Origin of the sequence: Paracoccus sp. MC1862 (assembly GCF_016617715.1) — a bacterium.
Taxonomy (GTDB): Bacteria; Pseudomonadota; Alphaproteobacteria; order Rhodobacterales; family Rhodobacteraceae; genus Paracoccus.
Genome location: NZ_CP067228.1, coordinates 1 through 53,553 on the forward strand (window position 1 = coordinate 1; position 53,553 = coordinate 53,553).

At 61.0% G+C, this 53,553-nt stretch carries 47 protein-coding genes and 9 pseudogenes; 25 read left to right on the forward strand and 31 right to left on the reverse strand.

Annotated features, from left to right (window positions below; all coding sequences use genetic code 11):
• Positions 1-325: 325 nt before the first annotated feature.
• Entirely contained in the window at positions 326-1,378 is a 1,053-nt protein-coding gene (locus tag JGR78_RS17190; RefSeq protein ID WP_182805150.1) for a replication initiator protein A, read from the forward strand.
• 6 nt (positions 1,379-1,384) lie between these two features.
• Here JGR78_RS17190 and JGR78_RS17195 read toward each other — a convergent pair whose 3' ends face one another.
• From JGR78_RS17195 to JGR78_RS17230, 8 genes and pseudogenes are all read right to left on the reverse strand, one after another.
• Positions 1,385-1,735 (reverse strand): stability/partitioning determinant, encoded by a 351-nt coding sequence (locus tag JGR78_RS17195; protein WP_182805152.1) that lies wholly within the window; start codon positions 1,733-1,735, stop codon positions 1,385-1,387.
• Position 1,736: 1 nt separating this feature from the next.
• Positions 1,737-2,423: a ParA family protein gene (locus tag JGR78_RS17200; RefSeq protein WP_182805154.1), complete on the reverse strand. Its 687-nt coding sequence runs from the start codon at positions 2,421-2,423 to the stop codon at positions 1,737-1,739.
• A 545-nt stretch (positions 2,424-2,968) separates the two neighbouring features.
• Positions 2,969-3,392: pseudogene (locus tag JGR78_RS17205) on the reverse strand (type II toxin-antitoxin system VapC family toxin).
• Entirely contained in the window at positions 3,392-3,646 is a 255-nt protein-coding gene (locus tag JGR78_RS17210) for a type II toxin-antitoxin system Phd/YefM family antitoxin (RefSeq protein ID WP_182805157.1), read from the reverse strand. The pseudogene JGR78_RS17205 and the gene JGR78_RS17210 overlap by 1 nt, the downstream one beginning before the upstream one ends.
• A 138-nt stretch (positions 3,647-3,784) precedes the next feature.
• Complete coding sequence (locus tag JGR78_RS17215; RefSeq protein ID WP_220495406.1) at positions 3,785-4,075, reverse strand: BrnA antitoxin family protein; 291 nt, start codon at positions 4,073-4,075, stop codon at positions 3,785-3,787.
• Entirely contained in the window at positions 4,072-4,320 is a 249-nt protein-coding gene (locus JGR78_RS17220; RefSeq protein ID WP_182805159.1) for a BrnT family toxin, read from the reverse strand. Before JGR78_RS17220 ends, JGR78_RS17215 begins: the two co-directional genes overlap by 4 nt.
• Positions 4,321-4,353: 33 nt before the next feature.
• Positions 4,354-5,142: a hypothetical protein gene (locus JGR78_RS17225; RefSeq protein ID WP_200559551.1), complete on the reverse strand. Its 789-nt coding sequence runs from the start codon at positions 5,140-5,142 to the stop codon at positions 4,354-4,356.
• A 593-nt stretch (positions 5,143-5,735) separates the two neighbouring features.
• Positions 5,736-5,996, reverse strand: coding sequence for a type II toxin-antitoxin system PemK/MazF family toxin (locus tag JGR78_RS17230; RefSeq protein ID WP_182805164.1), 261 nt, complete (start codon positions 5,994-5,996; stop codon positions 5,736-5,738).
• An 858-nt stretch (positions 5,997-6,854) separates the two neighbouring features.
• On the opposite strand from JGR78_RS17230, the pseudogene JGR78_RS18670 reads away from it, so the two are divergent.
• A pseudogene (locus JGR78_RS18670) lies at positions 6,855-7,256 on the forward strand (transposase); the annotation flags it as partial.
• A gap of 20 nt (positions 7,257-7,276) precedes the next feature.
• Here the strand turns inward: JGR78_RS18670 and JGR78_RS17240 are convergent.
• Positions 7,277-7,636, reverse strand: a complete 360-nt coding sequence (locus JGR78_RS17240; protein WP_182805166.1) for a type II toxin-antitoxin system VapC family toxin — start codon at positions 7,634-7,636, stop codon at positions 7,277-7,279.
• On the reverse strand, positions 7,633-7,857 hold the full coding sequence (locus tag JGR78_RS17245; protein ID WP_182805169.1) for a hypothetical protein: 225 nt from the start codon (positions 7,855-7,857) through the stop codon (positions 7,633-7,635). The genes JGR78_RS17240 and JGR78_RS17245 overlap by 4 nt, the downstream gene beginning before the upstream one ends.
• A gap of 487 nt (positions 7,858-8,344) precedes the next feature.
• On the opposite strand from JGR78_RS17245, the gene JGR78_RS17250 reads away from it, so the two are divergent.
• Positions 8,345-9,187, forward strand: a complete 843-nt coding sequence (locus JGR78_RS17250; RefSeq protein WP_182805171.1) for a replication initiation protein — start codon at positions 8,345-8,347, stop codon at positions 9,185-9,187.
• A gap of 251 nt (positions 9,188-9,438) precedes the next feature.
• Here JGR78_RS17250 and JGR78_RS17255 read toward each other — a convergent pair whose 3' ends face one another.
• From JGR78_RS17255 to JGR78_RS17280, 6 genes and pseudogenes are all read right to left on the reverse strand, one after another.
• Entirely contained in the window at positions 9,439-9,840 is a 402-nt protein-coding gene (locus JGR78_RS17255) for a hypothetical protein (protein WP_182805173.1), read from the reverse strand.
• 545 nt (positions 9,841-10,385) lie between these two features.
• Positions 10,386-10,577, reverse strand: coding sequence for a hypothetical protein (locus JGR78_RS17260; RefSeq protein ID WP_182805175.1), 192 nt, complete (start codon positions 10,575-10,577; stop codon positions 10,386-10,388).
• Positions 10,578-10,591: 14 nt separating this feature from the next.
• Positions 10,592-12,784 carry a relaxase/mobilization nuclease domain-containing protein gene (locus JGR78_RS17265; protein ID WP_182805177.1) on the reverse strand — a complete coding sequence of 731 codons (2,193 nt, stop codon included), beginning with the start codon at positions 12,782-12,784 and terminating at the stop codon, positions 10,592-10,594.
• Positions 12,781-13,395 carry a helix-turn-helix domain-containing protein gene (locus JGR78_RS17270; protein WP_255434917.1) on the reverse strand — a complete coding sequence of 205 codons (615 nt, stop codon included), beginning with the start codon at positions 13,393-13,395 and terminating at the stop codon, positions 12,781-12,783. The genes JGR78_RS17265 and JGR78_RS17270 overlap by 4 nt, the downstream gene beginning before the upstream one ends.
• Positions 13,396-13,781: 386 nt before the next feature.
• A complete protein-coding gene (locus JGR78_RS17275; RefSeq protein WP_182805182.1) occupies positions 13,782-14,000 on the reverse strand; it encodes a hypothetical protein in 219 nt (72 codons plus the stop codon).
• Between the two features lie 236 nt (positions 14,001-14,236).
• Positions 14,237-14,854: pseudogene (locus JGR78_RS17280) on the reverse strand (IS3 family transposase); the annotation flags it as partial.
• 52 nt (positions 14,855-14,906) lie between these two features.
• Here JGR78_RS17280 and JGR78_RS17285 point away from each other — a divergent pair.
• From JGR78_RS17285 to JGR78_RS17295, 3 genes are all read left to right on the forward strand, one after another.
• Positions 14,907-16,406 (forward strand): IS66 family transposase, encoded by a 1,500-nt coding sequence (locus JGR78_RS17285; protein ID WP_182805185.1) that lies wholly within the window; start codon positions 14,907-14,909, stop codon positions 16,404-16,406.
• A gap of 233 nt (positions 16,407-16,639) precedes the next feature.
• Positions 16,640-17,530: a CFI-box-CTERM domain-containing protein gene (locus JGR78_RS17290; protein WP_182805187.1), complete on the forward strand. Its 891-nt coding sequence runs from the start codon at positions 16,640-16,642 to the stop codon at positions 17,528-17,530.
• 363 nt (positions 17,531-17,893) lie between these two features.
• Positions 17,894-18,424 (forward strand): CAP domain-containing protein, encoded by a 531-nt coding sequence (locus tag JGR78_RS17295; RefSeq protein WP_182805209.1) that lies wholly within the window; start codon positions 17,894-17,896, stop codon positions 18,422-18,424.
• 321 nt (positions 18,425-18,745) lie between these two features.
• Here JGR78_RS17295 and JGR78_RS17300 read toward each other — a convergent pair whose 3' ends face one another.
• Positions 18,746-19,108, reverse strand: a complete 363-nt coding sequence (locus JGR78_RS17300; RefSeq protein ID WP_182805189.1) for an H-NS family nucleoid-associated regulatory protein — start codon at positions 19,106-19,108, stop codon at positions 18,746-18,748.
• A gap of 162 nt (positions 19,109-19,270) precedes the next feature.
• Complete coding sequence (locus tag JGR78_RS17305) at positions 19,271-19,828, reverse strand: recombinase family protein (protein WP_182805191.1); 558 nt, start codon at positions 19,826-19,828, stop codon at positions 19,271-19,273.
• 230 nt (positions 19,829-20,058) lie between these two features.
• On the opposite strand from JGR78_RS17305, the gene JGR78_RS17310 reads away from it, so the two are divergent.
• Positions 20,059-21,171, forward strand: coding sequence for a glycosyltransferase (locus JGR78_RS17310; protein WP_182805193.1), 1,113 nt, complete (start codon positions 20,059-20,061; stop codon positions 21,169-21,171).
• A gap of 233 nt (positions 21,172-21,404) precedes the next feature.
• Here the strand turns inward: JGR78_RS17310 and JGR78_RS17315 are convergent.
• A pseudogene (locus JGR78_RS17315) lies at positions 21,405-22,204 on the reverse strand (IS5 family transposase).
• 185 nt (positions 22,205-22,389) lie between these two features.
• Here JGR78_RS17315 and JGR78_RS17320 point away from each other — a divergent pair.
• Positions 22,390-23,550 carry a glycosyltransferase gene (locus tag JGR78_RS17320; RefSeq protein ID WP_234450988.1) on the forward strand — a complete coding sequence of 387 codons (1,161 nt, stop codon included), beginning with the start codon at positions 22,390-22,392 and terminating at the stop codon, positions 23,548-23,550.
• 78 nt (positions 23,551-23,628) lie between these two features.
• On the opposite strand, the pseudogene JGR78_RS17325 reads toward JGR78_RS17320, so the two are convergent.
• Positions 23,629-24,358, reverse strand: a pseudogene (locus JGR78_RS17325) (IS3 family transposase); the annotation flags it as partial.
• A 6-nt stretch (positions 24,359-24,364) separates the two neighbouring features.
• Here JGR78_RS17325 and JGR78_RS18315 point away from each other — a divergent pair.
• The 6 genes and pseudogenes from JGR78_RS18315 to JGR78_RS17350 all read left to right on the forward strand — a co-directional run.
• Positions 24,365-24,627, forward strand: a pseudogene (locus JGR78_RS18315) (IS5/IS1182 family transposase); the annotation flags it as partial.
• A gap of 62 nt (positions 24,628-24,689) precedes the next feature.
• Positions 24,690-25,238 (forward strand): dTDP-4-dehydrorhamnose 3,5-epimerase, encoded by a 549-nt coding sequence (rfbC, locus tag JGR78_RS17330; RefSeq protein ID WP_182805211.1) that lies wholly within the window; start codon positions 24,690-24,692, stop codon positions 25,236-25,238.
• Position 25,239: 1 nt separating this feature from the next.
• The gene (rfbB, locus tag JGR78_RS17335; protein WP_182805199.1) at positions 25,240-26,277 is read left to right on the forward strand and encodes a dTDP-glucose 4,6-dehydratase; all 1,038 of its coding nucleotides are present in this window, start codon (positions 25,240-25,242) and stop codon (positions 26,275-26,277) included.
• Between the two features lie 5 nt (positions 26,278-26,282).
• A complete protein-coding gene (gene rfbD / locus JGR78_RS17340; protein WP_182805201.1) occupies positions 26,283-27,134 on the forward strand; it encodes a dTDP-4-dehydrorhamnose reductase in 852 nt (283 codons plus the stop codon).
• A complete protein-coding gene (gene rfbA, locus JGR78_RS17345) occupies positions 27,131-28,000 on the forward strand; it encodes a glucose-1-phosphate thymidylyltransferase RfbA (RefSeq protein ID WP_182805203.1) in 870 nt (289 codons plus the stop codon). The genes rfbD and rfbA overlap by 4 nt, the downstream gene beginning before the upstream one ends.
• A 126-nt stretch (positions 28,001-28,126) precedes the next feature.
• Positions 28,127-28,687, forward strand: a pseudogene (locus tag JGR78_RS17350) (IS5 family transposase); the annotation flags it as partial.
• Positions 28,688-28,739: 52 nt separating this feature from the next.
• On the opposite strand, the pseudogene JGR78_RS17355 reads toward JGR78_RS17350, so the two are convergent.
• Positions 28,740-29,709: pseudogene (locus JGR78_RS17355) on the reverse strand (IS5 family transposase); the annotation flags it as partial.
• A 317-nt stretch (positions 29,710-30,026) separates the two neighbouring features.
• Positions 30,027-31,055, reverse strand: a complete 1,029-nt coding sequence (locus tag JGR78_RS17360; protein WP_200559299.1) for an IS110 family transposase — start codon at positions 31,053-31,055, stop codon at positions 30,027-30,029.
• 326 nt (positions 31,056-31,381) lie between these two features.
• On the opposite strand from JGR78_RS17360, the gene JGR78_RS17365 reads away from it, so the two are divergent.
• The 8 genes from JGR78_RS17365 (at position 31,382) to JGR78_RS17400 (ending at position 40,774) form a co-directional block, all read left to right on the forward strand.
• Positions 31,382-31,765: a transposase gene (locus tag JGR78_RS17365; protein ID WP_200559294.1), complete on the forward strand. Its 384-nt coding sequence runs from the start codon at positions 31,382-31,384 to the stop codon at positions 31,763-31,765.
• Complete coding sequence (gene tnpB, locus JGR78_RS17370) at positions 31,762-32,118, forward strand: IS66 family insertion sequence element accessory protein TnpB (protein WP_200559292.1); 357 nt, start codon at positions 31,762-31,764, stop codon at positions 32,116-32,118. Before JGR78_RS17365 ends, tnpB begins: the two co-directional genes overlap by 4 nt.
• Before the next feature lie 67 nt (positions 32,119-32,185).
• The gene (locus tag JGR78_RS17375) at positions 32,186-33,754 is read left to right on the forward strand and encodes an IS66 family transposase (protein WP_182806247.1); all 1,569 of its coding nucleotides are present in this window, start codon (positions 32,186-32,188) and stop codon (positions 33,752-33,754) included.
• A 58-nt stretch (positions 33,755-33,812) separates the two neighbouring features.
• Complete coding sequence (locus JGR78_RS17380; protein ID WP_182805117.1) at positions 33,813-34,847, forward strand: IS110 family transposase; 1,035 nt, start codon at positions 33,813-33,815, stop codon at positions 34,845-34,847.
• Positions 34,848-35,383: 536 nt separating this feature from the next.
• Complete coding sequence (locus JGR78_RS17385) at positions 35,384-36,946, forward strand: Wzz/FepE/Etk N-terminal domain-containing protein (RefSeq protein WP_182805119.1); 1,563 nt, start codon at positions 35,384-35,386, stop codon at positions 36,944-36,946.
• 243 nt (positions 36,947-37,189) lie between these two features.
• Positions 37,190-38,464, forward strand: a complete 1,275-nt coding sequence (locus JGR78_RS17390) for a DUF563 domain-containing protein (protein WP_182805121.1) — start codon at positions 37,190-37,192, stop codon at positions 38,462-38,464.
• Positions 38,465-38,544: 80 nt separating this feature from the next.
• Complete coding sequence (locus JGR78_RS17395; protein ID WP_182805123.1) at positions 38,545-39,573, forward strand: glycosyltransferase; 1,029 nt, start codon at positions 38,545-38,547, stop codon at positions 39,571-39,573.
• A complete protein-coding gene (locus JGR78_RS17400) occupies positions 39,551-40,774 on the forward strand; it encodes an O-antigen polymerase (RefSeq protein ID WP_182805125.1) in 1,224 nt (407 codons plus the stop codon). Before JGR78_RS17395 ends, JGR78_RS17400 begins: the two co-directional genes overlap by 23 nt.
• Here JGR78_RS17400 and JGR78_RS17405 read toward each other — a convergent pair.
• Positions 40,743-41,447, reverse strand: coding sequence for a glycosyltransferase (locus tag JGR78_RS17405; protein WP_182805127.1), 705 nt, complete (start codon positions 41,445-41,447; stop codon positions 40,743-40,745). The two genes, JGR78_RS17400 and JGR78_RS17405, sit on opposite strands and share 32 nt — an antisense overlap.
• A gap of 269 nt (positions 41,448-41,716) precedes the next feature.
• Here JGR78_RS17405 and JGR78_RS17410 point away from each other — a divergent pair, with 269 nt between their 5' ends.
• Positions 41,717-42,616 carry a glycosyltransferase gene (locus JGR78_RS17410; protein ID WP_182805129.1) on the forward strand — a complete coding sequence of 300 codons (900 nt, stop codon included), beginning with the start codon at positions 41,717-41,719 and terminating at the stop codon, positions 42,614-42,616.
• Positions 42,617-42,666: 50 nt separating this feature from the next.
• Here the strand turns inward: JGR78_RS17410 and JGR78_RS17415 are convergent, their stop codons facing one another.
• The 6 genes from JGR78_RS17415 to JGR78_RS17440 form a co-directional block, all read right to left on the reverse strand.
• Positions 42,667-44,166 (reverse strand): O-antigen translocase, encoded by a 1,500-nt coding sequence (locus JGR78_RS17415; RefSeq protein ID WP_182805131.1) that lies wholly within the window; start codon positions 44,164-44,166, stop codon positions 42,667-42,669.
• Between the two features lie 252 nt (positions 44,167-44,418).
• Positions 44,419-45,504 carry a DegT/DnrJ/EryC1/StrS aminotransferase family protein gene (locus JGR78_RS17420; protein ID WP_182805134.1) on the reverse strand — a complete coding sequence of 362 codons (1,086 nt, stop codon included), beginning with the start codon at positions 45,502-45,504 and terminating at the stop codon, positions 44,419-44,421.
• Positions 45,501-46,550, reverse strand: coding sequence for a glycosyltransferase family 2 protein (locus JGR78_RS17425; RefSeq protein WP_200559549.1), 1,050 nt, complete (start codon positions 46,548-46,550; stop codon positions 45,501-45,503). The genes JGR78_RS17420 and JGR78_RS17425 overlap by 4 nt, the downstream gene beginning before the upstream one ends.
• Before the next feature lie 26 nt (positions 46,551-46,576).
• On the reverse strand, positions 46,577-46,993 hold the full coding sequence (locus JGR78_RS17430) for an FdtA/QdtA family cupin domain-containing protein (RefSeq protein ID WP_182805138.1): 417 nt from the start codon (positions 46,991-46,993) through the stop codon (positions 46,577-46,579).
• The gene (locus tag JGR78_RS17435) at positions 46,990-47,541 is read right to left on the reverse strand and encodes a GNAT family N-acetyltransferase (protein WP_182805140.1); all 552 of its coding nucleotides are present in this window, start codon (positions 47,539-47,541) and stop codon (positions 46,990-46,992) included. The genes JGR78_RS17430 and JGR78_RS17435 overlap by 4 nt, the downstream gene beginning before the upstream one ends.
• Positions 47,526-48,737 carry a glycosyltransferase gene (locus JGR78_RS17440; protein WP_182805142.1) on the reverse strand — a complete coding sequence of 404 codons (1,212 nt, stop codon included), beginning with the start codon at positions 48,735-48,737 and terminating at the stop codon, positions 47,526-47,528. Before JGR78_RS17440 ends, JGR78_RS17435 begins: the two co-directional genes overlap by 16 nt.
• A gap of 262 nt (positions 48,738-48,999) precedes the next feature.
• Between JGR78_RS17440 and JGR78_RS18320 the strand changes: the two are divergent.
• Positions 49,000-49,305, forward strand: a pseudogene (locus JGR78_RS18320) (IS481 family transposase); the annotation flags it as partial.
• 198 nt (positions 49,306-49,503) lie between these two features.
• Here the strand turns inward: JGR78_RS18320 and JGR78_RS17450 are convergent.
• Positions 49,504-50,157 carry a YjbF family lipoprotein gene (locus tag JGR78_RS17450; RefSeq protein ID WP_182805144.1) on the reverse strand — a complete coding sequence of 218 codons (654 nt, stop codon included), beginning with the start codon at positions 50,155-50,157 and terminating at the stop codon, positions 49,504-49,506.
• A complete protein-coding gene (locus JGR78_RS17455) occupies positions 50,154-52,376 on the reverse strand; it encodes a YjbH domain-containing protein (protein WP_182805146.1) in 2,223 nt (740 codons plus the stop codon). The genes JGR78_RS17450 and JGR78_RS17455 overlap by 4 nt, the downstream gene beginning before the upstream one ends.
• A 457-nt stretch (positions 52,377-52,833) precedes the next feature.
• On the opposite strand from JGR78_RS17455, the gene JGR78_RS17460 reads away from it, so the two are divergent.
• On the forward strand, positions 52,834-53,229 hold the full coding sequence (locus tag JGR78_RS17460) for a VanZ family protein (protein WP_200559550.1): 396 nt from the start codon (positions 52,834-52,836) through the stop codon (positions 53,227-53,229).
• The last annotated feature ends 324 nt before the right edge of the window (positions 53,230-53,553 follow it).

Sequence of the window (53,553 nt, forward strand, 5' to 3'; positions counted from 1 at the left end):
TAGTTCCTCACGAAGGAACGGAAAGTGACGTGGGACCGCAACAAATTGTCATCAAGACAAGGTAGCTTCTCGGTGATCGGAGGTAAGTGCGAGCGCGAGTTATCCACAGGCCGGGTGTGTTAAATGGTGTTAAGTATGTGTTAAGCAGGGGAAATCACATAGCAAGACATTGATAATTAACTATTATTTCTCATGCACGGTAACTAATACCACGAATCTTGGTACTCAAAATCTCACTTCCGGTAACTAAAACCACGAATCTCCTGACGCGGTAACTGAAACCACGAACCTTGACCTTGGTAACTGAAACCACGAAGCTACGGGCATGGAAACCGAAGACGCCTCCCGGCAGCTACAACTGATCCCTGATCGGCATCCGCAGCATGACCTGTTCATCTGTGATGTGTCTGATGCTGTGCTGAAAGACGTGATGCAGCACATGGAGCATCCGTTCTACTCGCTATCAAAGAAACCGGATACGAGCGTTCGACGCTACGAGCACAATGGGCACTGGTTCGAGGTCACACCAAGCGTGAAAGGCTTGGCAACGATCTACGACAAGGACATCCTGATCTATTGCATCAGCCAGATCATGGCGAAGCTCAGGCGTGGTGAACCGGTCTCGCAACGGGTGCGGATCAACAGCCGTGACCTGTTGATCTTCAGCAACCGTGGTACGTCGGGCCGCGATTACATGGCGTTGGTGGAAGCGTTGGACCGGCTGGAAGGGACGCGCATCCGGACGAACATCGTGACCGGTGACGAAGAGCAGATAGATGGCTTTGGCCTGATTGACGCATCATCGATCAGGCGCAAGCATGGGCTTGATGGGCGGCTCCTGTGGTGCGAGGTCAAGCTGTCCGACTGGGTGTTTAGCGCTATCCGTGCCCAGGAAGTCCTGACCCTGCACCGGGACTACTTCCGTCTTCGCAAGCCGCTTGAGCGGCGGGTTTATGAGATCGCACGGAAACATTGCGGGCAGCAGGATAGCTGGAAGATCGGCCTGCTGCTTCTGCTCAAAAAAAGCGGTTCTCAAAGCCCAGAAAAGCGGTTCCGGCAGATGATCCGCCACTTGGCGGAGCACGATCACCTGCCCGACTATCATGTTGAATTTGATAATGAGTACGATACTGTCGTCTTCAGAAATCGCGGTTCGATGAAGCCCGCGAACTCGGCACCTTCTCTCACGCCGTGGTCGGGGCCGCTGAATAGTGACATTTACGCTGAAGCGCGAGCTGCTGCGCCTAGCTGGGATATCTATACCCTGGAACAGGAATGGCGCTTGTGGCTGGCGGACAATGAAATTACGCCGAACCATCCCGAAAAGCATTTCCTGAAGTTCTGTGCGAGCTGGTACGAGAAGCGCGGACGGCCCTGAGGCTTGCTAGGAGTGACCATACTCCCTTTCGAGTAGTTCCACGGCCTTCTCCAGCGTTTCGCCGAGGCCCCAGCCTTGTCGATCAGCGACAGCGCAGAAGGCTGCGATCGTCTCGGGGCGGGCCTTCAGGTTGAACTGTGCGTTACGGCCAGTACGCCGTCTGCGGGGGGCAGCACTCCCCTCCCCTACCCTCTCCGGAGCCTCGCGGCTCTTGAAACCGGATGCCTCGGCGACCATGCGGTTTGCTGTCCTCTCCGGCTTGTGCCGTGCCAGCTCCTCTGGCTTAGGTTGCCATTCCGCCGGATTGAACTCGTCCAGAGCATTGGCAAAGCCTAAATCTACGCGTTCCTTCGCCATGTCAGGCCACCTTGACGGCCGCACTGCCGCTCCTGAACTTGCCTATCACCTCGCCAGCGAACTCACGGGCGTTCTCCCTTGCTCTTTCGATGTTGCTGACCTGGTCGGCCGTGAGATCGGACAGCAGTCCGCCATAGTCGAAGATATCCCGGTAGGCTGCTCGCTCCACGATCGAGGTTGAGAATACCTCGATGCCGGCCTTGTCGAGTTGCTCACGCACGTTCTTGAGTGCACGCGAGGTGACAGCTGCGCTCGTGCGCGTCAGCAGGACGCTGTGCAGGATCGGACGGCGCGCCATGCGCTCCTGGTTGCGAATGAGCCTGATCGTCTTGGCCGCGCCCTTCGCGTCCATCGAGGCCCCTTGGGTCGGGATCACGACTAGGTCCGACATGCCAATCGCGTTCGCCACCATGAGGCTTGCCGTTCCCTCGAGATCGACGATGACGAACTGCGATGCGGCTGCTGCCTGTTCGATCTGGTCAACGATCGAGTCCTCGGTCACTTCGCTGATGATGGCGAGATTGTCCGGCTTGCCGTCCAGCTTGCCCCACTGGGAGATCCACTTCTCGGGGTCGGCGTCGATGATGGTGATCTGCGCCCCCCGGCTTGCCAGTTCGGAGGCGAGCAGAAGTGCGGAGGTAGTCTTCCCGGCTCCTCCTTTCGGGTTGGCAAAGGAAATCGTCGGCATGGAAGGCTCGCTTTGTGAAGGTGGACGGACGGTAATCCTGTTCCCGTAAGGTACTAGGTAGCTACCTAGTAGCCAACAGCTATCCTTAATCTCAAATATAGATATCATATAGCTATCTAGTATCTTCTAGCTAGCATCTGTGAGCATGCTATCGGCTAGCTATATGATAGCTACCAGATATCTTCAGCGCAGAACTAGCTCTTCTGCTCGCCGCCGTTCACTGCTCTTGTCCTCAAAGGATTATGGCTTCTCTTCCGGATCTCTCAGTGCCGGACGGAAAGGGTAGGGGGCCAAGGTGATCGCACCCTACAATGTTGCAGGAGAGCCAGCCTGGACTGAGACGCGGTTGAACAGTAGCTTGATCTCATCGAGTAGCAATTGAGTGTGTTGGAGGAGCTACTTGGCGAGCATGGGCCCTTGTTGAGCTGTGCAGATAGGGGACCAAGCCTCAGCTGCGCCGTGCGTTCCTAATGATGCGATGCTGCAGATTTCGGCTCATGGAGGTTGAGCGCCGCCCCAGATCCGCTGACTTGGAAAGCCGGCAGCTAGGCTGGAGCCCAAGGGCTTAGAAGCGGAACGCGTGCTGCCGTGAAGTCGGCGACGTTCCGGGTCACAACGGTCATACCATGGACTAGTGCGGTTGCCGCGATGAGCGCATCACGCTCGGCGCGCGGGTCCGGTACGTGGAGGCGGGCACAGCGCCGCGCGACCCGCTGCGTCGACGGGCAGGGTGCGTTCGGCAAACTCGGGCAAGACCTGGGTCTCCATCCAGCGACGCAGCAGGGCGCCCTGTGCCGGATCACGCCGTTCGATCCGCAGGATGCCGATCTCGAGCTCCATAAGGGTGAGCGCGGAGACATAGCAACTTCTGGCATCCGTCTGTGCCAGCCATGCCGTGACACCGGGATCTGCCTTGCCGTCTCCGACCTTGCGCAGTTCGGAGACGACGTTGGTATCGAGCAGGAGCATCAGGACAGATCCGGCACCCGGCTGCGGATGTCGGCGCGGGGCGGATCGAGAGGAATGTCGCTCAAGCCCGGCATCGCCAGTGCCTCGGCCAGGCTGCGCTGCTGGCCGGTGAGCCGCTGGTACTGCGCGAAGGTCAGCAGGACATGAGCAGGGCGGCCGCGGTCGGTGATGACGACAGGACCGTGCATGGCGGCCTTCTTGGCGCGGCCGATGTCCTGGTTGAGCTCGCGACTGGAGAGGGTAGTGATGGTCATGACATCCTCCAGCATCGATGTAGTAACGTTACTATATAGGTTCTGGGTTGCGAGTGTAAGTCTTCTCCTGCTGCAGGTTTCTCGCTCAGAGGCTCTATCTCCTCCCCAACCCATAGAGACGCCTGACCATACCTCCGGTTACAACCCGGCAGCGTCGCGCAAGGCGCTGTTTATCCGGGTCTGCCAGCCCGGCCCGCTGGCCTTGAACCGGGCCACAACGTCCTGGTCCAAGCGCAGGGACACGGCAACCTTCGGGTTTTCCGCTTTCGGCCGCCCCCCAACATTCTTGCGCATAGCCTCAGCCAGGGCCGGAAAGGCCTCGGTGAACGGCTTGGCCTGGGCGAGCTGGTCATCGCTTGCTTCCGGGGCGTCGGGATCGCTGGCGATCATACGTTGGATCTGGTCTTCGGTCAGGTGCTGTCTGGTCATAGCAGGCTCCTTTCCCTTTCGCTGGCCGGCCGCATCGAGATCACCGAAACCCCTTCAGTGCCCAGAGTGGCGAACACCACGGCGATCGTACCGTCCGCCAGGCGGCCTATGGCCATGTTCCGACCGTCCTTTGCCGGGACGACAAGCGAGGCCAGAAAGAACCCCTCATCCAGATCGGCAAAATCCAAGCCGTGCTTGGCGAGGTTCGTTTGCCGCTTCGGCTCATCCCAGACGATCATCAGCATGGGTTTCTGTATATACAAAGATAGGCGCGGTTATCAAGGTTTCTCCCTTCTGAATCGACTTGACAGGCAGGGAGGAGGGCTGGGGGCAAGCTTGGCAGGGGTCACGTCCAGAGAAGCCTCAGGAGCCGCCCAGACCCCCAGCATGCGGCCGAGGTGCTCGTCCTTGGGCAGCTTCTCCACGCGGGCCGGATCCAGCGGCCGCTCGTAACCGACGACCGCCATCTTCTCGTCGAAGATCGGCAGCAGGTAGTCGCCCGCCGGCAGGCCGTCGTTCTTGGCGCTGTCGCGGCGGGCCTGGGCCGCCACACGCTCGGCACGGCGCCCGAGGACGAGGCCTGCGTGATGCCCGCCCGTGGTGGCTCCGGTGCGGCTGTCCACCCCCTGCCAGGTCTCGTGGACGGTCTGGGCCACGCCCTGGCGGAACTGGGCTTTCCCGCCCACCGTGGTCTGGTAGTAGGAGCGCGGGCTCGAGCGGCCCTCGCGGGCATCCCCCGGGTAGTCCCCGATCCGGACATAGCCCCGCTTCACCAGCTTCTCGTGCTGGCTCGCATCGGCCACGATCAGGCCCGCGCCTTCCTGCAGCAGGGCCGGGACATAGCCCTTCCAGCCGTTGAGCTGGGCCCGCACGTTGGTCCGGCCATGCCGGTCGCGCCGGTGGATCTCCATCGCCCGGACGTGGTCGAGGAAGCCGGTCACCGTCTCCATCCCCTTCAGCTCGTTCGCCATCAGCCCGGTCAGGGTCTGACGGGTGTCGCTGTCGAGCTTGCCCCAGGCGTAGAGCGTGGTCAGCCGGTCGATGGCGTCGATCAGCTCGTCCGTCACGTCATCGGGTTTGGGTCCGCCCTTCTCACCCAAAAGGTAAGCGATGGCCTGGGCGTTCCTGAGCAGCGCCTAAAGACTGAACTGGTCCCGGCCGAGCATCAGTCCGAAATCCTTGAAAGCAGCTACGACAGAGGAAAACCTATTGATAATGTTCAATTTTATGCAAGATCAGGGTGCTGATCGAAACGAAAGACACCCGAAATACTAGTGTTTCAAGCTGCCGAAATCCTGACAGGGGAAGGCAACCCTCCTTCAGTCCTGAGGATACCTAAGGGCTGAAGCGGACATGATATTGACGAAGCTGAAATCCGGTGTATAAGGGGCTCGCCCCCACCGGGGGCCTTGTTGTGAAATCCTCAAGCAGGCGAAGAAACCCGGGTTGGACAAGGTCAGTCCTTGTCCCAGTGGCTCCAGATCGACTCAATCCCTCGAGAGCGTTCAGGCGATGCGCCGACTGACTGAGGGCAATCTCAGACCGCCAAGCTGGGGGGCAATCGAACAGGTTCGTGCTCACAGCATGGGTGTAGGTTACGTACGCGGCCTATATCGCTGCGCTCTTCCCGTAAATGCACTGAGCCGACCGGCTATCAAGGTCAGCCTGCCATTCCGAAGAACAGGACCAGCAGCCGGTTCACAGCCATCATCGCTTCATCATCAAGATGGCCAAAGACGGGGCCGATCCTCTCGCGTCGGATGGCCACTGGCTTGTCGATCATCACCTGGGATGGAGCGCGCAGCCCATTCTCCGGTGTGGGTACGACCGTGAGACGAAGAAGCGGGGCATCCGTAAGCGTGGATGTAACGGGCAGGACGGTTACAGAAGCTGCCTCGGCGAACTGATCCGCTTGGATCACAAGTGCCGAGCGTGGCTTGCCCCTGGTGCAACAGGCTTGGCGACGCTAATCTATCATACGCATGAGGACAGAATCATGGCCTCGTGCCAGACGGCCGAGGAGACTGAGCAGGCCTATTATCGCCGCTGCTTGCCAACCAAGCTGCAGCTAGACATGATCTATCTGCGCCGCCACTCGCTAAAGCTGGACATGTGGATCATCTGGAACACAGCGATGACTGTGATCATCCGGAGATGGAAGCGGACCCACTGGACGCGACGCTGAACAGCTGGATGGCTGATTAAGTACTCCAGACATAGTGGTTATATTCTGGCGCTCTGACAGCCACGGTAATATAACTCGTATTCGGCGGCTAGATATATTTGATGCTCAACTAGCTCTGTATCAAAATTGGAGAAAACTCTGCAGTACAGCTTCAGCAACTTGCTCGGCGCCCCCCTTGATTCCATTGATAAACGATCCCTAATAGACACCAGCTCGCGTCTATCAAGCTTCTCCAAATAAGAAACAAAGCTGCGCGCAGATTTGTATTTCCGGCTCATGAATTTAAGATAAATAATATCGGCGAACGTCAGCTTTATCGGTCCGTTCATTGATGACACCTCAGTTTCTGCCTAAAGATATTGGCAGTATTCTACGACACATTTATCTACATTACTCTAAGATGCCTTTGGTTTCGCACGTAACACACCAAGGGTCCCTCGACCATGCAGAGCCCTGTTTTGACTGGAGATCGACTCCGTTGCGTAAATCTCTCGCAGGAGTCCTGTTGCGAGTCCAGTGTGATAGCTTCAGGATGTGAGCAGCTCGATACCCTTGAACTGGAAGGCCAAAAACTGACGGGCCTGCAACGAAGCCCTGAGGTGCCGCGGATCGCTGACGATCTGGTTCGCCTCTGATATGAGCTAAGTGGCCCTGCCGGCTGGCAAGTGTGGTCGGCAAGCCAGCTACAGTGAAGTGGCGAGCCAGATCTTTCTGATGATAAAGGTATGTTCGCAAGGCGTTACGCCAGAAGACAGGCTTTGTTGAGCGCACTCCCGCGCCTGATCGGACTGAACTGGACTGGGCGGTGCCGGACTTCAGTACCCTCAGCCGCCTTCAGAAAGCCTGAATGTCAACATCTGCTCGCGTGGTTTCCCGGGTCAGCTGCACTTGCTGATCGACAACACCGGGACAGGGGCCGAGGCCGAGGGCGAGGGGAGCACGCGCAGGCACGGCATCTGGCGGAAGATCCACCTTGGGATCGTCAAGAAAACGCTGTAAGTCAGGATGGCCGAAGATCAGAGCGCCGACGTTGCAGCCTGATATATAATTTCAGAGTTAATGATATTCTCATTATAACAATTCGAAGCGCCGCAACCTTCGTGGAAGCTTTCCAGAGCCTCGTCGTGGTCGACGATGGTGACAGGTGCATTCTGGAGAAGAACAAAAAGATCGAGAGCCTCGTCTGGTGTTGCCGCCTGACGGGCGACCAGCGTGCGCAGGACATTAGCGGCTTCGATCCGCAAAAGCATCGGTGCCGCGAGATCCCTATCCCTCAACGTGAAGGCAGCGTCGCTCCCATCCTCATCAACAAGCCACTTCATCGCCACCGATGCATCGATGACGAGACTAGCATTTACTGTTCCAGCCAGGCTCATGCCTCGTCGCGATCCCGCCGCAGCAGTTCCGTGGTGTCCGGAAGGCTAGGAGGAAGCTTGATGCGACGTCGACGAGCGGCCTCGAAGAAGTCCCCTGTGCCCTCAGGCCGGAGAGCTTCCTCTAGGATCCTGCGGTGCTCCGCCTCGGCGGATCGTCCGGCGCGCGCCTTGAGAGCTGCTGCAATTTCGTTGTCGACGCCCCTGACGGTGAGCTGAACCATGATCGTGCGTCCATGCTGTCATTATGCAGGCATAATGCAGTCTCAAGTGATTTCCCGCAAGGGGCGACAAGATCAGGGGAGTGCCTTCAAGGAGAGAAGCCGTTTCGCCGGCTCATCGGTAACGAAAGCGTCCTTGGCTGCCTCCTACTTATCCACAGCGGGGCATCTTTGGAGGCGAAGGATAGATCGGCGCTGACCAGTTTCTCTTTTCTTTTTCTTCCATTTCATCAAAAATAAACCACTGATATTAAAAGATTATTACTTCTGAATGTGACATATGGGGCGAGGTATCGTGACCTTTAGGGCGAGGTAAGGTGACTTTTTGGGCGAGGTAAGGTGACTTTTTGGGCGATCCATGTGCCTGTGGCGCTCTGCTAAAGTGACTTTTTGGGCGAGGTTTGGCGCTGGACGCCCGAGAGCACTCCTTAGCTTCCAAAGTTCATGGCTTTCTGCCTACTGTGACGACGCAGGCAGTACAGGTCACAATATGCGGGACAAACCTCGCCCCAAAAGTCACGATAGCACTGGCGGGACCCTCAAGGCGTTTCAGCGTCGCGGCGAGGTTATCAAGCCTGCAGAACTGATCGAAGTTCGTGGTGGTGAGAAGATCACCCTCGCCGCCCGCCGGATCTACAATCAGCTACTCTCCAATGCCTTCGGCCCCGAGATGGCGGCCGAAGGGCGCGAATACCGGATCCCTTTTGCCGAGCTGCGCGGAAACCACACTTCGAATGATCGTGTCACCGAGGCTATTCTTAGCCTCATGCAAACCGTCGTACGGGTCCGTATGTCCGACGGCTCGACACGGAACGTCCATCTACTCGGCCCGACTGACATCGAGAAGTTCGGCCCTGGCATTGCGACGGTGCTGACCTACGAACTGCATCCCAAGCTCCTGCCGATCCTGCGCGACAGCCGGATCTTCGCACGCCTTGAGATGCAGATTCTCCGTGGCTTCGGCACGAAGTATGGGATGGCTCTCTATGAGATCATCGCCAAGCGCATTGGTCTAAAGCACATCTTCTACCACGACTTCGAGACTGACGAGTTGCGTGACTATCTCGGCGTACCGGTCGGCAAGCTTGGGCCGTTTGCAGCCCTGCGGCGCAAGGCAATCGAGCCGGCAGTTGTTGAGGTGAATGCCCTTGCCCCCTTCTCGTGCCGCGTAGACGTGGTGGAGACGAAAGGTAGGAAGGTGACCAAGCTGCGGCTCTCCTGGTGGACCAAGACTGTCGAGGAGCGAAAAGCCCAGTGGCAAGCGCAGCAAGATAAGCAGCGCGATCTCTTCGATGTAGACCTGCCTGAGATGGAACTCTGGGAGCCCTCCTGACAGGCACAAAACAGAAGTGCACGCATGCCGATGTGCACACCGGGACAACCGACCCTAAGGCCGAAACCGTCCGCAACGGGATCATCCCGCGTTCAGGCTGCCGCCATCAACGAGTTGACGACGAAGGTGATGGATGACCCGCTACTGGCGGGCCGAACTGGTGCGAAAGTACAGGATGCAGGTGCCGCAACTGCGAACATCATCAACATCGAGGTCAGCGGCTACAGCGAGGACGAACAAGCCTTCGATGCCTACATGGAGGCGGATTGGCTCGCCCGACGTCTGAGATCGTCAACCTGCTTTCGGACGGGATGATTTATCTTCGATATATGGCGGCCTTTGCGCGAATGGCAGAAGGACACAAAGACCTTGATGCTCGGCTCTTTGCTGGCTTCCCAGTGGTCTGTGACTATGCCGCCCGTGACGTCGACATGGCGGGCGTCGTGCCAGACCTCAATCACCGAATAGACGTTCGCCGAGAAACCGTCGCCGTGGTTGGGAGCGCCATAAGCTGTGATGGTCAGCTTGTCGCCCGCAGCAGGTAGCGCGGCCAGACGGAACGCACCCAGCGGGACGTCCTCAAGGCAGACGTGATCCGATCCATTTTGAGCGCTGATTTGGCTGCGTCCCTCGATCAGCTCGACCTTGAGCATTATCGCCCCCTGCTTTGCCGGATGCATGGTAAGTAAACCGCCAAACACCTGGTGAACTCGTCAGTGAGAGCGTGTGTAGTGTGGCGCGAGGGCGAAGGTTAGCTGACGAAATCGGCAGGTTGTTCAGTGTCGTTACAGTCTGTTAGCTGAAATGAGAAAGCCCGCCGGGTGGGGGGGCGTGCATATTGTTGGTCCCTCCCAGAAGATCGGACCGCTCTGAGTTAGAATTCTCCGGCTACGATGGGCCACCTAGAGGGCTTCCGTGCTCCCGCGGCGAATTGCACCTGACAGCCGAGGAGTGGGAGCTGATCGTGGGCGCCTTAAGTGCCTAGCAGCACAATCAGAGCTACCGCCCCTCTATGAAAAGCTCGCAGCCCAGACTTCCCGGGCCTGAAACTGCGGAGGACTGCTCCAGACTGCACGGCGGCAGATCGCAGTCCACCCACCTTGCGGGCGATGGCGCGCGGACAAGAGGTTTTGCGGTACGTTCGGCCCGCACGGGGGCAGTAGGCTACTGAGGTCCAGAGCGTCCGCAAGAGGATCACTCATCGATCCGGCTGACAGCCTTTGAGCGCGACGTAGTTGCGGGCCAGCCAGAGAAAATCCGGCTCGGCATGGCCGAACCAGAACTGGACAACGCCGGTTGCCACGACATAGCCGATGGCCGCGGCAAAGGAGGCGATCAGAAGAACGCCGCCTGCCATCCGCATCCGGATAGCCAGCTTATCACTTTCCATCTCTGGCCCTTTTCTCAGAGCTCGTGATCGTGGCCGCGTTCGCGCCGCCGCTCGACTTCACGCCCGTATTCCCGCTCAAGGGCAGCCTGTTGCGCCATCTTCTGGTCGATCTCCATGATCTCCCGATCCGCCTGGATCGCGGTGATGGCATCCGAACGGTCCAGACCCCGGCCTTGCTCGGCCTCAAGATACCGCTCGGCCAGGCTCAACCGCTCGGCCTTGTCCGGCATCATGTCGGACAAGGCATCGCTGTTCCCGCCGCGCAGTTCATGCACGGCCTCCTTGCCTGCAACCTGCTCCACGATCCCGGTCAGGCGCATCTGCTGTTCAGGGGTCAGATGATCCCGGCCTGCCAGATCCCGCGCTTCCTCGATCAGCGCCTGTCGGTTCTCGCCCACCTCAACCAGATCACGCTCGTCCACGGCCACAGCCCGCTCGGCCACGATGCTGCGCTCCGACACGTCCTTGTAGGTCGCGGCAAGATCACGATACGCCTGCCGTGAGCCTTCCTCGGTCTCCATGTCATAGCCGCGCGCCTCGGCAATCCTTTCGGCGTCAGCGGCAACCCAATGGGCTTCAAGGGCGGCAGACCGGGCCTCGACCACAACACGGGCCGCAACCTCGTCAGGATCAAGGCCGGTGCCTTCCAAGGCGGCGGCAAGCTGGCCGCTAGCCATCCCGGCAATGGCTTCCCGGTGCCCGTCTGCGTAGATCGTTCCGTGTGCCGGTTCGCGATACTCGGCACGATCAAGCCCGATGGTCAGCCGCTCCACATCGCGCACGGCTGCAAAATACTGGGCCTCGACGCCGGGGCGGGCACTTGGATCAAGCTGCGCGATCGTCGCGCGGACCTCGGCCAGCTTGTGGCAGGCTTCCTCGATGACGAGGAGCGCCCTGGCGGTGTCGGCGGCAAGCTCGTCTTCGCGGGGCATGACCGCCTCCCGCTCGGCATTGGGCCTGGGGATGGGGCCGGATGCCTCCAGGGCATCGGCTTCACGGGCGTGCTGCATGGTCTGGCTCCTGACGTTCTCGAATGTCTCCGGGGTCAATGACAGGCCGCGTTCCAGAAGGTCGGCGGCGGCGGCAAAGCCGCGCGACAGCGCGGAAAAGCCGTCGGCGAAGGCGGCGGACAGGGAACGGTATTCGGCGGCATGGGCCAGGACCTGCTCCCGCTTCCAGTCCGCGCTGGCCTGTTCGCGAACGGTCGGTGCAGGCGCATGGCGGACGGCACAGGCAATGTCTTTCTCGGGCAGCGTGACCGCCCACTGGTTCCGGTGCGTCTCGAGGGTCCGGCCGTCGCGGGTCTGGATCTGGACGGCTTCCTTGCCCTCATGGGTGATGCGGATGGCCTTCCCCGTCTCGGCCCCGCTGGCCTCCAGGACCGGGCCAAGCTCCTTGCCCCACAGCGTCCTGGCGCCTTGGGGCGTCTCCACGGTGACGAAGTAGTTGGCCCGCGCCCTGGGGTTGTTCTGGTACGGGGCTGGGCCGTGCTCGATCAGTGTTCCCGCAAGCCCGCGATCGGCCGGCACGCGGCGGCGTTCGTTCCCGTTTTCGCTGACGATGCCGCGCGACAGCCTGCTGCTGTTGACCATCTCGATGCCGTGGGCGGCGGCATGCTCGACGATGCTATCCTTCACCCGGTCATAGGTGAACTCGCCATCCCTGGCGAAGAAGAACCACTCGCCTTCGGCATTCCTGCGGTCCACGACGATATGGACATGTGGAAAGCCGTTATCGGTATGAAGCGCCGCGATGTAGGTGAACCGGCTGCGGCCCTGGTCGAAGATGTCAAAGCAGGTGGCCCGCATGATCTCGGCCACCGCCTCGGGATCGGTGCCGCGCGGGAAGCTCGCGACCATATGCATCGAGTGCCCGGACCTGACCCGACGATCCCAGCCTTCGGCCCATTCCTCGGCAATGGCCTCGCTGAGATGCTCCGGCAGGTGGTCCAGGCGGTCGTATTGCTCGTCCGGATCGATGATGTGTTCGGCCTTGCCCAGGACGTAGCCAAGCTGCGCGGCCAGACCCATCGCCCCCTGGCAGCCTCCGTTGGGGACCACCTTGAACATCACCTGGGGCAGCCCCCGGATGTTCCCCATGGCACGGCCGGTTCGACCTGTCCGCACCCGGAAGCTGTCGCGACCCGCCCCGCCACCGCGGTTCCTGGCCCACGCGAAGCGGCCAATGACGAAGGCGGGCTGGCTCATGCGGCAGCCCCCTCACGCAGCAGGGCCTCAACCCGCGCCTTCCGGCGCTTGGCCGCATGGACAAAGAGGCGGTCCAGATCCTTCGCGAGCCCCTTCAAGGCACGCCGGGACGCCGCGATCTGCGCGTGCTGGTCCCGGTCTGGAGCGGCACGGCCCTGCAGTCGCGCTTCCCGGTTGAGGTGGGCCGCGATCTGGTTGAGGTTTCCCCCCACGGCCTTGATCTGCCGCGACAGGTCCTGCACCGCCGCGACGAGGTCCGGCTCCGGCTCAAGATAGCCGGCCGCCCTCCGCAGGACGCGGCGACCAAGCGCTGCGCGGGACAGGCCGAGGCGCCCCGCAAGTGCGTCCAGCTCGGTCCGCTCGGAAGGTGTCAGGCGGATCGTGACACGGGCCGAGTCCGCGGATGGCTGACCGGGACGCCCGTTCTTCTCGAGCGCCCGATAGACGGTCGGCCGCGACACCCCGAAACGCCGGGACAGCGCTGTCACGCTTTCACCCTGCTGAAAGGCGACAAGGATCGCCCGGCTTTCGCCCGTCGAAAGCCGCCGTCCCGTTGGCTTTGGAGAGTGTAACGCTGCCAAATTGCATTTCCTGCTACAGGACTGCAGCATTGACCCAAAACTGGCACCGTGCAACCTTTGCGTGTGCTTGCGCGGGAATGGCCATCTGCAGCGCCGGGACGGGCGCACCTGGGGACAGGGGAGGGAGGCGGAATGCGAAGGGAGGAGAGCGCCATCGCGAGAACGGCGGGCGAGGGTCAGGCGGCGCCGGACGCGCGCGCCCGCATGTCCGGAGGCAACCAGGTCACCAGGGCGGCATGACCAGAAGAGCCGATGTCATGAGCGACCAGTGTTCGACACAGCACGTTCCTGGGACTGCATGTCCGCTCGTCCTGCTGTCCTCCTGGCCGCTGGTCCGGATGTGCTCGGGGCAGCGGTGCCGCATGTCCCCATGGTGCCAGGGCCGGCTGGATGCATGGCCCGAGGGCCACATGTCCTCAGGTCCAGGTGGCGCCATGGCGGGATGACATTGCTGTTCCCGTCATGTCCGTCTTGGACAGCTCCCGCTGCAGGACACCATGCAGCTGGACCGCGACACGGCTTGGCTCGATAGCTCCAGCGACCAGGCTGAGGTCGACGATCGTCAGGCCCGGCAGGGCTTCGGCTTCGTCCAGGTGGGCAAATCCCGCTGGGATGCGGGACTCGACCAGGCTCACGACGGCAAGCCCCACCTGGCTGTTGTTGTGGGCGACCGGACCCTTCGCATATCTCTTGGCAACCTTGCTGGCGCTTGCGACCCAAGGTTTTCGATCAGGGTGTCATCACGACGCAAAGCCGGTAGCGCCGCAGCTCGGATGAAGCGCCCGCAAGGGGATCGTTCTGCGGACAGTGTTGAGCGCATCAGACGGCCCTTTGAACCGCGCCGGGTCTGCCGGAGGCTGATTTCGATTAGTTACGCGGCCATGGGTTCAGCTTCCAGAGCCGCGTAGAAGTTGGCCTCGGCTTCCGCTGGTGGGATGTTTCCGATCGGCTCGAGGAGACGGCGGTTGTTGAATCAGTCCACCCATTCCAGCGTGGCATACTCGACGGCCTCGAAGCTGCGCCAAGGTCCGCGCCGGTGGATGACCTCCGCCTTGAAGAGGCCGTTGATCGTCTCAGCCAATGCGTTGTCGTAGCTGTCTCCGCCGCTCCCGACTGAGGGCTCGATGCCGGCTTCTGCCAGCCGCTCGCTGTAGCGAATGGACAGATACTGCGCGCCTCTGTCGCTATGGTGAATCAGCCCCATGCCCTTGGCCGGACCCCGATCATGCACTGCCTGCTCCAGCGCATCGAGCACGAAACCCGCATGGGCTGAGGTGCTGACGCGCCAGCCGACAATCTTGCGGGCATAGGCGTCGATCACGAAGGCGACGTAGGTAAAGCCTTCCCAGGTGGCGACATAGGTGAAGTCGCTGACCCAGAGCATGTTCGGTGCGGGCACGCGGAACTGCCGGTTCACCTTGTCGAGCGGACATGGTGCTTTCTTGTCAGGGATCGTCGTCCGGTGCGGTTTGCCGCGGATAAGCGACTGGTCCTAATCGTTGAGGATTCCCAGCCGGAATCCAGCCCGATAAGCTCGTCTCATGCTCGACGAGCCCGCCATCCTGCCGGAAGATCCCGAGGAGCTGCGCAGCTTCACCACGCGGCTCCTGGCCGAGGTGAAGACCCAGGCGATCCTGATCGAGAAGCTCCGGCACCAGCTGGCCGGGCACCGTGCGCACCGGTTCGGCGCGTCATCTGAGACGGCAGAACAACTCCAACTCGCCCTCGAGACCAGCGAGATCGCCGCCGCCGCGATGACCGCGCGGATGAAGCTGCCAGACGTCGAGGAGAAGGATAAACCGAAGCGTCGCCCGATCCCGGATCACATCCCACGGATGGAAGTGGAACTGGCGCCAGGTGCCGACGCCTGTGCCGATTGCGGCGGGCGCCTGCACCGGATCGGCGAGGATATCACCGAGGAGCTGGAATACGTCCCCGGACGCTTCATCGTGAACCGGATCGTGCGACCACGGCTGACCTGCTCGTGCTGCGAGCGGTTCGTCCAGGCCCCGCTGCCTTCCCGCCCCATCGAACGCGGCCGGCCGGGTCCGGGTCTCCTCGCCCATGTGCTGGTCAGCAAATATGCCGACCACCTGCCGCTCTACCGCCAGAGCCAGATCTTCGAGCGTGACGGCCTCGACCTCGACCGCTCCACCCTGGCCGACTGGGTCGGCAAGTCCACCGCCCTGCTGGAGCCGCTGGCCGATGCGATCGGCCGCCATGTCCTCTCGGCCGAGGCGATCTTCGCCGACGACACGCCGGTGCAGATGCTGGCGCCGGGCACTGGAAAGACACAAACGGCGCGGCTCTGGACCTATGCCCGGGACGAACGGTCATGGGCCGGGGCGGCGCCCCCGGCCGCCTGGTATCGCTTCTCCGGCGACTGCAAGGGTCAGCACCCGAAGGACCACCTCGCCCGCTTCCACGGCTGGATGCATGCCGATGGTTATGCCGGGTTCGAGGATCTCTATCGGTCCGGCGCGATCCACGAAGTCGCCTGCATGGCCCCTGTCGGGCGCAAGTTCGTCGACATCCATCGTGCCCAGGCTTCTCCGATCGCCGAAGAGGCCATCCGCCAGATCGCCCGGCTCTATGCCGTCGAGAAGGAGGCCCGAGGTTTGCCGCCGGACAAGCGTGTCGAGCTTCGGCAGGCCCGCGCCGCCCCGGTCTTCGACGATCTCGAGGTCTGGCTCGCCATGCAGCTGACCCGCATCTCAGGCAAATCCCCGCTGGCCGCCGCGATCCGCTATGCCCTGGCGCGGATGGAGCGCATGCGTCCCTATCTCGCCAACGGCATTCTCGAGCTGGACAACAACACCGCTGAACGCGGCATGCGCACCATTGCCCTCGGGCGGAAGAATTACCTCTTCGTCGGCTCCGAAGCTGGTGGCAAGGCCGCCGCCATCGCCTACACCCTGATCGCCACCGCCAAGCTGAACGGCGTCGATCCCCATGCCTGGCTGGCCGACACCACCGCCCGCATCCCAGACTACAGGATTACCAAGGTCGACGAACTGCTGCCGTGGCACTGGACCCGGTAGCCCTCAGACCGGACGGATACACAGCATCAGCGACCTGGCCGAGCTGTTCTCGGTCTTCCGCCCTACCGTCTACAGCACCCTCAAGCGCCAGCCGGGTATACCAGAGCGCTTATAGCGTGGCTCACCTGTGCACGGGAGGATCGCATCACCGCGGGATCAAACACGTAAGGGTTGCGATAGGGAGCGAATCGCAAGAATATCAATCAACACCAGATGGAAACTGGGGCGCACCCATGGCTGTGGCGATTGCTGATCCAATCGAATTGCGCGTTGTGGAAATAATCAACGCAGAGCGAGCCGCGGCTGGGCTTCAACCGCTTCATACGGAAGTTCACCTCAATAGCTCCGCTCAACATCATTCGAACTGGATGGCAGAGTCGGGAGTCCTTTCTCATACTGGTGAGAACGGCAGTACCCCCAGCGATCGGGCGGAGGACGCAGATTTCCCGATGCAGGGTGCATCGTGGCGCGTAACAGAAAACCTTTCCTATGTGACCATCGGCGGCTCCATCGATGAAGATGAGATTGCGCGCATGCATAGTGCCATGATGGAGAGCCCCTCCCACCAAGCCAACATACTGGACCCTAATGTCGATTACATCGGCGTGGGCCTTACCCCGGGGCAAATCGAAGAAGCGGGAGAACTGCACGATGTGGTCTTTCTGACCCAGAACTTCGGTGACAGCTCCGACCCGGTGCTCGTCCAGGAAGAAGTCGGCGGAGAAACCGTGCTGACGACTTATGTCGATGGCGAAGCGGTTCCGGGGACCTCACAACCAGCTCCCGAGATTGATAGTGATGATGACGAGGCGCTTGACCCTAGCGAGGACAACGCCTCCGAAGATGAAGATGAAGATGAAGATTCCGCCTCGGATGATTCATGCTTTGTGGCAACGGCAGCCTATGGCGACAGTCTACACCCCGATGTGATAATACTTCGCCGCTTTCGAGATGAATTGCTTGTGCGTTACCGGCTAGGACGTGCCTTCGTTCGCTTCTACTGGATCATCGGGCCAAGACTAGCCAAGGTGGTTCGTCCTAATCACTTTACAGGTCGCCTAACTCGACATGCCCTGCGTCCATGCGTGAGGGCGGCTGGAAGCCTCCTTAAGCATAATAATTAGGCTCATCAGCAGTTCGGGTGGCCGAACTCACGAGACAGCGGATAAGGGATTTCTACCAACCTGTTAAAGGTTTATAGAGCTCTGCTGCTTTACAGCAGGAAACCAAAGCACCTGCTCTTACCTGCCCTCTGCATCGCTGCACAATCATGTTCTGGAAGAGCCTTAACGCCAGCCCAAGGCAGAATCCCGTCCAGCAAGTGAGTGGTATGGAGGCAGATGTCCACGGTCTAGTGCCTGACAGGCGCTCGCCAGAGTATCTCTCTCTTGCGTCTTACCGAACAAAATACAACCTTAACTTGTTTTAAGGCATGAACTACACATCTGTCGGTTTCACTTTAGGAGACTTCCACGATGATTTCCATGATGCGTGCGCGGCTTTACCCGGTTGTCGCGATTCTACTTGGAACCGCCGCTTGTACCGCCCCCCCTCCCGTCGACGAGAGTGCCAATGTCCATGACGTGCAAGCGTCTGCCCCTGGTGCTGCCCAGTGCCCGAGTCCAAGTCCCGAAGAACAGGCCGCTGGGGTAAGAGCGACGAACGCAGCACGTACATCCGCCGGGCTGGCGCCGATTCGGGCCAACTCCACTCTGGCACGCGCAGCTGCGGCACATGCCTGCGACATGGCTCAACGTGGACGCATGACTCACACCGGCACCTCGACTTCAGGTCCGGCGCAGCGCGTCAAGAGCTTGGGCTATGCACCGCGTGTCACAGCAGAGAACATCGCTGCAGGCCCCTACAACGCTGACCAGGCTTTGGCGGCTTGGAATGCCTCGAGCGGACACCTGAGCAATATCCTCATCCCACAGATGCGCGACTTCGGTGTCGGTCACGCAATCGGCTCGGACGGCCGAACGGTGTACTGGGCCGCAGTTTACGCTGCTCCGCGCTGAGTGTCGGGGAGCATTCTGGAAGGCTACCTATCAAGGTTGGATTGAACAAAAGGATATATTATCAGATGCTGAGTGCAGGAGTACCATCCCTTCATGTAAAGGGTGGTTTCCATGTTCCGATTTTCTCTATGTGCCTTGGTTTTTCTTGCATCCTGCGCTAGCGACCCCAATCCCTGTGCCCACGGGTGCATCAGCACTCTCGTTGAGTGGGAGGAAGGCTACGGACCCGGCACTCTGAAATAGCGCCCAGGCTCGTCAGGCAGGCCTGAGCGCGGCTGGAGCAAGGAGTTGAGCGCGGCAGGCGCCGCGCCTTCCTTCGTCTCACGCAGCCAGTTCTTCGAGCGTACGACCCGACTCCAGCGCATCGTTGACCCAGTGCGGACGACGGCCGCGGCCGCTCCAGGTCTGCTCGGGATCCGAGGGGTTCACGTATTTCGCCGCGCCACCGGTCTTGTCGCCGGAGGTCTTCCGGCCCTTGCCAGGCTTTCCCTCTCCAAGCAGCTCGGTGAGCTTGAACCCGTGCTCCCTCGCCGCCTGTTCTGCCGCTGAGAGAGCTTCCTGGCGCTTTCGCGTTTCATAGCTGGCGATGGCACGATCCAGCTTCTTTCGGAGTTCCTTCAGGCCCTCGAGATCCATGTTTTCCAGCAATGCGGCCGGGTCAGACCCTTCCTCGCGCGCGTCCATTTTCAGTCTCCTTTGGTTCTCGTTCTGCAAAGTTACAATAACAATGATAACATCCGTTAAACGCCCGCCATATACTTGCCGGTGAGGCAGAAGATCAATACCGGATTATTGAATGATTGGCCGAGAGGAGCATCGCCTCCTTTTTGGGCCGGCTCCCGCAGGTCAGAGCCGGCCAGTAAGTGGCAGAAATCTGTAGACTGAAGATCGTGCAATGCCGAGTTGCCGGGCGATGGCGGTGGGGCTGAGCCGCTCGTTCTCATGCAGCCTTCGCACCTCGTCGGGATTGATCTTGGGCTTGCGCCCCTTGTAAACGCCCCGACCCTTTGCTGCGGCAATGCCCTCCATCTGGCGCTCGCGGCGCAGGTTGGTCTCGAACTCGGCGAATACCCCCAGCATGTCGAAGAAGGCCTTTCCGGCCGCCGTCGAGGTATCGACCGGTTGCTCGATGGCCTTCAGCGTGACCCCTTTTGTCTTCAACTCATGGACGATGTCCTGGAGGTCCTTGAGACTGCGCGCTAGCCGGTCGATGCGGGTGATGACAAGCGTGTCGCCCGGGCGCAGGAACTGCAGCAGGATGTCGAGCTCGGAGCGACCCTCACGAGAGGTGCCGGTTTTCTTCTCGGCCCGGATCACCTGACAGCCCGCCGCCCGAAGAGCAGCTTCCTGCAGTGACAGATCCTGGTCCGTCGTGGAGACGCGAGCATACCCGTAAAAGGTCATGGAAAGGCCAATCTGTTCGATTTGGGTCTAGACCCACTCACCTTACTGTCCGATAATCTCAAGAACAATCCTAATCGGACGCAGGAAGGTGTCCGACATATGTGTCCTCCTAGGGTATGCCCAAACAGACGCTTTGCGCCAACCAGCGGCATACAACCCCGCTTACCTGCTGGCCATAAACTATTAGTGATGCTAGGTCCGGCAGCCGGAGCTATCTATAGGCGAATACCATGGTGCAGAGTCTTGCTCTGGCGGCGACCATTGCTGCCCTTCTCTCGATGGGAATTAATGCCGCGGTCGTAAAAAGGTGGGCTCGGACACTTCACCTGGTTCAGCGGGATGATCTAAGTGCTGTTCAGGCATCGCATAACAAACCTACATCTAGGCTTGGTGGTTTAGGTGTAATAATAGGATTTGGAGCCGCTTCGATTCTGCTGAGCTACCTGACAGAAAACATCATCCCGATCCTGTTGCTGATATCCGTGCTCCCGCTTTTCTTAACGGGACTCTTGGAGGATATGGGCAAGGATCAAAGCCCTCGAAGGCGGTTGTTTGCAGCAGCAATCTCAGCAGTCTTTGCAATAGCACTCACCCATACATGGATCAAAGAAACTGGTCTGCTTTGGATTGATCCAGCTCTGTCCATTCTACCCATCGCGTGGGGCGTCACAATCCTCTGGTCTGCGGGGGTATGCAATGCATTTAACCTAATCGACGGCGTTAACGGGTTGGCAGGATTTCTGGGCTCATCCATCTCTGTCGCACTCGGGTACATCGCGTGGACAGCGGGGGATATCCTTATGGCCCAGATCGCTATTGTTCTAGCAGCGGCTATCGCCGGCTTTCTAATCTTCAACTGGCCATGGGGGCGGATCTTTCTCGGAGACGCCGGTGCGTATAGCATAGGGCATTTGTTGGTCTGGATATCGATCCTGATTGCCTGGCGGAATCCGAATATTTCTTATATCGCCCTGTGCCTGATGTTCTTCTGGCCGGTAGCAGATACATTTCTGGCCATGTGGAGGAGATCCCGCCAAAAAAAGAAGATGATGCACCCTGACTATCTTCATGCACATCAATTCATTATGAGGGCCATTCAGCTCCGCTGGAAGATGACGCTTGCCTTGGCAAATTCTGTAACAACTTTAGTTCTTGCACCATTTTTTCTTCCACCTATCCTCACAGGCGTTATTCTTGCTGATCGGCCAAATTTCTCTTTCTTGACATGGATTGTCTACGGAGCAGTATTCTTTGCCTCCTACCTGATCGGAATACGGTGGGTGAGACGTCAAGGCTGGCGCAAGACGCGGCCGATACCAGCCGAGTATGTTTCGCAGAAATAATCATAACGCCTTGGGTCCGGCGGTAATTTTTGACTCCACTAGAACGTGCTGTGGGTGGTGGAGTGAAGGTTTTGCATAGCGCGGGCAGATGCCGATCAATGCACCATCTGACAAATTCATGTCTTCGCGTTGCGCCCGAGCACACCCGCTCTGCCTCGCCGTCGAGGCCGTGACGACCTACAATCTAGCCGGGTAGTCCGCAGGATAGAGGCGGGTCAGAAGACTTAGAACACCTAACAAAACCTTCTGATCTGGTTGAGACAAATGAGGGCGCAGCCGAGGAGGACGAAAGCCTCGTGGATGTCGGCGCGCCGCTCGTAGCGGATGGTCAGGCGGCGGAAGCGGTTGAGCCATGCCAGCGTTCGCTCGACGACCCAGCGATGTTTGCCCAGTCTTTCGCTGCTATCGACGCGGCGTCTGGCAATGCGGGGCCTGATGGCGCGCTTCCGGCATTCGCTCCGGCAGCGGTGATGGTCATAGGCCTTGTCGGCGTGAAGCTTGTCGGGGCGCTTGCGCGGGCGGCCACGACCGTGGCGCACACCTGGCACGGCGTCGAGGGTGGGCGCCAGCATCAGGCTGTCGTGCCGGTTGGCTGGACTCAGGCGCACCCCGAGCGGCGTGCCTCGCCGGTCGACCACAAGATGGCGCTTCGTCCCCGGTTTGCCGCGATCTGTCGGGTTCGGGCCGGTCTCGGCACCCCCCTTTTCGCCGCCACGGCAGCGCTGTCGAGGCACGCTCGGCTCCAGTCCAGATGTCCGGCATCCGACAGGCGCTCCAGCAGCACGCGATGGAGCCCCGCCCAGACACCGGCCACCTGCCAGTCCCGCAGCCTGCGCCAGCAGGTCATGCCGGAGCAGCCGAACTCGCGCGGCAGCATCTCCCAGGGAATGCCGGACCGCAGGACGAAGATGATGCCGGCCAAGGCCAGCCGGTCATCGCATCGCGGGCGGCCGCCCTTGGGCTTCGGCCGCTGCTTCGGCAGTAACGGCGCAATCACCGCCCAGAGATCATCGGATACAAGGGGCTTGCTCATGGCCCCTCAACGCACAAAAGCCGGTTTTGTTAGGCACTCTTAGTAGGCTGAGTAACCTTGAAATAAATCCCGGTCGGCGGCTGTTTGCCATAGGTAACACAGCGATGTTGCCAGTCCTCAGCGTTTGGACCATTGCCTGGATGGAGACAGTAGCTGTCTACCCTTAGTAAGGTCTGAGGCCAAGCATGCTTGCAGACGGGCATACCTATCAGCCTGATCCCCTTGTCCTCGCAACGCTCCTCGCGGGTGTGCTTTCCTATCTCCTTGCCCATGGCGGAAGGCCCTCGCGTATTCGGAAGAGGCCCAGCGATCTTGGTGCCGTTCAGGCTTCGCACACTATAGACGCTCCGCGACTAGGTGGGTTCGCGATCTTCGTCAGCTTTCTAGGGGTGACCCTGGTCACTGTGACTAGAGGCCATGATTTAGTATTGATCTGGTCGGGACTGATTGTCTTTCTGATTGGAGCATGGGAGGATTTGTCTGGGAGTGTCAGTGCGAGGCGGCGCCTAATCGCCTCGATGGTCGCCGCGATGGCCGCTATTGTTCTGTCCGAAACCACGATCACACGATTAGATATCAGAAATCTTGATTTGATCCTTTCTGCTGCCCCTCTTGCTTCACTGCTCCTGACGATATTGCTGTCCGCGGCCTACACACACGCATTCAACTTGATTGACGGAATGAATGGCCTCTCCTCAGCCGCAGGAATATCGACCGCTTTTGCTTTAGCCTTAGCAGCAGACGTGCATGATCAGGCAGCTATTAAGTCAACCTCCTTGCTTTTGGCGGCGACGATCTCTGGTTTCTCGATAATGAACTGGCCAAAGGGGAAGCTGTTTCTTGGAGACGGTGGTGCTTATTTTGTTGGGCATACTCTGTTCTGGATAGCAGTTATGTTGGCCGCAGCTGTGCCAACTCTGAACATCGCATCCATAATTCTAATATTGTTTTGGCCGATTGCTGAGCTAAGCACTACTGTAATTAGGCGGTTGATTTTAAAATCACCTCTTAGCAAGCCCGACAGGCTGCATATTCATCAGATTGTTCGCCGGGGAATAGAAATAGCCACCATTGGCCGCAAAGCTCGGCCACTCGCCAATGCAATGACCACGCTCTGCCTTTTACCCTTGGTTATTGTCCCGCCGCTACTGGGTACTAAGCTCACTAATGACAGAAGTACTGCGCTAGTCAGTCTTGCCCTCTGCTTCGCAATTTATGCGACATCTTATATTACCTTAGTACGGCTCGCTTCAAGTTATAAAGCTCGACGAGCTGTTAGTAAACTTGTCCCACCTCCGTTTCGCCGAGCATTCAGAGGCTTGCGGTTCCAGACGCGGAGATCTTAGAAGATATTAGCAAGCTAAGAGGTGGCTCGGTTCGTCTGAACAGCTTCGGGGCTCGTGCTGAGTAGAACTCCGCCTTGGTTACGCCGCCGCCGGGATTGGCGTCGGCTGATCGAGATAGGCCTGATCGGGTGTCTGCCCGCCCAGCGACGAATGCGGCCTCGTGCTGTTGTAGAAGCCCAGATAGCGACCGATCGAGGCGCGGGCCTCGGGGACGCTGCCGTAGGCGCGCAGATACACCTCCTCGTATTTTACCGACCGCCAGAGCCGCTCGACAAAGACGTTGTCCCGCCGTCGGCGTATACGCCGACCCCTTGCCGTCCATGCTGATGGCGACCTCGGCGTTCTTCAGCACCTTGATGAACTCGACGCTGGTAAACTGCGAGCCCTGGTCGCTGTTGAAGATCTCGGGCCGGCCGTAACGTCCGAGCGCCTCTTCCAGCGCCTCGATGCAGAAGTCCGCCGACAGCGTGATCGAGAGCCGCCAAGCCAGGATCTTGCGGCTGAACCAGTCGATGACGGCGGCGAGGTAGACGAAGCCGCGGGCCATCGGAACGTAGGTAATGTCCATTGCCCAGACCTGGTTGGGCCGGACCACCGCCAGATTCCTCAGCAAGTATGGATAGACCTTGGGGCCCGGCGCCGGTTTCGACGTGTTCGGACGGCGGTAGAGCGCCGCGATCGCCATCTTCTTCATCAGCGTCGCGACGTGAAGACGACCTGCTTGGTATCCTTCAGCCTGCAACAGGCCCTTCAGCATCCGGCTGCCCGCGAACGGATACTCCAGGTGCAACTCGTCGATCCGGCGCACGCTTCGCGTTGGTCGTGGCTTGGTGTCTTCGCTCGTACCTTTTTTGACTTGGCCAAGCCCGGGCCCAGCCGGCGACACCATAATGATGGACAGCACCCATCGAGATCGGCGCACTGCGCGACGGGTCTCAGAAAAGGAGGGCGCAGCCGCGGGTCAGTGGGCGCACCAAGGACGGCTTGAACTCCAAGTTGCACAAGGTCAGTGACGGCAAGGGCTGGCCACTCACGTTCTTTCTCTCGCCCAGCCGGCGCCTCGCCGCCCTGAATGCAAGCCGGCTTTCTCTTTTCTCTTAAAAATGGCAAGCGGCCTTGGGCAAGGATGCGAGGTGACGATGCGGGTCGAGGAAACGGCGCTGCCGGGGGTTCTGGTGCTGACGCCGGCGCGGTTTGGCGACGCGCGGGGGTTCTTTTCGGAAAGCTGGAACCGGCGCACGCTGGACGAGGCCGGGGTGCATCTGCCCGAGTTCGTGCAGGACAACCACTCGCTTTCGGCCAGGGCGGGCACCCTGCGCGGGCTGCATTACCAGGCGCCGCCGCACGCGCAGGGCAAGCTGGTGCGCTGCGGGCGGGGGGCGCTTTACGACGTGGCCGTCGACGGCCGCAAGGGCAGCGCGACCTATGGCCAGTGGGTGGGGGCCGAGCTGAGCTTCGAGAACGGCTGCCAGCTCTGGGTGCCGCCGGGCTTCCTGCACGGCTTCGTCACGCGCACGGACGACACCGAGGTGGTCTACAAGTGCACGGGCTATTACGACCGTGCGGCGGACGGGGCGGTCCGCTGGGACAGCCTCGGCATCGACTGGGGCGTGGCCGAGCCGATCCTGTCGGAAAAGGACAGGGCGGCGGTTCCCTTCGCCCAGTGGCAATCCCCTTTCGAGGCCTGAGATGAAGATACTGGTGACGGGTGGCGCGGGCTTCATCGGCTCGGCGGTGGTGCGGTTGGCAGTCGGGCGCGGGCACGAGGTCGTCAACCTCGACGCGCTGACCTATGCGGCGAACCTGGAAAACGTGGCGGGCGTGGCGGAAAGCCCGGGTTACGCCTTCGAGCGGGCCGACATCCGCGACCGCGCGGCGCTGGACCGCGTCTTCGCGCGCCACAAGCCCGACGCGGTGATGCACCTGGCGGCGGAAAGCCACGTGGACCGCTCGATCGACGGCCCCGGCGCCTTCATCGAGACCAACGTGACCGGCACCTACAACCTGCTGGAAGCCGCGCGTGCGTACTGGACGCGGCAGGGCAGGCCCGAGGGCTTCCGCTTCCATCACATCTCGACCGACGAGGTCTTCGGGAGCTTGGGCGAGACCGGGCAGTTCACCGAGGACACGCCCTACGACCCGCGCTCGCCCTATTCGGCCTCCAAGGCGGCCTCGGATCACCTGGTCCGCGCCTGGCACGAGACCTACGGACTGCCGGTGGTGCTGACCAACTGCTCGAACAACTACGGGCCCTATCACTTCCCCGAGAAGCTGGTGCCGGTGGTGATCCTGAATGCGCTGCACGGGCGCGAGATCCCGGTCTATGGTGACGGCGGCAACGTGCGTGACTGGCTGTATGTCGAGGATCACGCCGACGCGCTGCTCTTGTGCCTCGAACAGGGCGCGATCGGGCGCAGCTACAACATCGGCGGCGAGAACGAGGCCCGCAACATCGACCTCGTGCGCACCATCTGCGCGCATCTGGACACGCTGCGCCCGGCAGGCGCACCGCATGACCGGCTGATCCGCTTTGTCACCGACCGCCCCGGCCACGACCGCCGTTATGCGATCGACCCGACCCGCATCCGCACCGAACTGGGCTGGCGCCCCTCCGTCACGGTCGAGGAAGGGCTGAAGCGCACGGTCGAATGGTACCTGCAGAACGAGGCCTGGTGGCGCCCGCTGCTGGACCGCGAGGGGGTCGGCAGGCGGCTGGGGACAGGCTGATGGACATGACCGACCTTCTGATCTTCGGCCGCACGGGCCAGGTGGCGCGGGAGCTTGCACGGCTCGCGCCCGGGGCGCGGTTCGTGGGGCGCGACGAGGCCGACCTGACCGACCCCGCCGCCTGCGCCGCGGTGATCCTCGCCGCCCGACCGGCCGCCGTCATCAACGCCGCCGCCTATACGGCGGTGGATCGCGCGGAAGCGGAGGCCGGGACGGCGCGGCTGGTCAATGCCGAGGCGCCGGGCGCCATGGCCGCCGCCTGCGCCGGGCTGGGCATCCCCTTCGTCCATGTCTCGACCGACTACGTCTTCGACGGCGCGGGCGAGGGCGCGCGCGCCGAGGATGCGCCGACCGGCCCCCTTGGCGTCTATGGCGCAACCAAGCTCGAGGGCGAGCGCGCCATTGCCGCGGCCGGCGGACAGTGGGCGGTGCTGCGGACGAGCTGGGTGTTCTCGGCCCATAGCACGAACTTCGTGAAGACGATGCGGCGGCTCGGGGCGGAACGCGACCGGCTGACGATCGTCGCCGACCAGGTCGGCGGGCCGACGCCGGCGGGGGACATCGCCGCCGCGCTGCTGACGATGGCGCAGGCCATGGCCGCCGATCCGGCAAAGGGCGGCATCTATCACTTCGCGGGCAGCCCCGACACCAGCTGGGCCGGCTTCGCGCGCGAGATCTTCGCCCGCTCGGGCCTGTCGCCGCAGGTGGAGGACATCGCGACCCGCGACTATCCCACCCCGGCGCGGCGGCCGCTGAACTCGCGCCTTGACTGCAGCGCCATCACCCGCGACTTCGGCATCGCCCGCCCGGACTGGCGGGCAGGCCTCGACCGCGTCATCGAGGAGCTTTCCGCATGAGCCGCCGCAAGGGCATCATCCTGGCCGGAGGGTCGGGGACCCGCCTCTACCCGATCACGCTCGGGGTCTCCAAGCAACTCCTGCCGGTCTACGACAAGCCGATGATCTACTATCCGCTGTCGGTGCTGATGCTGGCCGGCATCCGCGAGATCGCCCTCATCACCACGCCGGACGACCAGGCGCAGTTCCAGCGCCTGCTGGGCGACGGCAGCCAGTGGGGCATCGAGCTGACTTGGATCGTGCAGGCGCGGCCCGAGGGGCTGGCGCAGGCCTATATTCTCGCCGAGGACTTCCTGGCCGGCGCCCCCTCGGCGATGGTGCTGGGCGACAACATCTTCTACGGCCACGGGCTGACCGAGCTGCTGGCCGCCGCTGACGCACGCGAGGAGGCGACGGTCTTCGGCTATCACGTCGCCGATCCGGAACGCTACGGCGTGGTCGCCTTCGACGAGGCGGGCCGGGCGGTGCAGATCATCGAGAAGCCGGCGGTGCCGCCCTCGAACCATGCGGTCACCGGGCTTTACTTCCTGGACGGCGATGCGCCCCGCCGCGCCCGCGAGGTCCGGCCCTCGGACCGCGGCGAGCTGGAGATCACCACCCTGCTGGAAACCTACCTGCAGGATGGCCGGCTGACGGTCGAGCGCATGGGCCGCGGCTTTGCCTGGCTCGACACCGGCACCCACGCGAGCCTGCTCGACGCCGGCAACTTCGTGCGCACGCTGGAAAAGCGCCAGGGCATGCAGTCGGGCAGCCCCGACGAGGCCGCCTACCAGCAGGGCTGGATCACCGACGTCCAGCTGCGCACCCAGGCCCAGAGGTTCGGAAAGACCGACTACGGACGGTACCTCGCAAGGCTGCTGGATTGAGGGCAGGCGACTCGATATGAGGAAATCTATGCAACAGGCCTCTGTCCTGACGGACGATGAGAGCTAGGCTCCAGACCCATTGTTTGTGAGCGCTCGACATGATTCAGCCTCCGCAAGGGAGACCTGATCCATGAGCAACCTTTTTGGCTGTCCGAGGCGCAGATGGAGCGCTTGAAGCCTTTCTTTCCGAAGAGCCATGGCAAGCCTCGGGTCGATGATCGGCGCGTGCTCAGCGGCATAATCTTCGTCAAGCGCAATGGCTTACGATGGTGTGACGCACCCAGGGAATAGGGTCCGGCGAAGACGCTCTACAACCGTTGAAGCGCTGGAGCGACAACGGGGTGTTCGCCCGGATCATGATGGGCCTGGCCGCGGACGGCACCGCGAACAAGACAATCATGATCGATGCAACCCATCTGAAGGCGCACCGCACGGCTTCCAGCCTGCGCGCCAAAAAAAAGGGGCGCGGACGCCAGATCGGGCGCACCAAAGGGGGCATGAACACCAAGCTGCACGCCGTCGCCAACGCCAAGGGCCGGCCGATCCGTTTCTTCATGTTGGCCGGACAGGTGAGCGACTACACCGGTGCGGCGGCGCTACTGGGGCCTGCACGAGGCCGACTGGCTGCTGGCAGATCGAGGATATGATGCAAACTGGCTGAGAGAAGCTTTGAATGATAAGGGGCTCTGCTGCACAAATCGGGTAAGGGGCGGACCTCCCTTTTCCCCGGACAGGCACATCCCACGACTTCAGTGACGGGTATGCCGAGCGGTGAAGCCATTGAGAACGGCGACACGGACCTGGAACTCGGCGACCTGACGGTCGAAATCTCGCGCGGTCAGGCGTTGGCCCAGCAATTTGAGGCAATGCATCTTGGTCTCGACGCGGCTTCGGCGGTGGTAGCCGCTCCATCGTCGCCAGATGGTGCGCCCGAAGCGCTTCGATGTGCGCAGGGCCTCGTTGCGGGCGACTGCCCCGGCAGTGTCGGGCTTCTAGGGTTTGGCGTTCTTGCGGGGCGGGATGATCGCGGCAGCGCCGCGGTCGGCGATGGCGTCATGACATTTGCGGGTGTCGAAGGCACCGTCGGCGGTAACGCTGGCGATCTCCTGGTCGGGCGGGATCTGGCCGAGCAGTTCGGGCAATGAGGAGGGCCAGCAAACAGTCCGGGGGACTGTTTGCCCGACGAATGGCGCATCGCCGATGTCGCTGGTGGTGAACTCGGCCGCCCGGATTTCCAGGGATTTCTCGTCGATCCCGATGTGGATCTTGCGCCAGTTCCGACGTTTGGAGCCCCCGTGCTTGCGGGCATTCCACTCGCCTTCCCCCTCGACCTTGATGCCGGTGCTGTCGATCAGCAGGTGCAGCGGGCCCTGTGATCCGCGATAGGGAATGTTGACCTTCAACCTCTTCTGCCGGCGCGACAGCGTGCTGAAGTCGGGCACCGACCAGTCCAGACCGATCAACTGCAACAGGCTCTCGACGAACCCGGTCGTCTGCCGCAGCGCCATCCCGAACAGCACCTTCATCGTCAGGCATGTCTGGATCGCGGCATCGCTGTAGTCAGGCTGACGCCCGCGCTTGCCGGTCGGTGCGGCCTCCCAAGCCATGGCGGGATCAAACCAGATCGTCAGCGAGCCACGCCGCTTGAGCGCTTCGTTGTAGGCGGGCCAGTTCCGGGTCTTGTAGGTCGGAGGTGTCGGTCTGCTCATGCGCCCAGCAAACACACTGGAGTCACAAGAGGCATCCCCTCACCCGATTTGTGCAACATGTGTAACCGCCCCAAGCGCAAGAGGGATTTTGAAGCTGATCTTGGCGCGTTGTCGGGTGCTGACATGTGTCCGGCCTCATGATGCGGCGCGATCCATGCCGCAGGGCCCGTATGGTGTTCGAAGGTCGGGTCCAGATCAAAGCCGCGTGCTCATAGGCACTCTGTTGCACACTGGTTTTCCCGATCCCGTCTCACAACTGTTGCGCCAAACTGCTCCTTGCCCTCTTCCGCTCCGACGTCCTCGCGATCTGCGGCGGCTTACGCCGCTGCGACCGGAGATTGGTAGATGCCACCCCGAGCCATCAAGGCCCAGACGATCCGCGCCATCTTGTTCGCCAAAGCCACCCGCACCAGCATCGGTGGCTTGCGCAACAGCAGGCTGCCCAGCCATGTTCCGGGCTGCGCTTCCTTGTGAACGTTACGTTTGATCACCACGCTGTTGGCGCCAATGATCAGCAGGCGTCGCAGGGATCGTTCGCCCATTCTGGTCGTTGCTCCGAGACGTTGCTTGCCGCCGGTCGAATGCTGCCGAGGCACAAGACCAAGCCAGGCGGCAAAGTCGCGTGCCTTGCGGAACGTCTCGGGTGGCGGCGCCAGAACAGCGATGGCCGTGGCAATCAGCGGCCCGATGCCCGGCACCGTCATCAGTCGCCGGGCGACGTCATTCTCCTTGGCGCGCCGGGCGATCTCGGCATCGAGCTTCCTGATCTCTGCCTCCAGATGCGTGAGTGCCGCGATCAAAGCCTTCAGCGTGGGGACGGCATCAGCAGGGAGAGCGCCATCCGGATCCTCCACGATCGCGATCAGCCGCGCAGCGTTGGCCGCTCCCTGTGGCACGATCTGACCGAACTCGGTCAGATGGCCGCGCAATGCGTTGATCGCCTGCGTGCGCTGCCGGATCAGCAACTCCCGGACCCGGAAGACCATTGCCGCGCCCTGCGTCTCTTCGCTCTTGACCGGAACAAAGCGCATGGTGGGTCGCATAGCCGCCTCGCAGATGGCCTCGGCGTCCGCCATGTCATTCTTCTGGCGCTTCACAAACGGCTTCACATAGGCCGGCGGGATCAGCCGCACCTCATGCCCCAGCTTGCCAATTTCCCGGCCCCAGAAGTGAGCGCCGCCACAGGCTTCCATCGCCACGACGCAAGAGGGCAGCTGGCTGAAAAACTCCAGCACCTGCCCTCGCCGTATCTTCTTGCGCAGAACGGCTCGTCCTGCGCCGTCAGTTCCATGCACCTGGAATACATTCTTCGCCAGATCGAGCCCGACCGTGATAATCTCCGACATGACCGCTCCCCTTTGTGGATCGTTGCAGACCCACCTTGGCACATCAGATGCCGTCGGGGGGCGGTCACATCATCAGAGCCATCGGGATCCCTCATGCACTAAGATTGGAAATGGACCACTTAGCGTAATCGCAGGTGGGCCTTCTCGTCGGCAAGACCGGCACCTTCCACACTGGTCATCCAAAGATCGGCGGTAAGCGCGAGGCCGACGCCCTCCTGCCATTGCTGATCTGAACCGGCCATTCTCCGCGTATGCGGGTGGTGGAGGAGACCGATTTGGCAAGAGACGGCAAATTGGGCGTCTGTTTGGACGGCTCATCCGGTGGCTTGGTTTCCCGACTGGATGTGATCGAGGGGCCAAGCGGACGGCGGCAGCGCACCGAGGCGGAGCGGGCGCGGATTGCGGCTGAAAGCCTGATCTCGGGTATGCGGGTGGCGGAACTCGCCCGCAGGCACGGCACCACGCGTTGGCAGATCTACAATTGGCGCAAGAAGCTGCGGACGGGACAGTTGGTGGTGCCCGAGAGCATGGCGGGCCTGCCGATGTTTGCGGAACTGGTGGTCGAGGGCGGCGCGGCGGTTGTGCCGCAGGCCGAGGCCGCGTCCGAGTTGGAGATCGTCGTCGGCGATGTCGTGATCCGCGCCGGTGCTGACGCCAATGAGGGCCAGCTGACGCGGGCGATCCGCGCGGCTCGGGCGGCAATGTCATGATGCTCGGCCAGGGCGGACCCGTGAAGGTCTTCGTGGCGATGCGGCCGGTGGACTTCCGCAAGGGGATCGATGGCCTGGCGCTGGCGGTGCAGGAGATGTTCGGGCTCGACCCGTTCTGCGGGGCGATCTTTGTGTTCCGATCGAAACGCGCCGACCGGATCAAGCTGCTGGCCTGGGATCAGACCGGGATGGTGCTGGTTCACAAGCGGCTGGAGGGCGGGAAATTCGTCTGGCCGCAGGTGCGGGACGGGGTGATGCGGATGTCCTCCGCGCAACTCGCCGCCTTGTTCGAGGGGCTGGACTGGCGACTGGTCCGGCCGGAGCGGGCGCGTCGTCCGCTGGCAGCAGGGTGAGCGTGATGGTGCGGGAAAGCCCTGTTTTTACTGGTCATATACCGCGCTCCATGATTCACTTCACCCCATGGATGCTGCCGCTCTCGCCCGCGAAAACGCCCTGCTGAAGGCTCGCCTTGCCGAGGTTGAGGCGGTGCTCACCGAGGTGCAGGAGGCCAATCGCCGGCTGGAAGACATCGTGCGCACGGCGCAACGCGAGAAGTTCGGCAAAAGCTCCGAGAAGCTGTCGCCCGACCAGTTCAACCTGCCGCTGGAAGATGCCGAACTGGCCCAGGGCGTGCTCGAGGCGGCACAGGAAAAGGCGGAGGCCGCCCTGAGGGCTGCCAAGGGCACGCATGCGCCCCGCAAGCCCCGGCGCAACCGGGGGCATCTGCCGCCGCATCTGCCGCGGGTCGAGCGGGTGGTCGAGCCTGCCAGCATCCTGTGCCCCTGCGGCTGCGGCGAGATGGCCCGGATCGGCGAGGACGTGTCCGAGCGACTGGACGTCATCCCGGCCCGGTTCCGGGTGCTGGTGACGCGGCGCCCGAAATACGCCTGCCGGCGCTGCTCGCAGGGCATGGCGCAAGCCCATGCCCCCGAGCATGTCGTGCCCGGCGGGTTGCCCACGGAGCAGCTCATCGCCTGGATCATGGTCTCGAAGTTCGGCGACCATCTGCCGTTCTATCGCCAAGCCGGGATCTTCAAGCGGCAGGGCATCGATCTTGACCGCGGGACGCTCGGCAACTGGGTTGGCCGTGCCTGCTTCCACCTGCTGCCGATCATCCGGCACATGCAGGCCCATCTGCGCCGGGCCGATCGCATCTTCGTCGACGAGACCCGCGCGCCGGTGCTGGATCCGGGGCGCAAAACCACGAAGAGCGGCTATTTCTGGGCCGTGGTGTCCGATGATCGCGGCCATGGCGGTGTCGGTCCGCCCATCGTGCTGTTCCATTACGCCCCCGGTCGGGGCAAGGAGCATCCGCTGAACTTCCTCGCCGGGTATCGGGGCCGGTTCCTGCAATGCGATGCCTACCAGGCCTACAACGCGATGACCGAGATCGCGCGCGACAATGGTCCCTGGCGGCTGGTCTACTGCTGGACCCATGTCCGCCGCCGCTTCGTGAAACGCTTCGAGAGCGACCGCTCGCCCATCGCCGAGGAGATGTTGCGCCAGATCGCGCTGCTCTATCAGGTCGAGAAGACCGTGCGCGGCAAGGATGCGGCTGCGCGTCTCGCTGCAAGGCGCGAACATGCGGCCCCCATCATCGCCGCGCTCAAACCTTGGCTGGAGATGCAGCTGCCGCGCATCCCGCAGAAATCCCAAATGGCCGAGGACATCCGCTACGCCCTCGCGCACTGGCCCGGCCTGATCCGCTTCCTCGACGACGGCACACTCGAACTCGACACCAACCCGGTCGAGAACCAGATCCGCCCGATCGCACTTACGAGAAAAAACGCGCTATTTGCCGGCAATGAGGTCGGTGCAGAGAACTGGGCCATGCTCGCCTCGCTGGTCGCAACCTGCAAGATGTCCGGCGTGAACCCGGTCGACTACATCGCCGACACCCTTCGCGCCATCCTCGACGGTCACCCAAAAAGCGCCATCGAGGACCTCATGCCTTGGCGCATCAACCAGCCGTCAAGCATCGCCGCATAGGGCAACGATCTCGCGCTTACGATCGGCGTTGTGCCGACCAGATGAAGGAGAGCCAGAGATGCCCTGTTATGCTGCTCTTGACGTCGCCCAGGAGACGACCGCGATCTGCGTTGTGGACGAAGAAGGCCGCATCCAGACCGAGAAGAAGTTGCCGACCTGCCCCGATGCGATCGCCGGCTTTCTGGCGCGTGCAGCGCCTGGCCTGGTGCGGGTCGGAATGGAAACCGGCCCCTTGGCGGTCTGGCTGTGGAATGAGTTGGCCGCGCGGCAGCTGCCCATCATCTGCCTGGATGCGCGTCACGCGAACGCCGCTTTGAAGATGCGCCCCGTCAAGACGGACCGGAACGACGCCGCAGGCCTTGCCCAGATCGTGCGCACCGGCTGGTTCAAGCAGGTGCGCATCAAGACCCGCAGCAACTACCAGATCCGCTCGCTTCTCACGGCTCGCGAGACGCTGGTGCGCATTCGCGTCAAGATCGAGAACGAACTGCGCGGGCTGTTGCGCACCTTCGGCGTGCTGTTCGGCAAACGCGTCGGCAGCTTCACAAGGCGCGCCGGAGAAATCATCTCGGGCGAGCTTGATGCCGCGCCCGAGATGCGTCTGGTTGCCGAGGTGCTGATGAAGGCGCGGGCCTCGACCCTGGACCAGATCAAGGGGCTCGACCGGCGCTTGTCTGCCATTGCCCGGGAAACGCCCATGGTGCGCCTGTTCATGACCGCGCCCGGCGTGGGCGTGATCACGGCCTTGTCCGTCGCTTCGGTCTTCGACGATGCGGCGCGCTTCAGGCGCTCCTCAAGCGCGGGGGCCTATCTCGGCCTGACACCCCGGCGTTACGAGTCCGGCGAGACAAGTCGTAACGGGCGCATCTCCCGGCAGGGCAATCAGCTGACCCGAACGCATCTCTACGAGGCGGCCACCACCCTGCTGACGCGCAACCTGCGCTTCAGCACGTTGAAGGCGTGGGGTATGAGGCTGGCCAGGGCATCCGGCTTCAAGAAGGCACGCGTCGCCGTTGCCCGCAAACTGGCCGTCATACTCCATGCCATGTGGAAGACGAACACCCCGTTCCGCTGGAGCGAGGCAAATGCATGACAACCAGGGAGCACGACTGACCAACTGACTTCACGAATGCGTCCTGCCGGGACGCATGGCCAGGATCAGGCCGGCCCTCTGAAGGCGGCGCTTCCACGAGACGCAGGGAAGGTGACCGCGAGGACCACTTCGGCCGATCCACCATCTGACGCCAACATGCAGCGACCAGGACCATCGACTGCGGAGAGAACCCTGAACCCGGCGAAGCGCAGACGTGAAACAGAAACCTTGACCAGAGCGATTAGAGAACCTCATTGGGGCAGGCCACTACCGCCTCCAGAGATTGCTGAGCATCTTCGCCAAGCCATGCTCGCCTAGGGACGCGCCAAGCTATACAACCCATTGAGTGGAAGGGAAATCCCATGAGTTAGGATGCGCTGCGCCATGCGGCCGCCAGCTAGCAGTAAAGCCAGGATGAGGCACCTCGAACCTCGGTTCGTTCCGTCCTGAGCCTGAGCAAAGTCGATTGTAGCCTACATGCGAGGCTGTTAGAGGAGCGCCACAACCTTCGGGTTCAAGGTTCGACGCAGGCCACCATGACCGACATTTATTCAAGACCGGGAGAAGCGGAACTCGATTTTTCGGAGTTCTTTCGCACGGTTTGGAAGGGCAAATGGATAATCATGGCATCCATGGTCGTGGCCGTGATGCTGGGCGGCTACTTTCTTGTAAATTCTCCGGAAGAATACACGGCTGAGGCAGTTTTCGCCTTAGAGGAACGCGACTCCCTTCAGGCTCCCTCGTCATATGGAGACGCGGCAAACTTGTTCCTCGGCGAAAGCGGGGATGATCAGGGTATATTCGATCGGCTTGAGGGACGGGATTTCATCCTTCGGCTGGCGAATGATATCGACCTTGAAAATGATGAATATCTTAACCCGCCCCCCCAAGAGCCCCCGTTACTAAGTATTGCCGGGGTGATGTTCCGGGCAGGGCTGTATGAACCCGGGCAACGCGATGCCGACGATACGATCGTGTCTGCATATCGCCAGAATGTGGAGCTTTCAGAAACCAAAAGCAAGTCGATAAGGGTGTCCGTAAGTCACGCAAATCCGACGCAAGCGGCCCGGATAGCCAACGCCATTGTTCACCGTGCAATAGGCGAAATCGAGGACGAAGAAAAGGTATCCCACCGCAACCAGCTCAACTATCTTTCCGAGCAGCTGGCGGATTCTTTGGAGGAGGTGGAGGCTGCAAAGAATGCCGTTGCCGAGTCCTCGATAAACAACGGCCGTGTCTCTCTGGATCTGCTGAAGCGCGAAGAGCGCATTGCCGAAGCCAATTACAATGCGCTTGTGGAGCAGGTCAGGATGAAGTCTCTGACCGTGGGCTACCCCGGAGAAGGGGCGAAGATCTACCAGCTGGCAGCTCCGCCGCAGGCGCCATCATCTCCCAACCCGCCTATCATCATCGCCGTCAGTCTCGCTTTGGGGGCGCTTCTCGGAATAGGTCTTGCATTATTGTTCGTGCGTTGGCGCGGAAAGGTGCATTCCGTATCGACTATTTCCGGAATGACCGGAGCGCCGATAGTCGCAAGGACATCCGCATTGCGGAAGCTGCGCCGGCCATCGCGGCTTTGGCGCGCCGAAGAGTATGACAAGGTCGGCGATCCCGCGTTGCTTGAACTGGCAGCTGCGGTCCTGTCTGCAGAAAAGAAGATCGTTCTTGTTGCCTCGACGGGACTGCGGATCTCACCTCTGCCCGTTGCTCTCTGGTTGGCAAATACCAGCACGGCGCATGGTCGTTCCGCAGCCCTTATGCTGCTGGGTGTTTCTCCGCCATCTTCTTCGACGGCATCCTCCGGACAGGAAATCGCGGATGACAGGTTTGGCAAAGTCGACGTGCTCTATTCGCGGTCTCGGAACTCGTTGGATGCTCTTTCGTCGTTGAGGAAAGCTGGAATGATGATCGAGGATGATTCCAGCCACGACATCCTGATCCTGGTCGCTTCGTCAAGATATGCGACAACTGCTGCGCGGGCTCTGAGCCGGGCTCATCCGTTTTCCATTCTTGTCACGCAAGAGGGATATTCCCACCGCAACGTACTCGAGCGGATAACGAAAGCTACAACGGTCGACGCTGTTGTCAACCTGCAGTGAGATTGATGATTTCATGCTCTAGCGCCAATTCTGGAAAGTCCGCCAAACATGTCCTGCGTTCAGCAGCGGAAGGGCGAATGAATCGCGGATCGGCACAGGGCATGTTGCCTGCACCTGTTGCTGAAACCCCACGTGTGACAGCTTCAGCCAAGGATTGGTATGCATGATGTGGGCATTTCGCCCCTGTGTCGAGGGAAATTATTACTGCGGCGACAATGCCGTTCCACACGCGGAGCCAGATCGATGAACCTGCGGCGATCAGCACGCGCCCTGTATGATCAGGTGAGGAATGACACATTCGATTTCCTCGCCGCTGAGCCAGTCCGGCCGCTTCGACGGAAGTTGCTGCAAGCGATCGGAAAGCCGCCGCTGCTGCTCGGGATATTTGAGGAAAGCGCGGACGAAAGCTATGTGATTGCCGGACCGGCGGGGTCAACCACCATAAAACCCGTTCCGGTCGGTGCTGTTCCGCAGCCAAGGGAATCCGCCTTCGCGCCTGTCAGGGCGCACATAATCCCTCATGCGCTGACAAGCCCCTATGTCTCGGGTGTCATACGTGGCAGTTGCCTCCTGTTGCCGTCCCAGCTCATCCGCGATAGGAGCAGGATCCGGACGCATGGCGGCCCTCTTTTCCATTTCGAAAAAGGTCATGCGCTTGCACGGCAGCGATCCAGCATTGAAATCCCAGAAGGTATTCTGGTTGGAGGTGCGGGCGCTTTCAACTGGTACCATTTCATCGTGGAATGCTTGCCAAAGGCTCTGCTGGCTTCCAGGCTCCCGCAGGGATTTGCTTCGCTGCCGCTGTTGGTGCCGATGGAATGCAGAACCATCCCGTCCTTTTCAGACGCCTTGGGGCTGTTCTCAGAATCGAGAAGAATAATTTATCTTGCACCCGACCAGATTGCTCATGTAGGGCGGCTCGTCGTATTCGATGACGTCAGCGTAGGGCCTTTCAACCTGACGCAAGGATCTTGGCCAATTGTGGACGATTACAGCCAGCACGATGATTTCATGAAAGAGTATTTTCACGAATTTCGTTCGCGGTTGCTGGATGAGGCCGGTGAGCGTGAGCCGACAAAACGCTTTTATCTGGCGCGACCCCGCTTGAGAAGGAATTACAATCAGGATGAACTGATGGACATTGCCGGCCGCTTTGGTTTTGTTCCACTAGGGCTAGAAGGCCTGACTTTGGCCGAACAGGCGAGACATCTGTCCGAGGCCGAGGCGCTGGTTGGCCCCTCCGGCGCGGCATGGACCGGCTTGGCATTCTGTCCGGCGGGCGTTAGGGGGATCAGCTGGCTTCCAAAGGAGTATGAGCAATTTTCGTCGTACGCCAGTTTGGCCCATCTTCTTGGGCATCGCCTTCATTTCCTTACTGTGGCGACCGAACGACCACTACGGAGCAGTGCGGATGCCTATGAACAAAGTTATGCCTTGAATACCATACAGTTTGAGGATGCTCTTTGGCGGGTAATGGGGGATCTCAGCGCCATGGATGCCATCCGGCGTCCTTCGTGACTGAGAAAACCCTGTCGACGAAATGAACTCGTCTGCGGCTGCGATCGAACTGCGTCAGGCGGAAGCGCAAAGATGAAAGAATGGCGACGCTCATGGAATCGTCTCGATCAGTTGTCGGAATCGGCCATTCCCCTAGTACTGCTCGCGGGCACACTGATGGGCAGCAGATCTCCTTCGTTTTGCTGGCTTATAATCAGGAGAGGTTTATCCGTGACGCCGTAGAAAGCGTTCTTGCCCAGGATTACGGATGCCTGGAGATAATCCTTTCCGACGACGCATCGACTGACGCGACCTTCGAGATCATGAGCGAGATGGCCGCAGCCTATCACGGCCCTCATAAAGTGACCCTCAGAAGGAACGTCACCAATCTCGGTCTGATAAACCATCTTGTTTCCGTCATTGAAGTCACAACCTCGGAATACATAATCGCGGCAGCCGGGGACGACATATCCGAAACGCATCGCGCAAGCGCAATCGCTCGGATTCTTGAATCCCGCCCTTTCCTGGTGTGCTCCGGTTATTCCACCATCGATCTTACCGGGCGTCCCGTTGCGCATGAGCGCAGTGATGAGGACATGCTTTCCGGAGACATCAGGAGAATCGCAGTGTCCACCGCGCTGTATGTCGGTGCGACGGCTGCGTGGCACAGGGATCTTTTCAGGATGTTCCCGCCGATCTCACGCCAGGGCAGTTATGAGGATCTTGTGCTTGGATACCGCGCCGCGTTGCTGGGGCGCATCGAGTACATTCCGGAAAGTCTTGTCCGCTATCGCGTTGGTGGGGGCATGACAACGACGCGTACGGACTGGAAGAAGGCTGCGCAAAGAACCGCAACCGCAAGAATTTCCTCTCTTCAGCAAAGATTGCTGGATACGCGGCACTTTTCTCCTGACCGAAACGATCTCATTAAGAGAATAGAGAACCAGATCAAGATAGAAAGGGCAATCCTTGCGCTCTCCTCAAATCATCGAGATTTTCTGCGTCTTTATTCGTGGAATCCGAAAGTAATACGGTATTTGTCGAAAGTGGCCGCTAGAAGGCTGAGGCGGTCGTTCCTTTCGCATGTGAAAGGGGGCGAGATGCGACATGAGCATGGCCGCACAACATAAATCCCCTGCTCGAACCTTCCTCGCAGTCTGGATCAGCATCCTTCTTCTCTACTCGGTAATAGACGCGCGCTGGATGCCCTATCCTAACGGCATGCACATTGCCTATTTTTCCTTGTTCTTTTTCTGCTTCGGCTGGGGCGCCATCCTTTACAATCTTTTCCCCCGGTCGGCTGCCGTTGAGAAAAATGTCACTGTCCGGCAGCAGATTGTAGCGTATTTCTCCTCGCGGCAGGCGAACTGGCGGCTGCGTGTCGGCCTTGCTGTCTTTGGAACAGTGTTTCTGGCTGAAATAGCTGCTGCCGGAGGACTTCCGTTGTTGTCGTTCATGGGTATAGGGGCAGAGATAAATTATACTGATTTCGGCCTTCCCGGCGTTCACGGAATACTCAATTCCCTGTATTATGCGATCTTTTTGCTGGTTATCGTGAACAAGCAGATGCGGCCCTGGAAACGGCGGATCCTGCTCATCTCCTTGATCTTCTATCCTGTCGCGATCGTCAGTCGGCAGGTGTTGATGAGCGCCATGATCCAAGCCACTCTGATGGCCTATCTCAGCAGCACCAAGCCTTTTCGCGTCATCATGCGCGGAGTACTGGGATTCGTGGCCCTTATCTTCCTTTTGGGTTGGCTGGGGGATCAGCGGTCCGGGGCTGATGTCATCCGAGAACTGTCGGGGCTGGATGATGCGGTATCCGAGCGGGTTCCCACCGCGGCCCTCTGGCTCATGACCTATATCCTTTCGCCCATAGCAAATGTCTTCAACAATGCGCCTTCGTGGGACGGCTACGATCTGTATCCTTTTCTGTCCGGCCTGTTGCCTACCGTATTCCAGGGGATCATCGACGCGACGCGGGGTGAATTGCAGATCGATCTGGTGGATCCGCGGCTGAATGCCGGGTCCATCTTCATTCATATATCCCCATTCCTCGGTTATGCCGGAGTGACGATTCTCGGCGCGGTTCTCGGCTTCGCGCTCGAGGGTTGCCGTCTGGGGAAGTGGGTTGCTCCGGGCAGCTTCAAGCCGTTCATCTACGTGATTGCCACGCATGGCGTGGTCCTGTCGATGTTCGACAATCTGCTGGTCCATATCGTTTTCGTGGTGGAATACCTGTTCATTCGGCTTATCGTAGGCAGGGCGCCTCGCCGCTCGGCACCAAGCGTACTCCCTGCTACCGCCGCAAGAGCGCCCAGCCGAGTCTGAGGCGCTCTGCCAGTATCTCAGGCAGAGATCGGCGTTGGGCGGAATTGCCGGTTATCGAGGCTGTTGCAGCATGACGGCGGTACAGGATGAAAGGCTGCCTCGATACGGCCAGCCGTCCCCGTAGCGCGCTGCGTATCGACAACCACATATCATGGGGCACTTTCGGGGGGAACGGCATACTCTTCATGACGAAGTCACGTCGGCAAGCCATTGTCGCACCGATCACCGTCGGACGGATGAACAGGCGCAGTGCTGAAAATCGCGCTTGTCGTGCCGCAAAGAAACTCGGCTGCAGCAAGACGAGATCCTGATCCACCAGAACAGCATCGCCGCAGACGCAATCAGCATCCTCAAGGACGGCAAGTGAGCTTTCGATGCGTTGGGGCAAGCACACGTCGTCTTGGTCCGAAAAAAAGATGAACTGCCCCCGGCTCGCGCGGATCGCGCGCTGAAAGTTTCCCTGGTACCCCAGCCGCGGCCCCGGAGGCAGAAGATGGATCCTGGGGTCGGTATACGCGGCCACGACCATGCGTGTTTCGTCCGTTGAGCCGTCATCCGAGATGACGATCTCGTCATCCGGGCCAAGCGCGGCCAGCAGGCTGTTTATCTGCTCGGTGAGATATCGCGCGCCGTTATAGGTCGCCATCACTACGGTGATACGGATACGCTGCATGAAGGATGCCTTTGAGGCCGGCCGCTTTGCGGTCACGGGTTTCTGCGCTACATATCCCAAGGCGCCGCTTGTTTCCAGCTTGGACGACGGCAGGGATATTCAACCGATTGGATGTCCGGCGCACATTTCCTGACTTGCCTACAAAGCCTCGCAGCCACCCCGTGACAGGCTTGCCGCTTACTGTTAGGAGAGCCTCCCCGACGAGGCTTTGCCTTTTGCGCGCGAGGCGCTACGGGATATGGGCATCTGAACAAGGAAGGCAGATAGCCATGATCCTGCCACGCGTCGCTGTCCTGCTGGCGTCCTATAATGGTTCCGCCTTCATTCGCGAACAGATTGACAGCATCCTGGGTCAAAAGGACGTGCATGTTCACGTGTTCGTTTCGGATGACGGCTCAACCGATGATACAGTCGGGCATGTGGCCGCCTATCCAGGAGAATCCGTCACACTGCTGCCGGCGGTGAAATCCGGGGGACCGGCGCAGAACTTTTTCCGCCTGCTGCATGACGCGCCCTGGGGGGAATTCGATTTCGTCGCCCTGTCCGATCAGGACGATATCTGGAACGCCGACAAGCTGTCGCGCGCCTGTGCCATGCATCGCGCCTGCGATCTGGCGGCTTATTCCAGCAACGTCACCGCCTTCTGGCCGGATGGCCGGCGCAAACTGATCCGCAAGGCGCAGCGGCAGCGGCGAATGGATTACCTGTTTGAAGCCGCGGGTCCGGGCAACACCTATGTTCTGTCCGTTCCCTGCACCAGCCTCATCGTCGCGCGGCTTGAGGCAGCTTCACCCGCGCGGGTCGGGAACATCGCCCTGCATGACTGGCTGTTCTACGCCATCATCCGCGCGCATGGATTGCCCTGGTATATCGACCCGCGCCCGTCGCTCGATTATCGTCAGCACCAGGCCAATGTCGTGGGCACCGGGCATAGCCTGGGGCGTGTCCGCAAGAGATTCGGCATGCTCATGGGAGACTGGTATATGGACCAGCTCGGCACTATTGCTGAAATCGCGGGCATAACCGGACCCGAGATCGATTTCATCCACGCGCCTTCCCCGGCCGGGCTTACTCATATGCTGCGCCACCTAGGGGACTATCGCCGCAAGAAAAGCGAGGCGGCTGTTCTGGGCCTGGCCTTTGCCCGCCATGCCTTCAGGTCAGGCTAGCAATCCCGGCAAAGGTTCTGGCAGGGATTACGGATCCTGTCCCTGGAGCGTCATATCTTGCTCCGCACAGGCCAGCCAATCGCGGCGAAGAACGACGACAACAGATTGGCAAGCCGGCCCTCGGAGCCGATCTTGATCAGGACGACCCGCAGTCCGGCAATGCCGCCCGCCAGCGCGAACAGAACCCCGGTCCAGGCCGCGGCGAAGGGCGCGCTGTAGGCGAGAACGAGCATGACTGCGGACAGCGTCAGGTGGCCGAGAAGGAGGACGGCGGACAGGGGCGCGAAGCGGAAGCCGTTCAGCTTGTGCGCGATTGCCCAAGAGATCAGAAGGTAGATCAGAAAGGCCAGCGCGAAACCGACACCGGCCATTTCCAGCCCGAACAAAGGCAGTCCGATCCAGATCATGCTCAGGAACACGGCATTCCAGCTCAGTTCCGTAAAAAGATAGATCCGGGACCGCCCTGCAGCCACCAAGGCGAAGCTGAGCGGCCAGCTTGCAAGCTTCAGAACATTACCCAAGGATTGCCATTGCAGCATCTCCGCCGCTGGGACGAAGTCCTTGGAATAAAGCAACTCCATCACCCAGGGGGCAAGCCCGGTCAGCGCCAGCAGGATTGGTCCCCCAAGGGCAAGGCCGATCTGCATCTGATCATTCATCAATCGATTGGTCTGGTCAGGATCGTGGATCACCTCGACAAGACGCGGATAATAGTCCGCCCCCATGGCCGTCAGCAGGAAGCCAATATAGGTCATTCCGATGGCCCAAGAGGCGGCGAACAGACCAGCCTCATCAAGTCCCAGGCTGCGTGTGATCAGGCCGCGCACCATCAGCAGTGTGGCCTCGGAGGACAATCCCGCCAGCATGAAGACCAATCCGAGCGCCGCCATGGGCTTCCAGACCGTCCAGATCATGCGGACCGTCCAATCCCGATCCTGTGGCGAAGGAAGACGGCGGGCGAACCAGCGTGCCACCAGAACCGAAGTCGCCGGCTGGGCAATCACAAACCAGATCAGTCCGTCTTCGCCACGCAACCAGACTGCGAAGACACCGACCAGCGTTCCCACCAGCGCCGAAATGACTGTGACCCAAACCAGATCCCCAATCCGGCGCAACCCCTGCAACAGCGCGGTCTGCGAAGCAGAAAGCAGGGTGAGCAGAACCGCGATCCCGACAAGGCCGACTTCGGTTGAATGCCCCTCGCCACCGCTGAGCCACCGCGCCAGAGGCTCGCGCAGGAACCAGATCACCACCATGGCGAGAACGCCCAGAATCAGACTGGCGGCGAACAGCACCTTGCGGACACGACCAAGAACGGCGGGGTCGTTCCTTGCGGCTGCGATCTCGCGCACACCGCTATTGCCCAGACCGAGGCCGGCGAGAGTAACGGCCATGCTATGCAGGTTGTTGTAGACTGCCAACAGGCCAATCCCTGCAGGGCCGATCATCAGCGCAAGCAGCTTCATCCGCAGCAGCAAGATCAGGATATTCATGGCCTGAGCGCCACCGATCTGTAGCGTTGACCGGATCATGCCTCGCGAGGAGGACATCAGGCGATAGGCCTGTCCGGGACGCTGCCCATTGTACGCCGTTCGGGCAAGCGGTTCAGTCTGAGCCGGTGGAGAAAATGGCGGAGGCTGAAAATACACAGCCGCTGAGACAAAGTGACGGAGAAAAAGACACGGATCGTCGCGGCCCTGCTCTCTCTCTCCAGAATGGAGGTCATGGGCATAGCACCCGAGGCGAGCTACAGCGAGGCTGTCCCGGTCTTGGGCAGGCTGATCTGCAGCCAAGCCTGCCCGTCATTGCAGAGCCTCGACCACCCGCCGGGCATCCTCGGGCGACAGATGCGGCCCCATGGGCAGGCTCAGCACCTCCGCCGCCAGTTGCCGTGCCAATGGTAGAGATTGCGAGGCAATCTCCAGGTCTGCATAGGCCGTCTGCATATGCGGCGGGATCGGATAGTGGACCAGCGTGCCGATGCCGGCCGTCGAAAGCCGCTGCTGCAGCCCGTCGCGGTCCCGGCTGCGCAGCACATAAAGATGCCAGACCGGATCGGCCCATTCCGGTACATGCGGCAGGATGTACCCGCTGTCCTTCAATCCCGCGGAATAGATCGCCGCGATGGCGCGACGGCGCGCGGTCCATTCCTCCAGCCGGGTCAGCTTGACCCGCAGCACCGCTGCCTGGATCGGATCGAGGCGGGAGTTCACCCCCTTTTCGTCGTTGACGTACTTTTGGCGGCTGCCGTAGTTGCGCAGGGCCTGAAGCCTTTCGGCCAGGTCGGCGCGGCTTGTCGTCACCGCGCCGGCGTCGCCCATCGCGCCGAGGTTCTTGCCGGGATAGAAGCTCCAGCAGACCAGATCGCCATGCGCGCCAATCCGCTTGCCCTTGTAGGCGGCGCCATGGGCCTGGGCTGCGTCCTCGACCACGAAGATTCCACGGTCGCGGGCCAGGGCAAGGATCGGGTCCATGTCGGCAGGCTGGCCGTAAAGATGGACCGGAAGGATGGCTCTTGTTGCCGGCGTGATCGCCCGGGCGATCCGCTCGGGATCGATGTTGTGGGTCGCGGGATCAGGTTCGACAGGAACGATCCTCGCGCTAACGGCCGATACCGCCAGCCAGGTGGCGATATAGGTGTTCGAGGGCACGATGACCTCATCCTCTGGCCCGATGTCCAGCGCGCGCAACGCAAGGATCAGGGCGTCAAGGCCATTGGCCACCCCCACCGCATGCTGCGCGCCGCAGAACGCGGCCCACTCCGTCTCGAAGGCTTCAACCTCGGGGCCGAGGACATACCAGCCGCTGTCGAGCACGCGCGCGACAGCAGCGTCGATTTCCGATCTGAGTTCGAGATAGGCAAGGCGCAGATCAAGGAAGGGAATCATGCAGTATATCTCCCGTGTTCTCTAAACACCGACCTGATCCTCCCTAAAATCAGCAATCTAAACATTTTTATTTGCCTGACCCTCAGCTTTGCAATAATTGTTTCAGCAGAGCGTTGCGCTCCTATTTTCTTGGCAGAGCTTCGCAAATCTATCCGAAACCTTTTGAAGTGTGTGTTGAATTTTTCTTGCGCCCTATAAAAATCCGATCCGCTCACAACCATCTGTAACTCTGGAAGTACTTCAAGGACACGAGCTAAGGCGTTTCTCTTTGACAGTAAGACGCGCCAAATTGCCGCATCGGTGAGTTTATAGCTCTCCGCCAAATGCATTAACCGGTCAATGGTGTCGAGACTCTCAATCACCTTCAGTGATGGGCGTGTTGTGACGGAATTGTAATTCATGCAATAGTAGTATTTTGCTGATCCCGTCAACACCACCTTGGATTTTACCATCATGAGTCGGGAGAAATATTCATCACTGTCGTACGAATTAAAAAAGCTTAAAGATTCTTCTGCTCCCGCCAACACAAGTTCTCTTTTCCACATTCCAAGAGCGTGGAGGCGCCAAGGGAATGTTTCTACAAATGCACCCATGCCAGAAAGCGATTGCCCTACCGCGAATCCATTTCTGGAAAAGTGGGAGTAAAATTGATTCGGCCCTATCTCTCTGTGCATATCGCACAAAATGGTATCTGCGCCAGTGCATTCAGCTTCATGCTTCATCGAGGAAACAAAATCTGGCGAGATATAATCGTCGTGGTCTAGGCCAGCAAAAATGTACTTGCCAGTCCCATTTTGCATGGCGCGGAGTCTGGCAAGCGGAGCGCCAGAGTTATTCTGCGAAATAACGTTAATCCGACGATCTTTGTCTGCATATTGCCTTAAGATGTCGAGGGTTCCATCTGAGGATCCGTCATCTACACAGATCAGCTCCCAAGATTCACAGTCTTGGGAAAGAACAGATTCTATTGCCCTAGAGACCAGCTCACTCCCATTGTAAACTGCCATGGGAATTGTAAGGAATGGAGTATTCGTGTTGGATTGCATGACTTAGATCCCGGCGCGATACGCCTCTACATACGGACAGCATCAATAAAAGAATTATAATTTCGATAATAGTCCGCCTCGTCATAGCGATGCGAGGCCAGAACCATGCAGACCGCGCCTTGGCTGAAGGCGTCCATCTCTCGCCAGACCATGCGGCTGATATAAAGACCTTTGCGCGGGTCCCGCAGCCAGTATTCAGTTTTTTTTGTACCGTCGTCGATCTTCATGCGGAAGCTGCCGGACAAAGCGAAGACGATCTGTTCCAGTTCCTTGTGCGCGTGGCCGCCACGCTCGGCATCCACCGGGACATTGTAGAGATAATAAACTCTGGCGATGTCGAAGGGGACATGCTCGCCGCCCTCGATAAAGGTCAGATCGCCACGTGGATCGTGGATCTGTGGCAGGTCGAGCATACGGGCAAAGCCCTTGGCGGTTTCACTCATCTGGTTGCTCTTGTAACGTTTTCTAGATGCGAGGTCCGGTCGCGAAGGAAAGTCTCGCGCGCGTAGATGAAGAAGATGTCCTGGGAGTTCGCGCTGGTTTCCGTCATGCCGAAGCGGCGGTAAAAAGCCTCGGCATGGGTGTTGGCCCGGCGCACGTCGATCAGCGCATGGGACATGCCCGGCAAATCAAAACCCGCGCCGAAAGACAGGACCGCACTTTCCAGCGCCGCCTTGGGAGGCTTGTTCGCATCGAGGATCCAGCTTCCCCAGGTGAAGTGATCCGCCTTGATGTCGTACAGCCGGACCACCCCGCAGCGCGTAGCATCGTCGCGACGTTCGATCACGTAGTAATATTCCTGTCCCGCGGCTTCACGGGCCTTGTAGGCTTCAATCCAGCGCCTCTGGTCTTCGGCTGTGCCGCGGACTTCCGAAAGATGCCGGTTGTAGGCGGGGTCGATGCGCAATCCATGGACGTATTGTGCATCCGCCGGCTGGATCAGCCGCAGGACTAGGCCGGGCCCTTCTAATCTTTTCATGAATTCCGGCATTTGGTTCTTCCTGATTTTTTCGGATCCACTGGATCTGGCGCTTTCATCGCAGTTCGATCCGCAGCCGCCTGAGTGCCTGGCGGAACTGGGACAATATGAGGTTGCTTGCGGCTCGTCGCGCCCTGTATTGCGAAAGGAACCTTAGCAGAAGGACATAAGATACCCCGTAGGCTGCGAAGCAGAGAGCAAGGGCGACCAGCGCCGCGTCCCTGTTGTCCGTCAGTCTGGCGCCAAGCAGCGGCGACACGATGACGGCCGGTAGAATGCAGAGCGTCGTCAGCGCGTTCGCCAGCGGCCGTACCTTGCGGCCACTGGTGACTATCTCGATCCCCCGGCGGACGATCTGATGAATGTGGAGCCTGTCGGGCTTGCCCAGGGGCGCCCGAAGAATCATGCGCCTGACAATCGTGACGGTCAGTTCGGCAGTGGGCCAGAATATTATCAGGATTATTGCGGCGACATTTAAGGACGCCGCAGCCGCGGACAACATGACCGCGATCCACATAAGAATGTGACCGATGAAATAAGCTCTGCCATCCGAGGAATATTTTCCCCTTCGGCCAGTTCATCACCGAAAATCCAAATATCGCGGCGGCCAGCAGCAAGGAGGTCGTGCCGATGGCTGCCTGGCCGTGCACGTTCGCCGCCGAGGCGAGGGCGATGGCCGTTGATATGTCCACGGTCGAGGATAGCCCGTTCATCCCGTCAATCAGGTTGAAGGCATGCGTGTAGGCCGCAGACAGCAGGATCGTCAAAAGCACCGCGACCGGGGGCAGGGCGCCAAAGATCAGGTCGAGCGCCTCGATATCCAGGCGCGTGATCGCGGTCTCGGACAGAACGAGGGCCGCGGCCGCGGCGATCATCGAGGCAACAAGGCGCCGCCGCGCGCTGACATTCCCGGACAAATCCTCCCACGCTCCGACCAGAAAGACGATCAGCCCCGACCAGATCAGCACGAATTCCTGGCCGCTGAGCCCCGTGGCCAGAACCGCCCCCAGGAAGCTGACAAGGATCGCGAACCCGCCAAGTCGCAGAACGTCCGTAGTGTGCGATGCCTGAACTGCCCCAAGATCGCTTTGCCTCATCCGAATGCGCGACCGTCCCTCTTTCCCGGCGAGCAGATACGAAAGCATGCCCGAGATGACAGCCGGCAGGACGAGCAGACCGAGCTGATGGGAATGCCAATCTACAGACATATCTGAGCCTCATAGACCTTCACGAACGGCGCACCGCTATTGTTCGACTCGTGCAATGGCCGAGTCTTGGCGCGCTGGCAACATCTGTTCTGAACCGCGCCGGGTTTGCCGGAGGCTCCAACTCCTGAGTAGGCTGGAGCATCATGAGCAAGACGACGAACAAGGTTAGCTGTTCCATCCCGGATGATCACATAGACGCTCGCCGGACGTCCTTGTTCATGGCAAGATCGATCCTGGGCGCCGTCCGGGAGGGGAGCCGATCATGCTGATCTCTCTGCACAAGCAAGCGACGACGACACCGAAGATCCGGGCCGCGATCCAGGCGAGCCCGGAGCCGGCCTGGATCGTCGCCGAACGCTACGGCATCTCGGAACAGACGGTCTGGAAATGGCGCAAGCGCGACAGCGTCCATGACCGGAGCCACACGCCGCACCGGCTTCAGACCACGCTCACGCCGGCGCAGGAGGCCGTGGCGGTTGCGCTGCGCAAGTCCTTGCTGCTGCCGCTCGACGACCTGCTCTCGGTGGTGCGCGAGTTCCTCAACCCGAACGTCTCCCGCTCGGGGCTCGCCGAGCGTCGAAAGCCCAGCCCCAAGATCAGACGCAACCTGACGTCTCGTCAGACCGCTGGTGAGCGCAATGCAAACCGCATCCCGCTTGAACTCGTCGCCGTGTGTCGCTGCCATATCCTGTCTCCTTTGGTGAGAGCATCGCTCTCAGAAGACCGGAACAAAACCGGGGCAGATCCACTCGCATTCGCGCCTGTATCAGTTCCGCAGAACCTGGATTGTTGCATATCCCAGGCCCGGCCCGATCCACTGGCGCGAGACGCCGGCAGAGGGCAGGTAGCTGTTCTCGAAGCGCAGCCCGTGGCCCTCGCAGCGTTCAATCCTGACGCCGGCATTCGGGCCGGGGCCGATCCGGCAAGTGAACCGGAGCGGCCGTTCCAGCCCGTCGCCGCTGTAATAACGCATGACCCGCGGCGCGGTCCCCGACCGGCCGGCGGCGATGAGGGCGGCGGACTGTTCCGCCTCGGCCACCGACAGATCGTTGCCCAGCCCCCGCGTTCCAGTCAGCATGAAGCCGCGCATGAGGAGCGCCTCTGCATTCTTGGTCATGTAGGTCCGCATTCCCCGGTTCTCGCCGGTCATGGCCAGGACCTGCGTGGTGCCGAGCTGCTCCAGGCCGACCAGGATCAGCGGACCGGGATTGATCGCCAAGGCCTCGGCCGCCATCGTCTGCGGATCGGGGGCCGCTTGGGGCTTGGCCGGGGCCTGCCGCTGGGCGATCACCGCGCGTGTCAGCGCGCCGCCGATCCCCGGTCCCCTACTTGCGTCGCCCTGGGCCGAGCCGCCCGAGCAGCCTGCGGCCATAAGAGGCAGGGCCAGCGCCAGTGCGGCGCCCCGGATCATGCCGTTCATCGCCAGAACCTCCCCCAGCCGTCGTACATCTTCGTCGCATGGCTGTCGCGGACCGTGTCATAGAGCCGGTCCTGCACCCGCACCCGGCGCCCGCCGTCGCGGTTGAGCGAGCTGATGGTGCCCCCCACCGTGCGCTTGGAGGGCGTGCCGAGCGCAAAGGACAGCGGCACCCGGATGGTGATGCCCTTGTCGAACGAGCCCTCGCCGAATTCCTCGGACGACAGATCGGTCTTGGTGGCATAGGCGCCGACCGACCAGCCGCTGGCGAACTCGCGCGTGATGGTCACCGTCGCGCCGTCGTCGCCGGCCAGGTAGCGGCCGACGTCCAGCTGGCCGACAAAGCCGCCACCGAACTCGTAATAGGCCGAGACATGGCCGGTGGTAACCTCGTAGTCGAGGAACTCGAAGGCGTCTCGATAGTCGCGCTTGCGGACGCGGTTGATCTCGGCCCCCAGAGCGAGGCGCGAGTTGACCGGCTTCCACAAGGCCTCGCCCGAGACGCCGCCATACATGTTTTCCAGCAGTCCGACCGTGACGCGGGTGTAGACGGTCTCGGTCGGGCGCGCGTTCCAGTTCAGCGTCAGCTCGGGCACCCGGGGCTTGTCATTGCCCGAATACATCCGCCCGTCCGAGCGGACGCGGTAGACGCCGTTGTTCCCCTCGGCGATCTCCTCGTCGGAGAGCGCGAGGTAGTCGTCCACTGACAGGGCGCCCGGCGCGTCCTGATCGGCATTGCCGAACAGCCTCTGCCGAAGCGTCCCGTTCAGGGTCAGACCGGGCAGGATCTCGTAGGTGGCCGTCGCGGTGGCCCCGACTTCATAGCGCAGCGGCTCATCCGGATCGAACAGCCCGGTGCTGAGCGAGGGCCGGATCGACCACTGGAAGCGCGGCGCGATGCCCGGGCTCTGCACCAGCCCGGCGGGGCGCGGTTCGGCGTCGGTCATCACTGCGGCATTGGCGATGTGGCTGACCTCGGTGTTCTCCAGCCGCTCGACATCCGAGCGGCGCATCGTCACCGACGAGGTCGGCATGCCTTCCTCGACCGAGGTCACGACCAGCGTCTCGACGGAAGGCGGCAGCGCGCGGGTCATGAGCCGGGCGGTGCGGCCCACGGCTTCGGCCTGCTGGATGTAGCGGTTGTTGCGGATGCGGACCTCGGCCCGGTTCGCGGTCAGTACCATCGATTCCAGCGTCTGGCCTTCCTTGGCCAGCGCATCCCCCAGCGCCTTCTGGATCGCCGGTTGGGCGGTCGGGTCCGCCGTCCAGGTGCCGGCCCAGCCCTCGGGATCGGCCGCGACCGCGGGACGCGGGCGGACGGGCGCGGGGCCCTTCTCCAGACCCGAGGGATAGGGCGCCTGCCGCGGGTTCAGCGTCATGCTGGCGGTGAGCGCGAGCTGGTTGCCGCCCAGCAGGTAGGCGCCGATCTGGTAGTTCGGCCCGGCCTGGTAGCTCAGCCCAAGGTTCAGGTTGGTCTTCAGCGGCTCCTCGTCGCTGACCCAGTTCGCAGCAAGGCAATTGTCGGCATTGCCGGTCTCGCAGGCGTAATCGTCGCCGGAATACTCGGCCAGCAGGGTCAGCTTGTCGGTGGCCTGCCATTGGAGGTTGGCAAAGGGTGCGACCTCGCCGCGGAACCACCGGTCTGCCTGTAGCGCCCCACCCTCGTCGTCCAGCACCCCACCGCGCTCACTGAAAGGCGAGCCGATCCCGCCATCGCTGGCCAGCCGCCCCCAGCCCAGGCCCGCGCTGACCCGCAGCCGCGGCGACAGGGTCTTGGTGGCCACGATGTACTCAGCGCCGTAAAAGCCGGTGCCGATCGCGTCCTGAATGCCCACGGCCAGTGCCGGGCGCCAGCCGTTCTCGGCTTCGTCCAGCAGCGACAGGCGGAAGTCGAACGAGCGGTCGCGGACATAGCCGCGCCGCTCCCTGAGGCTGTCGAACTTGCCATAACGCAGCACCACCGAGGCCCGCGGCAGGATCTGGAAGCCCAGCCCGACCGCGTTGCCCAGTTCCGCATAGCCCAGCACCGCACTGAGCGTGGCATCGGGCAGCATCTCGGCGGTGGGCGTGTCGATGGCCCCCGGCAGCCCGTAGCGGTTCAGCGTCGTCCCGATCATCGGATCGGCGAAGCCCGCACCCGCCGGCACCAGCGCCATCACCGCAACCGGCAGCGCCGTCGCCAGCAGGCCGCGGGTCAGGGAGGATGGGCGGGGTTTCGTCATGCGGACTGGCGCTTTTCCACGTGCCGGAACGATCGCATCCAACTTCATGACTGACCCAGAATATTCTTCATCATTCGCCCTTGGCAGCTTTGGTGAGACTGGACTGTAGTAACCTCAAGGAGGCCCTAAGGCATCCCGTTTCTTTCAACGAGAACCAGAGCTCTTGGCATAGGCAACGGAGTGCCTACAGGTCTGAGAGGGTCTGGCCCACTCGAGACAGATGCGTCTCGCCACTCGTGGTCGATAAGCAATAAAAGCCTTGCCCGCAAGCAAACCAGCCGACCAAGCGCGGGAGGGCACTAGCACGGTTATCGGCCATGAGCAGGCGATTCAAGATGCCCAGAAGCTCGTTGCTTTGTCAAAATCTTGCGCCATGTTGCGTCTTTGTGCCCGGGATGTTGTAGCAGCTGGGTCGAGGCGCGTGGGGCGCAGCGGTTGCATAGTATGTCGAGGGTTCATGCCGATACGATCAAAACTGGCCCTCGGCCTGTCGTTGCTGATAGCAGTCGTGATTGCGGTGGCGACGATGACGCCGATCACGGCTCCGGAACTGCCGTCGTTTGAACACACCGACAAGATTTATCATGCGCTCGCCTTTGCCGGTTTGGCCTTCCCAGTGGCCCTGTTCCGTTCTGACTGGTTAATCTTAGCCATTCCAGTTTATGCCGCCTTTGGTGGCCTAATCGAGATTATCCAACCCTTTGTTGGACGAGAATGCAGTTATGTTGATTGGATTGCGGATCTGATCGGTCTTGGCCTCGGCATTGTTGTTGGTCTTGCGGTGACGGTAGTCGCGGGCGTGACCCGGCAGTTCCGACTGCGATCGCTACGTTTCAGGGCCGAGATGCGTTGATTTCAGTGCACCCGTGCGTTTTAGCCTCCCGCAAAGAGGTTTCCGACGGACGCCTCTTCGCAGGATAGTCATCTAGATCCACTCTCAGCTTGCGCGTTCAGAAAAGTGAGTGTCTACGCGCGCGACGGGCCTTCCAGCATAGGTTAGCTCGCCCATTCTAACAACGATCCGGCCATTGCCCAGATCGCGTTCAAATATGCCTTGGACAGAAATACAGCTGCCCACAGTGATGGTTCGAGTCATCCGCAATCCCCCGAATACTAGCCGTTCTATGGCTGTCCTGAGATCCGGCTGATAAGTTGAGGAGGTGTGAGATGCTAGCCT

What these genes read in the sequence shown, in the direction of transcription:
- JGR78_RS17190 (WP_182805150.1), top strand. Translation starts at nt 326, where the DNA reads ATGGAAACCGAAGACGCCTCCCGGCAGCTACAACTGATCCCTGATCGG.
- JGR78_RS17195 (WP_182805152.1), bottom strand. Translation starts at nt 1,735, where the DNA reads ATGGCGAAGGAACGCGTAGATTTAGGCTTTGCCAATGCTCTGGACGAG.
- JGR78_RS17200 (WP_182805154.1), bottom strand. Translation starts at nt 2,423, where the DNA reads ATGCCGACGATTTCCTTTGCCAACCCGAAAGGAGGAGCCGGGAAGACT.
- JGR78_RS17210 (WP_182805157.1), bottom strand. Translation starts at nt 3,646, where the DNA reads ATGACCATCACTACCCTCTCCAGTCGCGAGCTCAACCAGGACATCGGC.
- JGR78_RS17215 (WP_220495406.1), bottom strand. Translation starts at nt 4,075, where the DNA reads ATGACCAGACAGCACCTGACCGAAGACCAGATCCAACGTATGATCGCC.
- JGR78_RS17220 (WP_182805159.1), bottom strand. Translation starts at nt 4,320, where the DNA reads ATGCTGATGATCGTCTGGGATGAGCCGAAGCGGCAAACGAACCTCGCC.
- JGR78_RS17240 (WP_182805166.1), bottom strand. Translation starts at nt 7,636, where the DNA reads ATGAGCCTGGCTGGAACAGTAAATGCTAGTCTCGTCATCGATGCATCG.
- JGR78_RS17245 (WP_182805169.1), bottom strand. Translation starts at nt 7,857, where the DNA reads ATGGTTCAGCTCACCGTCAGGGGCGTCGACAACGAAATTGCAGCAGCT.
- JGR78_RS17250 (WP_182805171.1), top strand. Translation starts at nt 8,345, where the DNA reads ATGCGGGACAAACCTCGCCCCAAAAGTCACGATAGCACTGGCGGGACC.
- JGR78_RS17255 (WP_182805173.1), bottom strand. Translation starts at nt 9,840, where the DNA reads ATGCTCAAGGTCGAGCTGATCGAGGGACGCAGCCAAATCAGCGCTCAA.
- JGR78_RS17260 (WP_182805175.1), bottom strand. Translation starts at nt 10,577, where the DNA reads ATGGAAAGTGATAAGCTGGCTATCCGGATGCGGATGGCAGGCGGCGTT.
- JGR78_RS17265 (WP_182805177.1), bottom strand. Translation starts at nt 12,784, where the DNA reads ATGAGCCAGCCCGCCTTCGTCATTGGCCGCTTCGCGTGGGCCAGGAAC.
- JGR78_RS17270 (WP_255434917.1), bottom strand. Translation starts at nt 13,395, where the DNA reads ATGCTGCAGTCCTGTAGCAGGAAATGCAATTTGGCAGCGTTACACTCT.
- JGR78_RS17285 (WP_182805185.1), top strand. Translation starts at nt 14,907, where the DNA reads ATGCTCGACGAGCCCGCCATCCTGCCGGAAGATCCCGAGGAGCTGCGC.
- JGR78_RS17290 (WP_182805187.1), top strand. Translation starts at nt 16,640, where the DNA reads ATGGCTGTGGCGATTGCTGATCCAATCGAATTGCGCGTTGTGGAAATA.
- JGR78_RS17295 (WP_182805209.1), top strand. Translation starts at nt 17,894, where the DNA reads ATGCGTGCGCGGCTTTACCCGGTTGTCGCGATTCTACTTGGAACCGCC.
- JGR78_RS17300 (WP_182805189.1), bottom strand. Translation starts at nt 19,108, where the DNA reads ATGGACGCGCGCGAGGAAGGGTCTGACCCGGCCGCATTGCTGGAAAAC.
- JGR78_RS17305 (WP_182805191.1), bottom strand. Translation starts at nt 19,828, where the DNA reads ATGACCTTTTACGGGTATGCTCGCGTCTCCACGACGGACCAGGATCTG.
- JGR78_RS17310 (WP_182805193.1), top strand. Translation starts at nt 20,059, where the DNA reads ATGGTGCAGAGTCTTGCTCTGGCGGCGACCATTGCTGCCCTTCTCTCG.
- JGR78_RS17320 (WP_234450988.1), top strand. Translation starts at nt 22,390, where the DNA reads ATGCTTGCAGACGGGCATACCTATCAGCCTGATCCCCTTGTCCTCGCA.
- rfbC (WP_182805211.1), top strand. Translation starts at nt 24,690, where the DNA reads ATGCGGGTCGAGGAAACGGCGCTGCCGGGGGTTCTGGTGCTGACGCCG.
- rfbB (WP_182805199.1), top strand. Translation starts at nt 25,240, where the DNA reads ATGAAGATACTGGTGACGGGTGGCGCGGGCTTCATCGGCTCGGCGGTG.
- rfbD (WP_182805201.1), top strand. Translation starts at nt 26,283, where the DNA reads ATGACCGACCTTCTGATCTTCGGCCGCACGGGCCAGGTGGCGCGGGAG.
- rfbA (WP_182805203.1), top strand. Translation starts at nt 27,131, where the DNA reads ATGAGCCGCCGCAAGGGCATCATCCTGGCCGGAGGGTCGGGGACCCGC.
- JGR78_RS17360 (WP_200559299.1), bottom strand. Translation starts at nt 31,055, where the DNA reads ATGTCGGAGATTATCACGGTCGGGCTCGATCTGGCGAAGAATGTATTC.
- tnpB (WP_200559292.1), top strand. Translation starts at nt 31,762, where the DNA reads ATGATGCTCGGCCAGGGCGGACCCGTGAAGGTCTTCGTGGCGATGCGG.
- JGR78_RS17375 (WP_182806247.1), top strand. Translation starts at nt 32,186, where the DNA reads ATGGATGCTGCCGCTCTCGCCCGCGAAAACGCCCTGCTGAAGGCTCGC.
- JGR78_RS17380 (WP_182805117.1), top strand. Translation starts at nt 33,813, where the DNA reads ATGCCCTGTTATGCTGCTCTTGACGTCGCCCAGGAGACGACCGCGATC.
- JGR78_RS17385 (WP_182805119.1), top strand. Translation starts at nt 35,384, where the DNA reads ATGACCGACATTTATTCAAGACCGGGAGAAGCGGAACTCGATTTTTCG.
- JGR78_RS17390 (WP_182805121.1), top strand. Translation starts at nt 37,190, where the DNA reads ATGAACCTGCGGCGATCAGCACGCGCCCTGTATGATCAGGTGAGGAAT.
- JGR78_RS17395 (WP_182805123.1), top strand. Translation starts at nt 38,545, where the DNA reads ATGGCGACGCTCATGGAATCGTCTCGATCAGTTGTCGGAATCGGCCAT.
- JGR78_RS17400 (WP_182805125.1), top strand. Translation starts at nt 39,551, where the DNA reads ATGAGCATGGCCGCACAACATAAATCCCCTGCTCGAACCTTCCTCGCA.
- JGR78_RS17405 (WP_182805127.1), bottom strand. Translation starts at nt 41,447, where the DNA reads ATGCAGCGTATCCGTATCACCGTAGTGATGGCGACCTATAACGGCGCG.
- JGR78_RS17410 (WP_182805129.1), top strand. Translation starts at nt 41,717, where the DNA reads ATGATCCTGCCACGCGTCGCTGTCCTGCTGGCGTCCTATAATGGTTCC.
- JGR78_RS17415 (WP_182805131.1), bottom strand. Translation starts at nt 44,166, where the DNA reads ATGTCCTCCTCGCGAGGCATGATCCGGTCAACGCTACAGATCGGTGGC.
- JGR78_RS17420 (WP_182805134.1), bottom strand. Translation starts at nt 45,504, where the DNA reads ATGATTCCCTTCCTTGATCTGCGCCTTGCCTATCTCGAACTCAGATCG.
- JGR78_RS17425 (WP_200559549.1), bottom strand. Translation starts at nt 46,550, where the DNA reads ATGCAATCCAACACGAATACTCCATTCCTTACAATTCCCATGGCAGTT.
- JGR78_RS17430 (WP_182805138.1), bottom strand. Translation starts at nt 46,993, where the DNA reads ATGAGTGAAACCGCCAAGGGCTTTGCCCGTATGCTCGACCTGCCACAG.
- JGR78_RS17435 (WP_182805140.1), bottom strand. Translation starts at nt 47,541, where the DNA reads ATGCCGGAATTCATGAAAAGATTAGAAGGGCCCGGCCTAGTCCTGCGG.
- JGR78_RS17440 (WP_182805142.1), bottom strand. Translation starts at nt 48,737, where the DNA reads ATGTCTGTAGATTGGCATTCCCATCAGCTCGGTCTGCTCGTCCTGCCG.
- JGR78_RS17450 (WP_182805144.1), bottom strand. Translation starts at nt 50,157, where the DNA reads ATGAACGGCATGATCCGGGGCGCCGCACTGGCGCTGGCCCTGCCTCTT.
- JGR78_RS17455 (WP_182805146.1), bottom strand. Translation starts at nt 52,376, where the DNA reads ATGACGAAACCCCGCCCATCCTCCCTGACCCGCGGCCTGCTGGCGACG.
- JGR78_RS17460 (WP_200559550.1), top strand. Translation starts at nt 52,834, where the DNA reads ATGCCGATACGATCAAAACTGGCCCTCGGCCTGTCGTTGCTGATAGCA.